Consider the following 57,671-nt stretch of genomic DNA (forward strand, 5'->3'; position numbering starts at 1 on the left):
CCCCCTGCACAGGCCGATCTCTTGCAGGCGATGAGCGGCGTCGCCCCCCGCCTGAAGCGAGACGATGATACCGCGATCACCGGCACGAAGCAGATCGAGCGGCATGGGTTCCGGGCAGGTTCGATCGATCGCGGGTTCCGCAGCATGTGAATCGAGCGGAAGTTCAGTGGGACGGATCATTCAAAAACCTCTGCCGTGATCGCCGGCTAACGGTTTCATCGCCCAAACCGATTTCGTCGAGCATGTTCTATCACTCATGAAGCCGCTGAGTCGCGAACGAACACGCTCCAACCAGGCCGGGCAAACCGAGATTGTGGTGCTTCATTACGATAATCATCAAACGCAAAAAAATGAGAATCAGTCTCATTTCTCGAATTATACGCCCGGAATACGGCCCGTTCAAGAGCGCCAAGGACCGGTGAAGACGAGAATTTTTTCGCCGTAGCCCCTTCGGTCGCCGACTCGACGCTCGACCGTCCGCAGGCCGACTCGCCCGATAGTCGATTGCCAGATTTCGCGGAGTTCCGCTAAGATCATAGGATAAAGCAGAATCCTCGCATCCGGTCGGTGTCGTCCACCCCGCCTTCGGGGAATCCCAATCGAGAGGCTGATATGTTTGAGAGATTGCAGGTCGGGCTTTCCAATGCCTTGCGGACATTGGCCGGTCAGGGAAAGTTGACCGAAGCGAACATGCGAGAGGGTTTGCAGCTTGTGCAGCAAGCCCTGCTGGACGCGGACGTCAGCCTCCCCGTGGTGAAAGCCTTCGTCGAAAAGGTTGCCGCGGAGGCCAAAGGCGAACGCGTCGTGCGGTCGTTGCGACCGACCCATCAATTGCTGGCGATCGTGTACGAGCAATTGGTGGCCTTGATGGGACCGGTCGATCACCAGATCAAGATTAAACCGTCGGGCAGCGTGTTGATGCTGTGCGGCCTGCAAGGTTCCGGAAAAACCACGACCTGCGCAAAGCTGGCGCGGATGCTCCGAGAAAAAGGGGCGTCTCCCCTCCTGGTTGCCGCCGACTTGCAGCGTCCCGCCGCCATTGAGCAGTTGCAAATCCTCGGCGAGCGGTTGGGGGTGCCGGTATATGTCGAACCGGGGGCTTCCGATCCCGTGGAGGTGTGCCGCCGCGCCGTCGCCCAAGCCCCAAAGCAAGGTGCGAATGTCGTCATTCTGGATACGGCGGGACGTCTCCATGTCGATAACGATTTGATGCGTCAATTGCAGGCCATCGACCGCAAAGTCGGACCGGACCAGGTCTTCTTGGTCGTGGACGCCATGACCGGCCAAGACGCCGTCCGCAGCGCGAAGGCCTTTCACGAGGCCTTGACGCTCGACGGCGTCATCCTGACCAAGCTGGACGGTGATGCCCGGGGCGGCGCCGCCCTTTCGGTGAAATACGTCACCGGCGTGCCCATCAAGTTCATCGGGACGGGCGAGCAGGTCGACGCCCTGGAGGAGTTCCACCCCGAACGAATTGCGGGCCGAATTCTGGGCCAAGGCGACTTGATGACGCTGATCGATCAGGCGCGTCGCAAGATCGATCAAGAGGCCATGGTCGAACAGCAGAAGCGGATCATGGCCGGCGAGTTCACGCTGGATGACTTCCGCAATCTCCTGGATCAGACGAGTCGCCTCGGTCCCATCCAAAACGTGCTCGCGATGATACCCGGCATGGGCGGCATCCTTGGAGCCTTGGACAGCGACGACGTGGACGCGGCGGCCTCGATTCGACGCATTCGCGGCATCATCGACTCCATGACGCCGGAGGAACGCCGCAATCCGGATATCATCGACATCAGTCGCCGACGGCGGATTGCCGCCGGAGCGGGGGTCGCCCCCCATGAAGTCAGTGAACTGACCCGGATCTACGACCCCGTCGCGGATATGATGCGAAGAATGGCGTCCCTGAACGCCCGCGGACGGCTACAGATGATCCAGCAACTGTCGCGACAGATGATGAGTAGTCCGGAGTCTTTGCTATCCCGCCAAAAGAAGGGGACCGGAAAGCGGCTTGGAACGGCCGAGAAGGCGGCCCTGCGAAAGCAAAGGGAGCGGGAATTACGACGCCTCAAGCGACAAAAAAAGAAGAACAAATAGGCTGCGCGGCCGGTACGGCCACCCGTCGGGCGGTTTTTCGCGGCGCGACGGCCTCCGGTCATTGCAACTTTTCCCGCAATTCGTAAGAATAGAGGTTCGCTTCCGGCGGATCGGCGCGGACATTCTCACCGCGAATTGCGAACGCGGCGGGTGATCGGGCGAAATCTTCAGTAGGCGCCGACGGCACGGAGGGGTTGAGCCTCCGTTTGAGCAAGTTCGTGGGACTGTAGCGCGGGATTTCAGTAGTTCCAGAAGGAGATATTTTCGTGGCAGTTCGCATCCGCATGAAGAAAATGGGCAGAAAGCATCGCCCGTTCTTCCGTATTTGTGCTACCGATGCCCGATCGCCGCGAGACGGGCGGGTCATCGAGGAGTTGGGTACGTACGATCCGATGATTCCGGAGACGGATGCTCGCGTCACGTTGAACGTCGAACGAGTGCAGTATTGGCTCGGGGTGGGCGCCAAACCGAGCGAAAAGGTCGCCGTGTTGATCAAGAAGTACGGCGCCAATGGAACGCACTTGGAACGGCAAAAAGAGGCCGTGGAGCGTTTGCAGCAAAAGCATGCCATGCGTCGCGCGGCCGCGCAGCAGGCGGCGGCCTTGGCCGGGCAGCGCAAGGCCTTGCGCGAAGACGTCCAAGAGGAGAGTGAGACGACTCCCGAAGACGGCGGCGCCGACTGAGCGGACCGGATATGCGGATCGACGTCCTGACGCTCTTCCCGGAAATGTTCCGCGGTTTCCTCGAGGAAAGCGTCCTGGCCAAGGCGATCGATCGCGGGTTGATTCAAGTCGCCCTGCACAATATTCGCGATTGGAGTCACGACAAGAAACATCACAAGGTCGATGACCGACCGTTCGGCGGCGGACCCGGCATGGTGTTGATGGCGCCCCCGGTGATCGAGTGCGTCGAGGCGGTTCAGGGACAAGCCGACGCCGGGCATTTGATCCTGTTGACGCCCCAGGGAAGACCGTTGACGCAGCAGGTCGTCGAGGAACTGTCGCAATATCCTCGCTTGCTGCTACTGTGCGGAAGATACGAAGGATTCGACGAACGTGTGCGGCTGATTTTGAAGCCGGACGAAATATCGATCGGGGATTACGTGCTCAGCGGCGGTGAAGTGCCGGCGATGGTCGTCATTGAGGCCGTTTCGCGATTGATCCCCGGGGTGTTGGGAGACGAAGAGAGCAGCGAACGCGACTCCTTCTCGGGACCGGATCGGTTGCTGGATCACGCGCAGTACACACGCCCCCGATGCTACCGCGGATACGAGGTGCCGGCGGTCCTGTTGAGCGGGAACCACACGGCGATCGCACGATGGCGATTGCAGGATAGCAAGGCCCGCACGGAATTGCGGCGGGCGGCCTCCATTGGGGATGCCGCCATGGCCGGACCGAAGGACGTGAGCGCATGCGACTCGACAAACGCGAAGGCCGGGGGACCGTAAGAGGCACGGTGGAGAGTTGCGAATACGAAGGGATTTCCGTCAAATTGACGATTTCGGTAGTGCTCGGCGCCGAGCGATGAATCCGGCGTAGGGACGAGAACGGATAGCTGAGAGAAGATAGCCATGAATAAACAGAAAATTATCGAAGCGGTGGAGCAACCGTGCCTGAAAAGCGAGATTCCGTACTTCGAGGTCGGCGACACGGTCGATGTCCATTGCCGCATCGTTGAGGGCAAAGACGAGCGCATCCAGATTTTCAACGGCGTGGTGATCGGGCGGAGCGGGAGCGGCACTCGCGAGATGTTCACGGTCCGCCGCATCGTACAGGGCGAAGGCGTGGAACGAAAGTTCCCGCTGCATTCGCCGTTCATCGCCAAGATCGAGGTTAAGCGGGCGGCCATTGTGCGGCGTGCCAAGCTGTACTACCTACGCGATCGAATCGGCAAGGCCGTGCGTTTGCGGGAACGCCGTCCCGATCAGATGAAGAAGCGACAGAATCGCGAGGCCGCCTGGCATCGAAAGCAGGCCGCCAAGGCACAGAAGCCATCGGACGCATGACCGTCCAATCCGCCGCGATTCCAAGCCGTCGCGGCAAGGCGGCCGTCCCTTGAAACTCGCGTCCCTGACCGGACGGGGGTGAAAAAGCGTCCGGTCGCCGATCCTGAAGGAGGAACAGTCTTCTTCCGAGGGATTTGAACCATGCCCCTTCCTAGCGCGTTTGCCGGTCGGCGGTCCGTCCGTTCCCGGCAAACGCGTTTTTTTGCGCGCATGGGAAACATGCTGGGACGACTGCGGTCGTGGATCGGTCGCCGGGTATTCCGCGCTCGCACGGGTTGCTCACTCACGCCCGGGGAAGCGCGATCTCCGCACTTGGAAGTCGGGCGCCGCGGCGAAAAGGTCGCCGCCGATCACCTGGCCTCCCTGGGGTACCGCGTGCTTTTCCGAAACCTGCGGATCGGCGGCGGCGAACTGGACATCGTCGCCTTGCACGGCAAGACCGTCGTCTTCGTCGAGGTGAAGAGCCGACTCGGGGAATCGACCGCGGCCTGGGAAAGAATCGACGCAAAGAAACGGCGTTTGTTGATCCGCGCCGCACACACCTTTGTCCGGAAAAGAAGCTTGCAGGAATGCCCGCACCGCTTCGACGTCGTGACGGTATGCTGGCCGACGCGGAATCCGGCCGAAACACCGGTGGTGCGGGTCTATCGCAACGCCTTCACCGACGCGCGGGATGAGTGATCCGATCCGACCGAACGTATCCCGGCGGAGCTTATCTCAGTCTTGCGACCGCCGCGCGATCCGCGCCGTCGTTCGGCGTGCCGCGTTGGGTCACGACGCCGGGTCGACCGTTGTCGGCGATGCCCGGCAATCCGCCGCGTTGTCGGGCATGGCGGCGTCAGGCGTTTGTTCTGCGTGCGGGGAGAGCGATGGCGCGGCGCTCACGCGCTGGGGCGCCGGAACGACGAAAATCTCCCACACGACGTATCGCAGGAACAGACCCGTCAGGATCAGGGCCGCGCCGCACAGCGTCCACCACGCCGGTCGTTCACCCCACACCAGGAACGCCCAAACAGGGCTGAGAACAGGCTCGGTCAACGCGATGGCCACCGCCTCCTGGCTGGAAACGACGCGCAATCCGCGAGAGAGAAGAATGTACGGCGCCGCCATTTGCAGCGCCCCGAAGGCCGCCAGCCAAAGCAGTTGTCGGGCGTCCGGCAAGATGCCCAACCGCAGAACGACCGGGACCAACAGAACGGCGGCGGCGACATGATTGACGGCCGTCAGCCACACGGCGTTCTCGTCGCGAAGTTGTCGCAGCGTTACGACGACGCCGGCATAGAACACACCGGAAAGTACGCCGCAGAGGACGCCGACGCGCGACCCGGTCATACCGCCGCCAAGCTCGAAGCCCAAGATCAACAGCACGCCCAGAATGGCGCACACCAGGGGCACCGCGTCCTTGCGCTCCATGGGTTCGCGAAAGACCAGAAGCGTCGCAAGAAGGACCCAGAACGGGGCCAGGTTTTGCAACCAGATGGCGTTGGCGGCGGTGCTCCGCACCATGGCGGTCAGAAATGTGACGTTCATGCCCGCAAAGCACAGCACCATCGGCACCAGCAGGGGACGAAACCGAACGCCGCGGACGCCGGGCAGCAGGATGAGCGCCGCGAAAAAAGCCCGCCAGAACGCGAAGATCAACCCCCGCCATTCCTGCGGCCAGTCGGCGAAGAAATCCGCCTTGGCGAAGATGCCGCTGGAACTCCACAAAACGGCGGCGGCCAAGACGTTAAGTCGTCCCATCGTCTTGGTCATGGCGTCGACTCCGGGGCGGGCGCGCCGGTTTCGGCGGAAATCTCCCGCCAACGCCGCGACCGATAGACGACCGTCTTCCCGCCTTCCGCTTGAAGAATCAACGCGGCGGTATCCTCCGCGGCGTCGATGAGCGGCAAGCCCGCCCCCGGACCAAGCACGCTGATCGCGGTGGCCCAGGCGTCGGCGGCCGCGCCCGAGGCAGCGATCACCATCACCTCGCGGGGCGTCGTAATGCCTAAACCGGTCTTCGGGTCGAGAATGTGCGAGTAGCGCACGCCCTCGATCGTGACGAATCGGTAGCGGTCGCCGGAAGTCGCCGTGCCGCAATTTCGCAAGCAGGTGACAAGACTCGGCTTTTGATCCGGTTCCAAAGGAGCCACGGCAACGATCCAGCCTTCGCGGTCGGGCGGGGGATCGCCCAAGCCGATGTCGCCGCCCAAGTCCACCAACGCCCGCGATATGCCGTTCTGCCGCAACACCCGCAGGGCCTCGTCCACGGCATAGCCCTTGGCAATCGCCCCGAAATCCAACCGCATGCCGGGCACGGTCAATTCCACGGTCCGAGCGGTCGGGTCCAGTCGCAGCTTATCGAATCCAACGGCGCGGCGGGCCTCCTCGAACCGCCAATCGGGCGGCAGTTCTCGCAAGGTCCGCGTTCGCCGCCACAGTCGGATTAGCGGACCCAAGGTAACGTCGAACGCACCGCGGGTGCGACGCGAGATTTCCAAGCTCAGGGACAGCACCTCCCAAAGGTCCGGGCTGACGGGCACGGCAAGCCCTCGGCCCGCCGTCTCACACAATCTCCGAACCTCGCTGTCCGCCTGGTAATCGCTGAAAACGGCGTTCAACTCGCGGATGCGAGAAGCTGCTTGCCGGCAGACCGCCGTCGCGTGCTCCGATGAAGCGTCGTAGCACACGATCCGCAGGGGGGCGGCCATCTCCTCCCCTTCCCACACCACCCGCTGCAATTGGGCAATCGTGGACGCCTCCGCGGTTCGGTCCGAGCCCGTCGAACAAACGGCCTGGTCCGTCGTCTCCGTCGCGACACAGACGCCCGGCGACCGATCGCTCAACAGAATCCCGACAAAAATCGGCAACAGCAAGACCGTAACCGCTCCACGGATGGACCTACACATTGCGACTCGGCACGCACCGCGTGAAAAACGCAGGGGCTTCCGCGGTTTACCGGGACAAGCCGGGCCCGTTCGGATGGTTTCGAGTTGCGGGAGCGTTTGCAGAGTCATGACGCGTCAGGGGCGGAGCAAGACTTCATGGACGGCGGTCGGAAATCGAACGGTCGCGATTCCTTTCATCATCCTTCAAGAAAGGGCGACCTAGCAAGCGGGGCGTAATTTCCCGCTTTCCAGAGGACCGAGACGCGCGCGACGGTCGCCATCCGCCGTCGGGACCTGCGAGAAAACCGTCATTTCGCCCCCCGCTCACCACGTCGCGGCGGCGATGCCTTCCTTCCCCCAGGGTGCTACAATGCCAAAATGGATATGAAACGGACATGAGTTGTCATCGGGACGATTGGATTGCGAAGTCTCACGGGCCAGGCGGGAGAGACGGTACATGAATTCGCGGGAACAGGCGTCGGCGAAGTCGGGAGTTCAAGTCTCCTTCGATTGCGTGCCTCTCCGCACGGTGACGCGCAACGATCCGCCGCTCGATGCGTCTCCCGGCTTTCTGGCTTTGTGGAACCGCGTTCAGGCGGCCATCGCGAAGCACGGGCGACACAACACGTATTACCTCTTCAACGGGCGATGCGCGTATCACCTGACCAATCGCCCGGAGGTCGGAATGCTCGCCTTCGCCTTCGAAGGGTGCGTGATGACCGACCCGGAGGATCGCAAGACGGCGGCCTGCGACCTCGACGTGCGGCTGTCGGGCGATACCTGCGACTGGGCCGCGGAACCGATCATCCGCTGGTTCGCCGAGACGGTCCGCCGCTCGGTGATGGTGGAATTCGACCTCTACATCGAAGCCGGCGACTTGCAGCGGACCGTCGAGCGACTGCAAAAGCTGGAAGCCGAGACGCACGCCAAGGGAGGCTACGTGGGGTTCGGGTTATGACGTTGCCCACGGGCGGCGGAAGGGAGGCGATCTCCGCACGGTCTTCGCGTTGCCGCGCGATTCAAAACGGCAGGATGGGGACGAACGCCTCGTTCCGCATCGCTTGTCGCAGTTTGTGCGTCCAGGCGTCGATCAGCGTGGCCAAATTGGCATTCCGATCCACCGCCGCATAGACGGCAAGACACAGCTCGGCGCAGGCGACGGCGGCCTCGGGATCACCCCGCCAGGCAGGCGAGAGCGAAGGCAACGTCGACCCTGCTCGCTCGGCCTCGTCGTTCGACACGATTTCATCCGCGGAATCGGGCCGACCGGGAATGCCTCCCCGTGCCAGACGAAGAAAGAAGTCCGCGGAAAGCGATGCCAGTTGCTGCAAACGCCGACGTCGCGGAAAGGCCTCTTTTCCCGCTGCGTCGACGAATTGGCGGACCTCCTTGCTCCAGGTCGAGAGGTCCAGGCTCCGTCGCGCCAGGGTAGTCTGCCAGCGCTCCATGAATTCCCAAAGGGCGGGATCGGCCAATTCCCGGGCTTGAGTCAAACTGCCGCCGCTCCAGCGTGCCAAGCGAGTCGCCTCCTCGGCGTCGGAAGCCCAACCGAGCGACGGCAGCAGTGCCGCCACCGTCTCCGTCGCCAGGGGTGCGAAACGTATTTGACGGCATCGGGAGCGGATGGTGGGTAGTTGTTTGGCGGGCGAGGTGCCAATCAGGATCAGAACGGCATCGGGAGGCGGTTCCTCCAGGGTCTTCAAGAGGGCGTTGGCGCCCTCGGTGTTGAGATAATCGGCGTCGTCGATGATGCCGACGCGCCGCCGATTGGAATACGGCTTGAGGCTGACATGGCGGCAAAAACCGCTGCCCATGCGATTGTCCCGCTCGCCGATCAGCGATTCCACCGGGATGAATGCCCGATCTTCGGGACGCGAGATCACGATGACATCGGGATGCGTGCCCGCCGCCACCTGGGCGCAGGCCGCGCAGACGCCGCACGGGTCCATCCGACTCTCGTCCCGCGTTTGGCAGAGCAAGGCCTGTGCCAATTTCAGAGCGAAGGTTCGCTTTCCGATGCCGGCGGGGCCTACGAAGAGATAGCTGCCCGAAAGGCGGCCTTTCGCCGCCGCGCGACGGAAGAAATCGACGATCGCATCGTGTCCTTCGATACCCTGCCAGGCCATAACCTCACGCCCTTTGCGAAGGCGTTTGCGGCGACGATAGGAGCGGTCGGACGATACGCATCACGGCTTCGTGGACTTCGTCGGGCGTGCGGTCGGCACGCACGACGGTGATGCGATCGGCAAAGCGGCAGGCCTCCTGCAAGAACCCGTCGCGAACCTTCTTCAAGTAGTCGATTCCGCGACTTTCCAAACGGTCCAAGCCGCGGTCGATGCGGCGGACGGCATCCTCCGCCGGCATGTCGAGGACGATGGAGATGTCGGGCAACAATCCGCCGACGGCCAGCAGGCCCACTTGGCGGAGCTTTTCCACGTCCAATCCCCCCGCATAACCCTGATAGACAAGGTTGGACGTCAAGAATCGATCGCTGACGACGATGCCGCCGTCGGCCAACGCGGGACGAATGATCTCTTCGGTCAACTCCGCCCGGGCCGCCATGTAGAGCAGCATCTCGGCCGCCGTGCACATCGGTATTTCGCGACGGTGCAGCAAAATGCTGCGAATCTCCTCGCCGAGGGCCGTGCCGCCGGGATCCCGACAAAGGACGACGCGGCGTCCCTCTTCGCGGAGGCGACCGGCCAATCGCTCCGCCTGGGTGGTCTTTCCCGTGCCGTCGCCGCCCTCCAGACAGATGAAAACACCGGGCTGATGTTGGGATGCCATTCTTGGTCGACGAATATGCCAAAAGAGGAAATGGGTGATCGCAACAAGGGAACTCGGTCATGAACGGTGCGGAACCCTCGCCGCGACGGGCGCACCGGTCCTACGCGCAGAACACCTATTGTAGCCGTGACGCGGCCTACCTCGACATAGGGACGGGCACCCGGGCAACAACCCTCTCAATGCAACCAAGAAACGTCAGGCCCGACGGAAAGTCGCGGCTTTCCGCCGGGCAAGCTCACCGGGAATTGGGGTTCGGCAAACAATTCGCACGGGCTGCTATCGCCGCTGCGACCCGCCCGAGGACCAGCGGGGCCGCCAACCGTCGCCCGCCTCATCCGGAGTCTGCAAGGAGGCAGGCGTGACCGTTTGTCGCGGGGCTTCACCGCCGTCGGCGAGGACCACTCCGCCGTCGCTCGACCGTTCCGGCGTCTTGGGGGCATCGGCCTTGCCGATCATCTTGCCGAGTGGAGCAAGGTCCGGGAACGCCGGTCCGGTGACGCCGCCCGCTTGAACCGTGCCGCCCTGCCGAGAAGCTTCCATCCGCGCCGTACCGTCCTCCGCGGAAGTTCGCGGTTTCGGCGGCAAGACCCGCGCCGACGGATCGGCCCGACCCGAGGCACCGCCGGAGGATTCCTTCGGCAGTAAGATCGGATCCGGGGCCGGGATCACCTCCATATTGGAAGGCGCCGGTTCTTCCGACGATTCGCGGGGCGAAGCCGGGTAGTCGGGCAACGATTCCAATCCCTCCTCCAAGTCCGCCTTGCCCGCGTGAAGATCGTACTCTCCGCGGCTGAAGACCGGCGGGTTGGTCCGACCGTAATCGAGATAGATTCCGGCGTCGCGGGCTCGGGCACGCCGCAAGGCATCGAAATAGGCCTTGTGCGGCCAAGGACCTTCCGTGAGGTACACGCCGTTGTATTCCGGCAGCGATCCCTTGCGGAAATGCAGGTGGCTAATGGCGAACATGTACTTGGTGATGGCCTGATAATACTGGATTTGGGCTTCCGCGCGGCGCTGTTGGGCGTTCAACAGCAGGTCCAGCGTGGCCGTGCCCGCGTCGTACATGGCCGTCACCGCACGAACCTCGTTCTCAGCCGCGACGGTTCGGTTGTAGTTCGTCTCGGCCAAGGTGTAGTACTCGTCCAGTTCCCGCAACACCCAAGCGATCTGGTGCGAAATCTCCAGTTCCTGCTCCTGAAGGATGGCGCGTTCTCGGGCGAGGTTGAGCTGCGCGTTCCGGACCCCCGCCATTTCCTTGCGGAAGCCGATGGGGATACGCAGGTCCAGACCGATCTGCCAATCCTGGAAGTCGCCGGAGGTCAACGAACCGTAAGCGTTGGATTTGCTGTTGTCGGGATCGATCAAGTCGTCGCCCAGGCCGTTCCAGCGGTAGAAGCCGAAGGCATCGAGTCGGGGCAGAAGATAGTTTTTGGCGGCGATCAATTCCAGTTCAGCCTTTTTGACCCGCCACTTTTCACGACGCAGCAGCGGGTTGCGGACCAGGGCCTCCGCGTGAACCTCGTAGAAATCGAATTGCACCTTGGCTTGCGTCGGTTCGTCCGCCGGTCGGATCAGACGACCGTCGCTGGCGGCCAAACCCATCAGATAACGCAAGTTGTTCTCGGCCTTGTACAGGGCGCTGAGGGCCTGCTCCACGGAGGCGCGGAAGGCCAGGTATTGCTGGCGGGCTTGGGCCTCTTCCTGGGCGCTACCACCGCGTCCGCCGACTTCGTATTTGGCGCGGACTTGTCGCCACGTTTGCAACGCGGCGTCCCGACCGGCGATGACGGTGTCCAACTGCCGGTAGCTGAGATACAAGGTCCAATAGGCCTTCTCGACCTCCAGCATCAGTTCCGAGACTGATTGCTCGAACTCGGCCAGGCGCTGGTCGTTTTCCAATCGAGCAACCAACACGCCGTTGTTGAATCCCGGGATCGCGCCCGGTCCGGCAATGCGATTGAACGTGACACCCGCTCCCTGCAATAGCGGTTGGCGGAATCCGGCTTCGAGATTCGCCGCCCAATCGCTCGGCCATGCCCGGCTGGCCGTGGCGTTGTTCCATTCGTAATTCACGTTGTGCGTCAAAGACCACGTGCCGCCGGTAGCGTACGTCTTAGAAAGCTGTGCCTGGAACGATCCGAGGTCCTGCTGGAAGGCGCTGGGACGGAAAGCCGTGACGAAGCCCGCCACGTTCTGCGGCGTGTCGTTCTTCTGCCAAAAGACCCGCGTGCTCAGTTGGGCGTCGAAGGCCGACAAGGCCGCCTCCACGCCGGACCGAGGATTGGATTCTTGTCGGGCCGGATCATAGACGGAGGCCACGGCGTCGGGCGCCAGGGTCAAACTGGTCTCGGGCATGCGTGCCGCACCGACGTCCGGTTGGTTCAGGCTGCGGATGATCTTACTGTTCTGCAACGCGATCCCGACCGCCTCTTCCAACTTCAAATCCCAGTATTCCCGCACTTCGCTGTTCGACAGCGTGAGGGGTGGCGCGGCGCCCCGGACCTCATCCAGAGTATCCGCCTCGACGTCGGGATACTCAATTTGGGTGGCCTTGTCCACGTAGTGCGAAAGATCGCCGTCCTCGTGAAGATAAAAGGGCTGCTGTGGTTGACATCCGGACAGCAGAGCTGCGGAGATCAGACCGATCAACGGTGAGCAAGTCCATTTTTTCATGTCGGCCATCCTTGAGGACATTGGCAGCCCTATTCGAGGGGTTCGCCGTCTCCCGTGCAGCAAGCGGAAAACCGGACCCACCGCACTCAAGCGGAAAAGTCCGTGGAATAGCTATCGTCCGCGGAATCGTTAAACTTTCACAAACTTTGATTAGGAGCCGCGAAAATCGGAAAGGTTTTCCTAAGCACCGTATTCGACACAAGAATCCCATAGCGCCCACGCTTTGCATTCGCAAGCTAAACAAACGGGGTTAACGGGCATCGCCGGAGATCGGCGTCCCGAAAGTCGTTTTCGGAACCTCGGGAAAAGCTCCGTCGGCGAATTGCTTCAGGGCGGCGACGTGGCTATGCTGACGGGATTGCTCGCTCCGACTAAAACGGAGCCGAGGCCACCCCTCGCTCGTTTCGCCGCAGTGCCGGTTCCCGGTTCTTCGGTTGGCCGGGGTTCCTCACAAACGGCCAAGAGTTAGGGGGATTCGCGTTCGAGTAGTCGCATCTATGGTCTTTTTTCATGGGAGGTACCGATTGATGAGACGCAGGCTGGGTTTGTTTGCGGCGATTGCGGCCCAATTGGTGGTCGGATTTGTCGCCTCGTGGGTGTTCGCCGAGAACGCCGCCGTGGTTCCCGTTCCCCGAAACGACGAATGGTGGATGAAACGCCATCAGTCGATGAATGAGCGGGTCAAGCAGGGCAACGTAGACATGATCTGGATCGGGGATTCGATCACCCACGGTTGGGAGGGCGGCGGCAAGGACGTGTGGGATACATACTACGGGTCGCGCAACGCCGTGAACCTCGGCATCGGCGGCGACCGCACCGAGCACGTCTTGTGGCGACTCGACAACGGCAATATCGACGGGATCTCTCCCAAGTTGGCGATCATCATGATCGGCACCAACAATGCCGCGGGCTACGCCCCCGAGCAGACGGCCGAGGGCGTGAAGGCCATCGTCCAACGCCTCCGCGAGCGCCTGCCCAAGACTAAGATCCTGCTCTTGGCGATCTTTCCCCGGGGAGAGAATCCGCAAGACGCCTTGCGTCAAAAGAACGCCGCCGTCAATGAGATCATCAAGGGCTTGGATGACGGCGACATGGTGAAATTCGTGGACATCAACGAGGCATTCTTGTTGCCGGATGGGACACTACCGAAGGACATCATGCCGGACCTTCTGCATCCCAATGCTCGAGGATACGCCATCTGGGCGGCGGCCCTGGAGCCGTACATCGCGGCCATCATGGGACCGCTTCCCGCCCCCGCCGCGCAACCCGACGCTGAGGGCTTCGTGCCGCTCTTTGACGGCAAGACGCTAACCGGGTGGCGCAAGGCCGGCGGTGAATCCAGCTATTGGGCGGAGGACGGTTGCATCGTCGGAAAGGTCGGCAAAGGCCCCAACACCTTCCTGTGCACCGAAAAGACCTACCGCGATTTCGTGTTCAAGGTCGAAGCCAAGTTCGACGTGCCGGGCAACTCGGGCATCCAGTTCCGCAGCCATCAACGGGACAACGGTCGCGTTTACGGCTATCAATGCGAAATCGACCCGTCCGAGCGGAGTTGGTCCGGCGGGATTTACGACGAAGCCCGACGCGGTTGGCTCTTCAAGCTGGAAGGGCTGGAGGACGCTCGCAAGGCTTTCAAGGTGGACGACTGGAATGAGTTCACAATCGAGGCCAAGGGCAAACACCTGCGAACGTGGGTGAACGGCGTTCCCTGCGCCGACTTCGTGGACGAGGGCGAAGAGGCCGACCTGGAAGGCTTCATCGCCTTGCAAGTCCATCAGGGAAAGCAGGGCCAAATCCGTTGGCGGAACATCCGCATCAAAGAGTTGCCCGCGGAGTGACCGCCCGATCGTGAGACGCCGCGGGGACGGTCCGGGTCGATAACCGAAGCCGCACGGCGAACGTCGCCCTTTTTCGCATTGCATTCCATGACGGCGTTCCGGACTCCGCGTCCGGGCGCCGTTTTCGTTCGAAAGTTCATTCGAAGGTTCGAACGGGCACGGCTTGGCCGCCCTTTTCGGCCGAGACATACGCGCTGTAAATCGTCGAAATCGCGTCGGCGGCCAATCGGCTGTCGCTTTCCAAAGGCTCGCCGTACGCGACCGTACGGTAAAAGGCCTCCATCTCTTGCGGATAGCCCGTCATCCAATCCTCATCCGGCGAGGTGCAAGTCCAACCCTGCTTGGTCCCGATCTTTTCCACGGTGTAGATGTCGCGGAAGTACTCCTCCTTCGCGTTGTAGGTCATCATCGCCGTGTTGGGATTGATGTTGCAGACCGAGCGGTGGTTGTTGGCGCACACTTCCAGCCAATTGTGGATCCCGCCGAGAACAATGTCCGAGGCGAACACCGTCGCGATCATGCCGTCGTCGAATTCCACGTGGATCATGGAAAAGTCGTCGATGTCGTGGTAGTCGCAGCGAATGTGCCCCAAGTCTTGGAAGGTCGGCAATCGCGTGATGGCATGGGTGCGAGCCGATACCGCCGTCGGACGGATGGGTCGACCCAGTCGGCCACGCCCCTCGACGCGTTTGAGATACAGAGCGGCGGTCAAAGGGTGACAACCTTTGCCGATCAGGACGCCCCCTCCGCAGAACTTCCAAAAGGCGTATTCCTCCGAGTGCGACCCGCTGTGCGCTTCCTCGCCGTGAATCCACAGGATTTGGCCGCGGGTCTTCTCCAGGATCTCGCGTTCTTTTTGAATGGACGGGGCGTAGACCCAATTCTCGGCGTACAACAATCGACCGCGACTGCCGGACTCGGCTTCGAGGATGCGTTCCACCTGGGCCAGTGCCGCATCCAACGCCGTTTGTTTGGGAAAGTGATCGCCGTGAAAGTCCGGGCGATCGTCGCCGAAGTAGCCCGTCAAAGGCTTCTCGCAAATCACGTACTTATCGCGTCGCAGGGCCTCGATGGAAAAAGGGGCGTGCGTGACCGGCGGCGTGCAGACGTGGACCACGTCCACCGCGTCCATCAACGCCTCCTTCGAGTCGAAAGCGAGTATCTCGCGATCCCTCGCGAACTTCTCGGCGGCCTGCGTGTTCCGCGAATAGACGCCCACCACCTCCACATCCACGCCCGACACCTTGCTGAGCGAGTGGAAATGGAACGAAGCCGAGAAGCCGCAACCGATCAAGCCGCAGCGCACCGTTTTCTTTCGTTTCATGGTGGACCGCCTCAAAAAAACGCGACGTCGTTGCAGGTTTGCGTGCCGATCCTCGTGCCTTCCAACCGGCGAGCGATCGGGGGCGAACCCCTATTGTCCAAGTACGCACCAATCGCGGCAAGTCGCCCGGAAACTCCGTAGAGCGGCCTTTCGGCGTATGCGACGATCACCGCCCATGGTCGTGGAAGGCGGCGATTCGAGAATCTTGGGACGGCGTCGTCATCCGGGCACTCGGCCCGTTTCCAGCCACAGCAGCGCGATGATGGTCTTGGCGTCCCGAACCGTGCCCGAGGCTAGGGCGGTCAAGGCCTCGTCCCGGGAGAGGATGGCGACCTCGAGTCTTTCATCCGCCTCGGGACGGGCTTGGCCGGGCACCAGATCTCCGGCCCAATAGAGCGTCATCCGTTCGTCGCTGATTCCCGGCGACGGCAGGAATTCCACGAGCTTCACCATCCGACCCGCCGTATAACCGGTCTCTTCCTCCAGTTCGCGATGCGCCGTTTGAGCGGGAGCTTCGCCCGGGGTCACCGTCCCGGCGGGAATCTCCAAAAGCCACTCATCCACGGCGGCGCGATAATTCCGGATCATCACGATCCGACCGTCCGCCAACATCGGCAGAATCCCCACCGCGCCATGGTGACGAATGACGTAGCGGGAAAGCTCTTCCGGTTCATCGAGGTAGGCCTTGCGGACCACGCGAAACTTGGTCGTCCGGAGCAGGGACTCTTCGCGAAAAGGTCGGGACATGCCGGGCGTCTCCGAAGCCGGGGAGCGATTTTCAGGAACCACGTTTGCACCGCCGCCCACGCCGTCGCGGCGGTCGATGTCGCGACTCGAACACCAATGTTTGCCGCGAACAAGGCGGGCGTCGCGCGGACTCTCGCCAGGGTACACCGGCGATGCGTGCAACGGTACCGGGGATTCGCGGGGGCTCATCGACGCGATCTTATGCCCGCCTCCGCCCAAGCCCCTGCGTCATTTGCTCACCCCCAAAGCGTGACCTAGATTTTCAAGAGGGATACCGTCGCAGTATTGCGCACCCTCAGCCTACGGGATGTCGTCTCAGGCTGTCCACGTCCGTCCGTCGTGCATGCCGCGTCCCGGTCGAGTTCGGCTCCGATAGGGCACCGTGACGAATTTGCCTTGAGGTATCAGGAGTGCTGGGCATGAATCCAACCTATGAACCGGTGACGGACCTCTGCGAGTTCGCGTCCCCAACGGCGGAGTTCCCCGCGAAATCGAAGCCTTGCCAAACGATTCAACGCGCGGCGTTCGACGAAGTACCCAAGACGGAGGAAGCCTGGTCGGCAGTGTCACTCTTGGAGCGTGTTTTTGACGTCGGCTTCGCGATACTGGACGCCGAGGCCGGGACATGCCTGCGGCGGAATTCCAACTTGCCGGACTTGGACTGGGATCTTTTGGCTGCCATGGCTCGTCCCATGATCGGTCACCGGACGCCGATCTTGATGGTCGAGGAGGACCCCGTATGCGTCTTGGCCGTTCCCATGCAAGGCCGGTCTCGGTCGTGCGTGGCGGCGACTCCGCTCATCATGCGGCGGATCGAATTGCAAGAAGACTTGCGCGCGGCGGCGAGGGCGACGGGGTGCCCGGCGGCGATGCTCGCCGAATGGGCTGCTACCCAGCGACCGTGGGAACCGGAATCGGCGTTGAGGGTGGCTCAACTGGTCTTGGAACACGACTTCCAACTGCGGCGATTGGCCGACGCCGAACGGGAAACCGACGAACTTTCGGTCCATCTCTCTTCCGTCTATGAAGAGATTAGCCTGCTTCACCGGTTGACGCAAAATCTGCGGTTGTCCAAGAGCGACACCGAGCTGGCAAGATCGGCCTTGGAATGGCTGGCGGAGGTCATCCAGGCGGAAGGCCTTGGATTGCTGTTTCTTCCCGTGGCGGAACCGACGGAAGAACTGGGGACCGTTGCGCGCACCCAACCGGAACTGCTCTCGGTGGGCCGATTTCCCTTTTCCGCGGAGGAGGTGCGCCGCTGGAGCGAGACGATGAGACTGGCCGACTTGGGAGGTCCCGTCGTCCGAAATCTCTCCCCCGAGGAATCCGCGGACACGGAGTATCCGCACATTCTCAACTGGATGGGCGTGGCGGTGACGGAAGGCGAAAACGTGTTCGGTTACTTTCTGGCCGTCAATCACACGAGCGGCGGCCAGTTCGGCACCGTGCAGGCCAACATGCTGCATTCGGTAGCCTCGATTCTCGGCATCCACAGCGGCAATATCGAACTTTACCGGCAGCAGGCCGAGTTGTTGGCGGGAGTGATTCGGGCGCTCAGTTCGGCCATCGACGCCAAGGACCCGTACACCTGCGGTCACAGCGACCGTGTCGCCAGAATCGCCGTACGACTGGCGCAAGACCTGGGTTATTCCGCCGAAGCCCTCACCCGGGTGTACCTGGCGGGATTGCTCCACGACATCGGCAAAATCGGCGTCAACGACGCCATCCTGCAAAAGCCGGGAAAACTTTCGGAAAACGAATTCGAGGCCATCAAAACGCACCCCACAACCGGTTTTCGGATTCTCTCCGGGCTGCGCAATCTCGACGACGTCATGCAGGTGGTTTTGCACCACCACGAGTCGTGGGACGGTCGCGGGTATCCGGACGGTCTGTCGGGCGAACGGATTCCCCCCGTTGCCCGCATCGTCGCCGTCGCCGACTCCTACGATGCCATGGCCAGTAACCGCCCCTACCGCAATCGCATGCCGCTGGAAAAGATCGAGGAAATCCTGCGGCACGGTGCCGGCAAGCAATGGGACCCGGCGGTCGTGGACGCCTTTTTCCACGCCAAGGACGACATCGTGAAAATCACCGAGTCGGAGGACGTCGACGGCTTTGCTTTTTCCGCGCTGGCCCTGCGAAAGCATTCGTAGCTGGTATCGGCGCCCGCTCGAAGGGCGCGATGCGTCACGCAGACCAATTCTCTCTTTGGCTCATTATCCGCCTCGGCGAACGGTTCGCTCGAAACCTCGCCGATCGCCCGGGTCGCTTGGTTCAATTCAGTTTCACCCGGGGATCGAGCAGCACGTAGGCTGCGTCCACCAACACGTTGGCGCCGTACAGCAGCAGCGTAAACAGCAGGACGAGTCCCATGGCCAACGTGTAATCGCGTTGGATGGCGGCCTCGACGAAGTGAACTCCCAGTCCGGGAATGGCGAAAATCTTCTCCACCACCGGCGAACCGGTCACGATTCCCGCCGCGGCAGGTCCCAAAAAAGACACGACCGGCGTCAAAGACGTGCGCAGGGCGTGACGAAAGATAACGACGGAGGGAGCAAGCCCCTTGGCTCGCGCCGTACGAATGTAGTCCTCTCGCAGCACATCCAACATGCCGGTCCGCGTCAACCGGGCGATGTAGGCGGCGTAGGGTGCGCCCAAGCAAAGGGCGGGCAAGACGACGTGGGCCGGGGTGCCCCAACCCGCCGCCGGGAAGATCGGGATCAAGAACACGAACAAAATGATCGCGAAGCCCGCGATCACAAAGTTCGGCAACGCGATTCCCAGCGTCGCCGCCGTCATCAAAATGCGGTCGGGGGCTTCGTTGCGGCGAACGGCGGAAACGATCCCCGTCGGGATGCCCAAAACAAGGGCGAAGATCATGGCGGCACCGCCCAAGGCGGCGGAAACGGGCAACCCTTGCGCGATGATCTCGTTGACCGTGAAATCCGCCATGCGATAGCTGTAACCCAAATCGAAACGCACGACGTTACCCAATTCGCGGAAGTATTGCTTCCAAAAGGGGTCATCGAGGTGATACCGGGCGGCAAGATTCCGCTCGATCTGGGGATCGAGTCGCCGCTCTCGATCCAGCGGTCCGCCCGGCACCGCCCGCATCAGGCAAAAGCTCACCGTGAATACCGCCCACAGCGTAATCACCAGCCAGATGCTTCGTGAGACGATGAACCGAATCATGCTAGGTTGATCTCTCCCCGCACCCAAAGGACGCTCGGGAATCGCGGACGAAACGGCAATCCTACTTTTAGCCGATTCGGCGCCGCGTCAATTCCGCGGACCGCTCCCGACGACCGTGGAGTTGCCGCCGTCGATCCAAATATCCTTCAAGGGGTGAATATCCAGGATGTTGGGGTAAAAGCCGCGGACGCGGGTTTGAACCATGTTGCGCGTGACCGGCCAATAGATGGGAATCAGCGGCATCTCTCGCAGCAGAATCTCTTCCGCGCGGCGGAAGATCCGCATGCGAACCTCGGGTCGTGCCTCCACTTGGGCGGACGCCACCAAGGCATCGTATTCGGAATTGCTCCAACCGCCGTGGTTGTTCGGATTGCCGGTCGAGAACATCTCCAGGAACGTATTGGGGTCGAGGTAATCGGCGATCCATCCCGCGCGCGAGATCCAAAACTCCCCCTGCCGCCGCGAGGCCAGGTACCGCGCCCAATCCTGATTGGTCAACCGTACATCCAATCCCAGACTCCTTTTCCATTGCGATTGCAGCAGTTCCGCGATGGCCTGGTGGGATTCGTGGGTATTGTACAGCAGTTCCAGTCGGGGCATGCCGCGACCGCCGGGAAAGCCCGCCTCGGCCAGCAAGGCCGCCGCGCGCTCGGGCGCGTAGGGTTCGCAACGAGGCGGTTGATAGTCCACGTATCTTGCGATGTCCTCCGGCACCAAGCTTTCGGCAGGAATCTGTCCGGATCGCAGCACGCGGGCCACGATTTCCCGTTTGTTCACGGCCATGGCGATCGCGCGGCGGACCCGGGCGTCGTCCAACGGTTTACGCCGGGTGTTAAAGATGTAGTACTCCGTGGCCAAATACGGGGCGGGCCGAAAGTCCGATCTTCCGGATCGCAACAGATCGGGAACGATTTCGTTCGGCACGGAGGGAATCCAGTCCGACGACCCGGTGAGATACAGATTCAGCCCGGTCACGGCGGATTCCACCGCCAACACGTCCACGGTGTTCAGGCGGACGCGATCGCGGTCCCAATAGTAGGGGTTCTTCTCCAGTCGAATACGATCGCGGACGCGCCGGGATTTCAGCACGAACGGCCCATTGCAAACGATGTTTTCGGGCTTCGTCCAGGCCGGATACCCGTACCGCTCCACGCAATGCCGCGGCACCGGCGCCATCGGATAGAAACCCACGATCTGGAGAAAATAAGGAACGGGATGGTTGAGCGTGATGCGGAGCGTATAGGGATCGACGACATGAATGCCGACGCGGCGAAAATCATAGAGCAACCACGCATAGTCCTCGGCCGAGGGATCGCGCGGCTCGGCGGAGCGTCGCTGAAACCGTCGCGTCCTGCCGTCGATTTCCACGACGTAAACGGGTTCCGCAGTGCCAACTGTGTCCGCCGGAACCGATTTGCCGTCCGCGACCGCGGAACCGGGTCTTTCCACCGCCAGCAGTCGACCGTAGAGCACCTTGCCGCGGGCAAAAGGCGGCGCTCCCCGCGAGCGGTCCGGCAGTTCGATTTCCACGGGATCCCCCACGTCCACCCGGCCCGCCGTGTATTGCTCGGCGTGGGTGACGTACCACATTTCATAGGCGTACTCGGCCGCCGTCTCCGGATGCAGGAGTCGTTGGAAGGACCAGTGGAAATCCTCGGCGGTGATCGGGCGTCCGTCGGACCAACGCGCCTCCCGACGCAGGCGGAAGGTGTAGGTCTTTCCGTCGGGTGAGACCTCCCAGCTTTCAGCCACGCCCGGCAGCGGCTCCAGCGTCCGAGGATCGTACGACGTCAATCCCTCGAAAATGGCCCAGACCACACGGCCTTCCGGTTGACCGGTGACCAAGGCGGGATCCACCGTCTTGATTTCGGTACCGTTGCAAAACGTGAAATCGGCTTTGTCGGGCCGCACCAGGGCGATCGCGGCGACCACTGCCAATGCCGCCAGCAGCAGCGCCGGCCCCGCGACAAGGAATCGGCCGGTCTTGTTGACGTCTATCATGGATTCACGATCCGCTGATCGTCCGCGGAGTTTTCGGGCGATGTGCGAACGAAGGCGATCATCCCGGCCTGCCTGCAAACGCGTTCCTCCTCCGATGCGCTGCCGGGAAAACCGGCGCTGCGACGGTCGGTCGCCTTCATCCCGTTTTTCCTGAGCCTCTCATGATAGCAAAGCCCGCACCACACGGAAAACGGCGTCCCGTGCCTGCACGGAGTTCCCCCACCACCGGCATTGGCGCAAATTACGAGCGTCAGTTCGAGCCACCAGCATTGGTGCATATTACGAGCGTTAGCTGGAGCCACCAGCATTGGTGCATATTACGAGCGTTAGCTGGAGCCACCAGCGTAAGCTGGTGGTGGTAAGCTGGTGGTGAAGTGAATGCGCCGCCGTCCGCGAAACGCATGGCTCCGCCCCGGCCGGCCACCGCCTGAATGCCCGCGTGGAAAGCCCATGGGCGATCGGGTATTCTGGGACGATACGGTTTTGCGAAACGTTTTTGCGTCGGCTCGACTCTTCCACGTGCAAGGCGTCGCGACGCCGTTACCGGCCTTGCGGGTTATGGAGGAGCAGAACGCTGCGATCGCAATCCCTGAACGTCGCGGCGACGACACGGAATCGGGAGGAAATGCACCATGGCTCGGGCTTCCGATGGCCAACCATCCGGCGGTCAGACATCGGCCCCATCGCCGAGCAACGCGCCGCACGCCGCGGCCGATTCCGCATCGGGGCATCCCAGTCGCCAATTGACGCTCTTCGACTCAGTCTGCATCATCGTCGGAATCATCATTGGGGCCGGAATCTACCGGACCACTCCCGACATCGCCTCTTGCGTGCCTTCCACTGCGGCCCTGGTCGGGGTCTGGCTGCTGGGAGGTCTGTTGTCGTTGTTGGGCGGGTTGTGCTACGCCGAATTGGCGACGACCTTTCCCCATGCGGGCGGCGACTACGTTTTCTTGACCCGCGCCTACGGTCGCCGCATGGGCTTCCTGTTCGCCTGGTCGGAGCTATGGATCGTGCGACCCGGTTCCATCGGCATGATGGCGTTCATCTTCGCTCAATACGCCCGGGAATTGCTGCCGGGCTTATCAACGCACGCACGCGCCGATCAGATGATTCTGGCCGGGGCGGCCATCACGACTTTGACACTGATCAACGTACTCGGGATTCGCGAGGGAAAGTGGACGCAGAACCTGCTGACGACGCTCAAGGTGCTCAGCCTGGCGATGATCTTCGTGGTCGGCATGGTCTTAGTGCCGCGATTGGGCCAAGCCCCGCAAGAGACGGTGGAGGCCGCCGCTCCCCTCAGTTCCAACTTCCGCTTAGCCATGATCCTGGTCTTGTTCACCTACGGCGGATGGAACGAAATGGCATACGTGGCCGCGGAAGTCAAAAATCCTCACCGCAACATCCTCCGCGCATTGATCCTCGGCACGCTCGTCGTCACCGCCGTATACGTCCTTGTCACGCTGGCTTTCGTGCAGGGTCTGGGATTCATCGGCGTCCGACAATCGCAAGCGGTCGCCAGCGATTTGCTGAAAATTCCTTTCGGCAATTGGGGCGGTAGAGCGATCGCCCTGATCATCTGCGTGTCGGTCCTGGGGTCCATGAACGGACAAATCCTAACCGGGGCCAGAGTCTATTATGCGATGGGCCGGGACCATCCCATCCTCCGCGTGCTCGCCGAATGGCACCCCACGCGGAGCACCCCGATCCGATCGCTTTTGATCCAAGCCGTGATCTCGCTGGCGCTGATCGGCGCGTTGGGCTGGTACGAAAGCGGCTTTATCAATTTACTAAACTTCACCACGCCCATCTTTTGGACCTTCTTCGGCTTGGTGGGTTTTTCTTTATTTGTGTTGCGGATTCGCGAACCGGACCGGGATCGGCCATACCGCGTGCACCTCTTTCCGCTGGTCCCCTTGATCTTCTGCGCGTCGTGTGGCTTCATGATCTATTCCAGCGTGTCGTATGCCGTGGAACACCGCACGTTCGAGGCGGTCTGGGCCATCGTGGTCCTGGTGATCGGCGCCGGGGTGAGCCTTGTCCTCCGCTCGTGCTACGGTGAGCCGATCCGGCCCGAAACGCCGTCTTCTCAGGAGACCCACGCATGAAGCTGATCGTTTTGGGAAGCGGAGGGTATCACCCGCAGAACGAACGGCACACGCTGTGTCTGGTACTTCCGGAGGCGGGCCTGATCCTGGACGCGGGCACCGCCTTTTTCCGATTGGCGGATTACCTGGACCATCGGCGCTGGGATATCTTTCTCACCCATGCCCATCTCGACCATATCATCGGCCTGACCTACTATTGGAGCCTCGAACGGCAAACGACGCTGGGCGAGATCGTGGTCCACGGCCTAAACGAAAAGTTGGAGGCCGTCCGGTCGCACCTGTTCGCCGAACCGCTCTTCCCGAAGATGCCTCCGTACCGTTTCACACCGCTGGATAGCCCCCGCCCCTTGCTTTTGGAAAGGCCGGATTGGCCCCCGGTCGAAATACGACATTTCCCCCTCGATCACCCCGGGGGATCGATCGGCTACCGTTTCGATTGGGCCGACCGGTCGCTTGCATACGTGACGGACACGACCGTCCGCGCGGCGGAGAGCTATCTTCCGCACATCCGCGGGGTCGATCTCCTACTGCATGAATGCTATTTTCCGACCGGTTACGAGGATTTGGCAGCCAAGACCGGGCACGTCAGTCGCGTTCAAGCCGAACGGGTCGCCTCGGCGGCGGGCGCAAAGCGCCTAGTCCTATTGCATCACAACCCGGCGGGAGACCTTCGCGAACTGGAGAACTCGGCCTCGGCCGATGCCACGGTTCCCGTTACGACGGCCTACGACGGCCTAGCGCTCGAGTTTTGAGGGGAGTGGCGGCGAAAGCGCACGTCGGGGTAAGTCACGGGAGCGTCGGAGCCCGCATTCTCAGGGGCGTAAACCGCGCGAAACTTTGCGCCACAATTCGCAAACTGCTGGTATTGGACCGCTTCGCGCCGTACAATAATGTGGAGAATGCATTCCGTGGAATTGACCGCGGGAAGCAACCGATGGATAAAGAGAGCGGAAGCCGCGATCCGAGTTTGCCGGTAAAATTCGGCGATTGCACGGAATAGTTAAGAAGCGGGCACGACTTCCGTTTGCGGAATGCGAATCAGGCTGCGTGCCGAGAAAGGGGCTACAACGGGATTGCAATTCGCCACAGTTTTTAGAATCGGAGGCTGATTGTGCCCCAAGACCCCATGGGGAATTGTGCGATCAGGCCTACGGTCGGTTCCGAAGCGGGAGCGATGTCCGTTCGTTCTTTTAGGAACTCCGACCCGCCCGCCCTGGCCGGCATTTGGAACCGATGCCAGGGAATGCCCGGCTTTTTCGGCCCTGTCACCTACCAACAACTCGAGCAATTCGTCTTCGGCAAGCCCTGCTTCGACCCGCGGTCGTTTTTCGTCGCCTGCGACGGCGACGTGCCGATCGCTTTCGCCCACGCCTCGTTGCTGCCGACGCTGGGTAAAGATGCGGAGTTGGACCCTTCCCAAGGCATGACTTGCCTCATCGCGGCCCCCCAACAAAGAGACCGCTTGCACGTCGTCCAATCGCTCCTGAGCACTTGCGAACGCTACTTGAAGGGGCGAGGCGCCACGCAACTGTTTGTCGGCGCGGTGTGTCCTTGGCCTCCGTTCTACTTCGGTCTGTTCAGCGGTTTTCGCATCCCCGCCGTCATGGATCCCGGCATCGCGGAGGTTCTCAGTCGCAACGGTTATCGACCGGAATGCGAATACTCTCTCTTCCGCCTCGATCTCAATGACTATGCGGCACAGCACAATGCCGAAATGACGCAATTGGACGCCCAAGTTCAAGTGTCGCCCGAGACCGGGGTATTGCCGAACTGGTGGGCCGCGGCGTGTTTGGCGCACCACGAATATATCGACTTCGTGGCGCGGGAGATCCCCGGTTCCCGAGCGGTTGCCAGGCTCAAGCTCCGCACGGTCTTTCCCAACCCGCATTCAAGTCCCACCGTGGGCTTGGTGAGTTTTCGGGTCACGGAGGACTGGCGAGATCGTGGGCTGGAATCTTTCGTCCTCCTCCAGGCCCTGGAGTGGCTCCGCACCAACCGCAGCGGGGAATTTCGCGGTTGTCGCTTGGTGGAGGCTCAAATCAGCTGCGATGAGCCAGCGATGGTGGATGCCTGCCGCTTCCATCGCTTTGAAGAGTCCCCCGGCGGAATCACCTACTGCAAAACCTTCTGACAACGCCGCTTCTCTCTCCCAGGGGATGACGGTTTTCTCCTTCTTCCGCGGCATTTCGGCCCGCGAGGGACGCGTGGATCCGTTTCTACGCTCGCAATTCCGCGGGTAGCTTCGCCCTCGTTACGCCTGCCCATGCGTCTTCCGGTGCTTGTCAGCGGAGGGGCGTGCGTCGTATGATGGCGGGGTAGACTGTTGTTGCCGTGGCCCGCACCGAACGGGGGGGCTTGCGGTTGGATATTTCTCGTTCTCGCCGTGAGGTTGTGCTCGTCGCGAAGGTTGTGTTGTGCTTTCGCCCGGAATCGCTTCCTCAGCAAGGGGCGTTCCCTCCCGGTGTGGATTTTTCTCATTTGAAGTTTCAGGAGACTTGCGATGGCGCAGGTGGTTCAGAATAGTAGCGCGACCGGGAAAAAACTGCCGTACAAAGTCGCCGACATCAGTTTGGCGGATTGGGGTCGCCGCGAGATCGAGATGGCGGAAAAAGAGATGCCGGGCCTGATGGCGCTGCGTCGCAAATACGCCGGCGCCAAGCCGCTCAAAGGGGCCCGAATCGCCGGTTGCCTCCACATGACGGTCGAGACGGCCGTGCTCATCGAGACGCTGCTGGAGTTGGGCGCTGAGGTGCAGTGGAGCAGTTGCAACAAGTTTTCCACCCAAGACCACGCCGCCGCCGCCATCGCCGCCCGAGGCGTTCCGGTTTACGCATGGAAAGGCGAGACGGACGAGGAGTACGACTGGTGCATCGAACAGACGTTGATCTTCCCTAACGGCGAGCAACTCAACTTGATCGTGGACGACGGCGGTGATTTGACGGCGATGGTTCACGCTCCCAAGTATTCCCACCTTCTGCCCGGCATCCGCGGCCTGTCTGAGGAGACCACGACCGGCGTCCACCGCCTTTACCAGATGCATGCCCGCGGTGAGTTGAAGGTGCCCGCCATCAACGTCAACGACTCCGTGACCAAGAGCAAGTTCGACAACCTCTACGGTTGCCGCGAGTCTTTGGCGGACGGCATCAAGCGGGCGACGGATGTCATGGTGGCCGGCAAGACCGTGGTCGTGTGCGGCTACGGAGACGTCGGCAAAGGGTGCGCCCAGTCGATGCGGTCGTACGGCGCCCGGGTCATCGTCACCGAAATCGACCCCATCTGCGCCTTGCAGGCGGCCATGGAAGGTTTCGAGGTCAATACGCTGGAAGAGGTTTGCTCCAAGGCTCACATCTTCGTCACGGCCTCGGGTTGCTGCAAGGTCATCCGCGCCGAGCACATGCTGCAAATGCCGGACAACGCCATCATCTGCAACATCGGGCACTTCGACATCGAGATCGACGTTGACTGGCTGATGCACAAGTCCGGCGCCAAACGCACCACGATCAAGCCCCTGGTCGATCGCTTCACGTTGCCGAGCGGCAAGTCCGTGATCCTTCTGGCGGAAGGCCGATTGGTCAATCTGGGTTGCGCGACCGGGCACCCTTCGTTCGTGATGTCTAATTCGTTCAGCAATCAGGTCTTGGCCCAAATCGCCCTTTGGACCGAACCGGAAAAGTATCCCTTGGGAGTGCATTGCCTGCCCAAGAAGCTGGATGAGGAAGTCGCACGGTTGCACTTAGAGCACATCGGAGCGAAACTCACCCGACTGACTCCGGAGCAGGCCGAGTATCTCGGAGTCCCGGTCGAAGGACCGTTCAAGCCCGAGTATTACCGCTACTAATCCGGGATCGCCGCACGTTCGCGATTTCGTCGCCGCCGACATGCCGCGAGCCTTTCGCCCGCGGTTGCGTGGGCGCAAGATTGGGATGAATCATTCACCGTGGCGGCGGCACTTTCGTTGCCCGAGACCGTCCCGGCCTTTCCAAAACCATAGCGTTTGAGAACCTATCGATATGCCCGAAATACAGGCGTTTCGCGGAATTCGGTACAACCTGGCGAAAGTGGGGGCCTTGAGCGACGTGATCGCTCCACCGTACGACGTCATTTCGCCGGAGTTGCAGGAGGCTCTCTACCGACGGCATCCGAATAACGTGATTCGCCTGATCCTCAATCGGATCGAACCGGGCGACGACGAGACCAACAATCGCTACTCCCGGGCCAAGCGGTTCTATCGCAGTTGGCTTGCCGACGAGATCTTAGTGCCGGACGCCGATCCCGCCGTGTACGTCTATCAACAAGAGTTCACGGTCGAAGGGCGGCGCTATGTCCGCACCGGCTTTATGAGTCGGGTCAAATTGTCGCACTTCCACGAGGGGCGAATCTTCCCGCACGAGGAGACTCTCCGCGGACCGAAGATGGATCAATTGATGTTGATGACGGTATGCCGGGCCAACATGAGCCAAGTCTTCGGCCTCTACCCCGACCCGGAGAATCGCTCACAAGCCATCTTGACCGAGGCCGTGGCCCAGCGCACGCCGTTGGAGGCGGTCGATCACCTCGACGTCGTACACCGGCTTTGGCCGATTTTCGACGAGGAACTCCTTACCCGACTGGCGAAACTGATCGGCCCGCAACCGATCTTCATCGCGGACGGGCACCATCGTTACGAGACGGCTTTGGAGTATCGGGAACAGATTCGCGACATGGGCCTGTTGCGTCCCGATCATCCGGCGCATTACGTGCTCATGCACTGCGTGGCGATGGAAGACCCGGGCCTGATCGTGCTGCCCACCCACCGACTGCTCCGCGGGTTGCCGGATTGGTCGGCCGAAGAGTTGGCCGAGCGGCTAACGCCCGCTTTCGCCGTCGAGACTGTTGCGCGAGGACCCGAGGCCGCGGCGGATGTCTGGCAAATGCTCGAAAAGGCAGCGGAAAAAGGTTCCTTGGGGCTGTTTACGCGAAAAGATCAAACTTGGTCCGTCGCGAGCATTCGGGCCGAGGGTTGGGAGATGATGGATCAGGCAGCGTCCGACCACACGCCCGAGTGGCGGCGGTTGGACGTTGCGATCTTGCACCGTCTTGTCCTCCGGCGTCTGCTGGGTATCGAGGAATTGCCCGAACCGAAATACGTCCACCTGGTGTCGGAAGTCGTCGAAGGCCTTCAATCCGGCGAATTCCCGGTTGCCGCGCTCGTGGCGCCCGCCACGGTCCAGGACATCCGCGACGTGAGCATGCAAGGCGAACGAATGCCCGCCAAGAGCACGTATTTCTATCCCAAGCTCTGCTCCGGCCTGGTCATCAATCCGTTGGAATAAAGCCGCAATCGCGGGCGTTTCACGTGAAACCGGGCAACTGACCCAGGGTTTGCCGACAGGAACGTCCGCAAGGTGCGGCGAACGTCTCCGCACCTTGCCGGTTTTTCCGGCCTCTAAGTTCGTCCACGCCACCCGCGGGAGCAAGTTTCCGCACCACTCGGCGACTCCCCCGCCTCTCCGCGTCCGGCGACATCCGCAATCCGTGCGGCATTCCCGTGCTGATTCCTTTGGGGTTGATCGTCACTCAAACGTGGTGGCAACGTAGCCTCCGTACCGGCGATTCCCGCCCCTTTTTCACGTGAAACGCGGTCGCGGTGCGAAAGAATCGGGCGGCGTCCCCGCCCCTTGCGTCAGGGAAGCGGCGAGTCGCTCCCGAAAGTCATCTCGTCCATCGGGCGCAGCAGGGGCTACGGAATCGAGCGGGGAAAGGCTCCGCACGCCTGGAAAATCGAGCGACGGGACAACCTCCAAAGTGCCGTTCCGGTGGATCGTGGGGATTGTTACAATCGACCGCCGTTCCGTCGCCGACAGGCCGGGTGAAAGGGTCGCCGAGGAGAGATCGAGCGTGGCGAGGGTTATCTGCATCGCCAATCAGAAGGGGGGCGTGGGCAAGACCACGACCGCCATCAACTTGGCCGCGTGTCTAGCCAAGGCGGGCATGCAGACTCTGCTGATCGACCTGGATCCGCAGTGCAACGCCACGTCGGGTCTGGGTAAACAACCCGTCGGCCGGCACCCCTTGGTCGGCGGCGTACCGTTGCACCACGCCGTGCTGGAGACCGCGGTGGCGGGCCTGTTTCTCCTGCCGGGAAGCCGACGTTTTCGCGACGTCGAAGCCCTCGCCCACGATGACGGCACCTACGGCGCGCGACTTCGAGATCATCTCGAAAGCGGGGCGGCGGGTTTCGACGCCGTGTTGATCGATTGCCCGCCCTCCATCGGACGCCTGACGCGGACCGCCCTGTCGGCCTCCCAAGAGGTGTTGATGCCGATCCAGTGCGAATACTTCGCCATGGAAGGCCTGGCTCAAATGATCGAGGTCATTCGCCAGGTCATGGAAGAACGCGATCGCCGACTCCAATTCGGCGGCATCCTGCTCACGATGCATGATCCGTCGCTGGAGTTGACATGGGAGGTGGAGGCGGAAGTACGGGAGTTTTTCGGAGAGATCGTTTACGCCACGGTGATCCCGCGGGATGTGGCCTGCGGCGAGGCGCCCAGTCACGGGAAGCCCGTCATCGACTATGCGCCGCGATCCCGGGGCACCCGGGCCTATGTCGAGTTGTGCATGGAGGTCTTGGAACGTGACTAGAGAAAAACGGCTTGGACGAGGTTTGGAGGCCCTGCTGGGACGCGTCGGTTCGCCGGAAGCCGACTTCGATCGAGACATCGCCGCGGTCGGAACCGATACCGTCGCGATGCGGCCTCCGATGGACGACGAAAACCGGCCTCAGTCGGACTTGCGGAACGTCTCCGTTTTCGAAATCGAAAAGAATCCCTTCCAACCGCGACGGGACTTCGACGAGGAGGAAATCGCTCGACTCGCCGACAGCCTGCAACAACACGGTCTGCTGCAACCGCTGGTGGTCCGCCGCGTCGGGACCGGCTATCAATTGATCGCGGGCGAGAGACGCCTTCGCGCCGCCATCCGCGCAGGCTGGACCGAAGTCCCGGTTCGCGTCGTCGAAGCCGAAGACCGCCAAATGGCGGAACTGGCGATCGTCGAGAATCTCCAGCGAAAAGACCTGAACGCACTGGAGAAGGCCGAATGCTTCCAGCGCTATATCGAGACCTACGACGTCTCGCAGGAAGAGTTGGCGTCGCGACTGGACTTGGATCGATCCACCATCTCGAACTTCCTTCGCCTATTGGACTTGCCGCCGCGGGTCCAAGACGCTTTGCGCGAGAACCGCATCACGCAGGGGCACGCCCGCGCAATCTTGGGACTGGAATCGGAGGAGGAACAAATCGAACTGTGCCGCCTCGTCGAAGCGGAAGGCTTGAGCGTGCGCAAGGTCGAGGCCATGGTTCAAGAGCGGCGACGCGGCGACGGTCCCGTGCTCTCCGTCGTCGGTCGTGACGGCACGGCGGCGCCCGCGCGACCGGCGGCCAACGAGCATCTGGAGGCGTTGGAACGCGAGTTTCGCGCGGCCCTGGGTAGCAAGGTGGACCTCTCGCACAACGGACGAGGACGCGGAAAGATCGTGATCCACTTCCGCTCGCACGAAGAGTTCGAGCGAATCCGGCAGCACATTTGCGGCCAAAGCGATGCCGTCGCCGATGCGATGTAAATTGGGCCGCCCGGTGCAAGCTAGCGTCGCGTCGCGGATCCCGCCGAATGCAAAGGCGACTCATGCCTCCTCAGCATCGGCGACAACCGGCCGCCGGGCGTTGTTTGCGACAGGCCGGCAAGTTACGATAACCAGTATTACTGAACCCAAAACGGCGGCACGAAGCGGGGACGAAGAGGTCCCTTTTTCCGCGCCCAATCGGTCGGCGCGACCGCCGCATCGCGATCATAAGCGAGACTCCGTCTCGCCTCGGGGTGTAGCGCAGCCTGGCTAGCGCATCTGCTTTGGGAGCAGAGGGTCGCCGGTTCGAATCCGGCCACCCCGACTTTAGAAGGTCGTTCGTCCGATGGGGGCGGACGGCCTTTTCCGTTTTAATAACATCTACTTAACGCTATTGATTACAAATACTTAAGTCACAAGGTCGGGAATAGTCGGGCGGATCGCGGCCTGGGTCTCGCTGCGCCATTGGGGCACGGTGGGAGGCCAATCCGTCTGCTCACGGGGCAACACCGGATGCAACGTTCAAAGACGCACGCCGCCGGTCACGGCAAGACCCCCGAACTCGCTCGCGATCCGGTCACTTCAACGACGCCGTGGACCGGGGCGCCGGCTTCTTGGCCGGGCGAGGACTCTCGAACAGCGGCGGAATATTATCGCGATTCCAGGTCTCGTACAGCGTCCGAAGCTCCTCCACCTTTTCCGGATGGGCTTCCGCCACGCTGCGACTCTCACCGATATCCGTGTCGAGTCGGTACAACTCCTCCGGTTTCTTACCGATCTTCACCAGTTTCCATTCCCCCCGACGCACCGCCCAACTGTTCCCCCCACCGGTTCGCCAAAACAGCGCATCGTGCGGAGGCGCGGCATCCTCACCCAACAGGTGCGGCATCACATTCACTCCGTCGATGGCCGGCGCGGGAGGAAAAGTCGCATCCGCCAATGCCGCGGCGGTAGCAGGCACGTCCAGGCTGATGATCGGCTTGTCGTAGGTCGCCCCGGAAGGCAGCTTGCCTTTCCAAGTGACGACGAACGGCACTCGAATCCCTCCCTCGTAAACGGAGCCTTTTTCTCCCCGCAAGGGGGCATTGCTATTCACGTATGACAGTAATCTCGGAGGGACCTCCTTGTCAGGTCCGCTTTCGCACGTTCGATTATCCATTCCATCTCACCGGGCTGAGGAAGAATGCGGAAGCTTTCTTATCCGCAAGCCATAGCCACTACTTTGTCCCGTTGAGCCGAATTGACTTGACATCAATGGTCGGATACCCAGGGCGTATATCCTTGTCTTTTCTTACAATCCAAAGGCGAACAGTATAGCTATCGGATTTAGGCACACGGACCGAACCAACGGTGATGGTCTTGGCCGTATCCCATGTCTCGGTTTTTTCCAAGGAAAAAAACCTCGCGCTAATTGGTGTCCTGGAATTGTTGCGGAAGACGCCAACCGCGAAAACAGACAGTGGCCCCCTCCACGGGCCAGTGTATTCTATACTCACTTCATAGGTGCCAGATCGTAACTCAGCATGCCATTCGACGTATTCGTTCGGCTCCGACCACGCGGTAATCCGATCGATGTTTGAAACGTACACCAGATGCCGGCCAACCAGCTTGGCATCCTTTGCTTTCAGTACGATGCCACCACCTGACGTGACCTGTTCTATCCTCTGCTCCCACCTATTTTTAACGAGAACCGGTGGGGATGAAACTCGGAAGAACTCCTGAAGTGCGTCCAACTGTGTGTACAGCTTGTCGACGCCGGTCTTGCTTTCTGCCTCCTGCCACACCTCCTCCGCCTTAAGGAGTTGCTCATCATCTGATCGCTCGTCTTTAGGTGATTGCGCCGCTATGACTCGCACCGCTTCGATCGCAATTGCAAGATCATGCGCTTCTACCGCGAGACGTTTCGCTTGTTCCAATTCGACCGTCTTCGCCGCCGAGTCGCTTTCTTTTTTGGCGACATCAAGAATCTCGCGCGCTAGCGCACTCTTCTCTGCTGAGGTTTTCGCCGCTTCGATTCGCTTCCCGTAAACCTCATGGAAAAGCTGCTGAGCCCGAAAGATCGCCGACCAGTCGCCGGATTCCACGACGGCTAAGGTGACACAGAGCACGATCCACAGCATGGCTGTCCCCTTTTCTAACAGCGGCCTGAGATACGTGTGCACCTCACGCACCAGGATACACCGCGAGACAAAGGGGCGGGCACCGCGTGGTGCAGCCGCGGGTTCGGGGATAGCTTGCCTAGCCCGCCCGGCGACATTTTAATCAGAGGAATGCGCTTTTGCCACAGCGGACGCGAAATGTCGAGCCCTTTGCGTTGTTCCCATCTTGCGTGATGGATTCAAGTTAGGAAGGGCCTGGAAAGGGCCTTCCCCGCAGGATGTGCGGAAAAGAGGCGGTTTTTCCCGCGTTGGAGCGATTTTTCACGATTTTTCGACCAAGCCTGCGAACAAGCGGGGATTTGGTGCGTAGTAAATGTATGCGTTCACAAGGATCGGCTTGATCCAAAGCCCCTTGGGTGGTGCGGAACAAGAACTTTCCCTGCGAAAGCACGCAAAGCGTTGGCTGAATCCCTTGTTCTCCGGCTCAGGAAGACCTCCATGCAAATCCCCAACCTCCGACCTCTCTTCGCCTGGGATACCCTGGAAGATAGTCCCACCATTCGCACCCTGCGGGAATTTCTAACGTCCATTCCCGACGAGGAGTTTCTCGCATCTCTGGAGAGATCCCGGGGCAAGGGGCGGAACGACTACCCGGTCCGTGTGCTCTGGGGGACGTCGGTGCTAAAGATCGCCTTGCGGCATCCCACGATGGAGTCGTGCCTGGCCGAACTGAGGCGGAACGCGGAGCTGCGGAAGCTGATTGGGATCGAATCGGAGGATCAGGTTCCCAACGCCTGGAACATGTCGCGGTTCATGGAGCTGCTGGGCCGGGAACCGTTTCGCAGCCTCCTGCAAAAGATGTTCAACACCATGGTGCAACGGTTGGCCGAGGTGGTGCCGGACTTGGGAGAGAACCTGGCCGGGGACGCCACGGGGCTGAAGGCGCGGCGGAAGGAGGGAGAGGCGGCGGAGGCCGATACGGCTCAGTCCGCTCGCCAAGGCATTGCGGGAAAAGGTTTTCGGCGAATCTCCGGGGATCAAACATCCCGAGATGAGTTCTACCGCCGGGAAAGAACCTTCTTCTACCGCTGTGAAAGTACCTTCAGGAAAACCTGCTGCGGCGGTCACCTAGGTTTTTTACCCCAGAGCGGCGGACGAATCGGAAATCTTGTCGGTGTTGAGCCCGTCTGGCACGACGACGGTCTGCGCGGAGTGCGCGCGGAAGGCTGATCAAAGACCGCTTTGAGGCGTTTTCTTCCCTCGAACGCCGCCTTTTCTTCCTTCGAGTGCCACCTTCCCGCCTCTGCGGCATTCCTTCCTGAGGGCTCCCCGCCCCACGCACCCACCTGATCCTTCTTCCGCGACTCTTCCCGACCTATCCAGTCTCGCCCTCTTAACTCGCTCTCCCGCCAAAAAGTTTACAACGCCAACGGCTCCGTCATAATCCGACCGGAGATGAGGCGTACACGCCCGCCGGGAAAGCAACGCGCGGGCCGCAGCCTACACTGGATCGCGATTTTGTGGTGTGACTCGGCTCAGGTCGTGCCGTGTGAAAACACCCCATTTTATCCATATCCGCCAAACAATCGGCCTCATTTATCCGATACTTCCCAGTATAGAGATTGAATTCAAACCACCCAAACTTCTTAATCTTTGCAAGTTTTCATTGCACTTATTCTTGGGAGGTAAAGCCGTGGCGGCATACCAATCGCTGCGATTGGGTACTTTGCGTGATTTGCGTGGCTTTGTGAAACAGACGTTATGTCACTCCAATTATCTCCAAGAAGACCAATTCCCCATGGCGGAGCGGGTTCTGCTTCGCGGCGGACGACCCCAGGGTGTGCTTTTTTGGATATCCGGTCCGCGACAGGTACGTTTGACCGCCATTTGGGACGCGGACCGTCGTGAAGTCCTCTTTTACGATTCGGCGGGCGAGCGCTACCTCGTCGTTCGATTGGACGAAGCCCCCATCTTGCCCAACGACTGCGAAGAGGCGGCCTAGACCCCTTCGATCCGGACGTGTGAATACCGGGTGGAAATGCGGGAACTGCGAACGCGCGCAACGTTGCCGGCAGATCCCAAAACGCGGCGGAAAGGGGCCAAACGCGGTTGCCACAGGACTCCGCGACTGCGCAAGCAACCCGGGGACGACCGAGACTCAAGGACTCGGCGTGCCCTCACGGTAGTCGAAGAGTGTGGATCGAGTCTTACCCTGCCAACCGGCTAAGGATACTTGAATACAGGGAGCGTGCAGCGATGCTGGTTCTTTCTCGCAAAGAAAACCAACGAATTCGATTGGGTGACGATATCACGATAACGATCGTGCGTGTGGCGGGCGACCAGGTAAGACTGGGCATCGACGCCCCCAGGACCGTCCCCATTGTCCGAGAGGAATTGAACCTAAGGGATCAACCGGGAGCAACAACAACGGGCGATCTCCCCGCGCCAACCGCGTCCGAAAACACGTGAACAACCTTGCCCGAGCCTGCACCAGGTCGGGCGATCCCGCAAGGTCATCCGGGATTTGTTGCGACGGAACGCGACTCTTCACAAACAGATCGCGAGCACGTGAATTGTGGCCGGCGAGATTTTGCGCGAAGAACCGACGACGTGCCGCGCTGCAAAAAGCAGCGACCATGCAGTCGCCGCGGCAAGACGGTTCTTCAGCGACTCGGTCCGCTCCGCGTTAGAAGGCGGACCCTACCTTCTCAAGAGTCGGGACACCCTCGCCGAGAGATGCGATTCAAGCAGGTTGCGAAGGTGGCGAGAAAGCCGTTTGCCGCCGGGGAGGTGGATATCCAAAGGATGCGGTAAGGAATACGAAATCCCTACAGGCAATGGAGCTGCGACTTGCCATCCCCGGCGGGCGCTCGGTCACCGTAAGAAGATCACTCTTGCGGAGGCACGGCCCCGGTCAGGCCGCTGTAGTCGCTGCGATCCAAGGGATGCCAGAGCGGCAAGCCCTTACGAACGCGCTCCGCCAAGACCTCTAACTTGGCCCGAGAACCCGCCGGCGCGTCCGTTGGAACAAAGTCCTCGGTCTCCACCGGAGTAAAGTCCTCGTCGTGACCGAACTCTGTGATGGCATCGAAGACGTTTCGCATGGTACACCTCGCTTTCTACTCCTCAAAGAGTCTGAAACAACAAACCAACCTCTTACTACGCAACGCAAAGGGCATACACAGCCCTTCGCTTCAAATCCCAGGGGTGCCTCGTCATGCCTACGGCATAGCCCACTCGGGTCATGCCTAGGCACACAAGCGGCGACCGAAAGCCGTAACGCAGCGGAAGCCCGATTTGTGTCGGCCGAGCCTAAAGAATACTCATCCGCCAAAGCGGTCGCCCTGCAACCGCGAAAACTCGTTAGCCGACCTTCATCTTCGACCCAGGCTTTCGGTAGGAAGAATCACGGCGCCGCTGACATGGGGCGAGATGAATGAAACTTACCATTTTAAGAATTCTTCGAGCGACGTCAATAGGTGCTCTCACAAAAAATCGCGCGGGCCAAAAACCCGCCCGTTTCACCCTATTTGTCCCACATCAATTCCGCCCGAGCAAGCCATCTATGCCCCGGAACGATTCCGTCGTCCGACGCCCTCGAAAACATACGTCCCCTATCGTACGCTTTCCGATTCGGCGGGGTTCGCCCCGGTCGCATGATCTTGCACGTCTCGGCCGTGTCGCTGTTCATACTCGGAAAGCAGATTGTCCGGACAACGGTCCTCCAGTCCGCACTTCGGACAGACCAAACGAATGACTTCCGAACTGCTCAACTTCAGCCCGTGCTGTTCGCACAGGGCATACAATTGCTGCAAATGGGTGCAAGGCACGCCTCGTCCTCCCGTGTCGGCTATTCCGACGTATCGATTGGGAGCGACCGCCGACCGTCAAGACACCCTGTCTTCGCCGGAAGTTCGCCCTCTCCCGAAAGACCCCGCTTGCTTTTCTCCATGCCGAGCGCCACGATGACAAGGCCGTTGCCGCTTGGTCGGATCCGCGGCGGTCTCCACCGTGACCTCGAACCTTTCATTAGGCCACGACGACATTATATCGTTCGAACGACGCGCCGGAAAAAGGAATTTGTCCGAAAATGGAATGGGTTCAACGCCGGATTCAACTTCCCGCCGCGCGGAAGGGCTTGCATCCGATTACGCACCACATATGCGACGCCCTGCCCGAGTTGGCAGAGTTCGAGATGGGCATTCTCCACGTCTTCATCCAGCACACATCGGCCTCGCTCACGATCAACGAGGCCGCCGATCCCGACGTGCCGGTCGATCTGGATCGTCTTTTCGACCACGTAGCGCCGGAGGCGTTTGCGTATCGGCACACAATTGAAGGACCGGACGATATGCCGGCCCACGCCAAGGCTTCGCTCTTCGGCAGTTCCGTCAGCGTGCCCGTCGGCAACGGTCGGTTAGCCTTGGGCACTTGGCAGGGCATTTTTCTCTGCGAGCACCGACGCCGCGCATCCGGTCGAAGCATCGTCTTGACCCTCTGGGGCAGGCGACGCGTCTAGCGGGAAGGCCTGCCGTCACCGCGACGCTTCGCGATTTCCGCGCGGCCACCCCGGCGAGTCCGTCGTCCATCACTCCCGCGGAAAGCACGCGACGACCTTTCCGCACCCCGCCGGTCGTCCCATTCTCGTTGAGCATTCATGTTGACAGACGCAATCGGCGGATTCACACTGAGGGAGCGCAAGGGACTTTCGCCCTTTCCAGAACGAATGAAGGTTTGTTCCAAGGAGCGGAACGAACCAAGCCGCATGATCCCGGGAGGCCCGCCATGTTGAGTCGTACCCGCCTGTCACTCGCATCCCGTCCTGCCGTTTCGCGTCGGCGATACGTTGCCTGGAGATGCTTCGCCCCCGCTTTCTTGTTGACGGCGGCCTTGGGAATCGCGGTCTTCGAGGGCAACCGCGCGGCATGGGCCGATGCCGCCAACGTCCCCGAGTGGAAGCCCGGTCCGCTCCTCAGCGAAATGTTGTCCGGACCGTTGGCGAACGTCGAGGAGATCGTGTTCGCGGTTCGGGTGCCGGGTCGAGACCACTGGTACGTGACGTTCGGCAATTACGCGGACCACTCGGACTATCCCAAGAACCTGGGCTTCAAGTTCGAGGAAGGGGTTTACTGGGGATACGGCGAAGGCGGACGTCTGTGCGCCCTGAATCTCCGGACCGGCAGACTGCGCGTCATCCTCGAAGATCCGCGAGGCGGCATTCGCGACCCGCAGGTCCATTACGATGGGCAAAAAATCCTGTTCTCGTATCGCAAGGGCGGCGAGCATCCATTTCATTTATACGAAATCAACATCGACGGCACCGGCCTGCGGCAATTGACGGACGGTCCCGACGACGACATCGAACCGACCTATTGCCCGGACGGAAGCATCATCTTCTGTTCGTCACGGTGCCGACGTTTCGTGAACTGCTGGTACACGCGAGTGGCGGTGCTTTACCGCTGCGACGCCGACGGCGGCAATATCCGCCCCATTTCCAGCAACAACGACCACGACAACACGCCGTGGGTGCTGCCCGACGGACGGATTCTTTATATGCGATGGGAGTACGTGGATCGCAGCCAGGTCCACTTCCACCATCTTTGGACGGCCAACCCGGACGGGACCTTTCAGACCGTCTTCTACGGAAACATGTACGGGGGCGTGGCGATGCTCGACGCCAAGCCGATCCCCAACACCAACAAAGTGGTCGTCTCGTGGTCGCCGGGACACGGTCGGCCCGAACACCTCGGCCCGGTAGCGGTGGTCGATCCCAGCCTCGGTCCCGACAATCAGGCGGCGGTGCGCATCATCAGCAAGAGCGGAGATTTCAAGGACCCGTACGCCATTACCGAGGATTGCTTCCTGGTCGCAAGCCCGAAAGGTTTGCACGTCCTAAACTCGCAAGGGCGGAGCGAGTTGATCTATCAGTTGCCGGAAGACGAGCGCGGACGGTTCCAGTGCCACGAGCCGCGCCCGCTGGTCGCGCGACCGCGGGAACGGGTCATTCCGCCGCGGGTCGACCTTTCCAAGCCGACCGGTACGCTGGTTCTGGAGGACATCTACCGCGGTCGCAACATGGAGGGCGTGCCGCGCGGGACGATCAAGAAACTGCTGGTGCTGAAGCAATTGCCCAAGCCGGTCAACTTTTCGGGCGGCATGGAGCCGTTGACGATCGGCGGTTCCTTCACCCTGGCGGAGATCGTGGGCGAGGTCCCGGTGGAACCGGACGGATCGGCGAACTTCGAGGTGCCCGCCCTGCAATCCCTCTTTTTCGTGGCGCTGGACGAAAACGACATCGCCGTGAAACGCATGCACAGTTTCGTGACGATGCAACCGGGCGAGCAGACCAGTTGCGTGGGCTGTCATGAACCGCGTCACCATGCCCCGCATCCCGTCACCGACGTGATGGCCTTGCTCCGGCGACCGTCGCGCATTCAGCCCATTACGGACGTCCCGCCCGTGCTCGATTACCCGCGCGATATCCAGCCGATTCTCGACCGCCATTGCGTTTCCTGCCACAACCCCGACAAACGCGAGGGCAAGATCGATTTGACGGGCGATCACACGGCACGATACTCGATCAGCTATTGGACGATGACGGTGCGCGGCTTGGTCTCCGACGGGCGGAATGAGCCGCGCGGAAATCGTCCTCCGTATAGCTACGGCAGCGCCGCCAGTCGTCTGATGAAGCTCGTGGACGGCAGTCACTACGGGGCCAAGCCTTCGCCGCTGGAAGTCAAGACGATTCGCCTGTGGATCGAGACCAGCGCCTGCTATCCCGGCACGTACGCGGCGCTAGGTTGCGGTTTTTATCCGGTGAATTTGCCCTGGGGAGAAATCGGGGCGCGATGCGGTTCGTGCCATTCCCAGGAAGTGCAGACGCCGGACGGTCCGCAACGGCGGATCGTCATGAACGGCGGTTGGCCCGGCGCCCCGGAACCGCTGATGAACCTCGATCGGCCCGAGCAATCCTACATCCTCCGCGCGCCCTTAGCGCGGTCGGCAGGCGGATTGGAACTTTGCGGCCAAGCAGTGGTCCAAGATAAAGAGGACCCCGTGTATCAGAAGACGCTGGCCGCCATCACGGACGCGCAGCGGCGCCTTCAGGAGGGGAAGCGATTCGATATGCCGGGCTTTCGGCCCAATCAACACTATATCCGAGAGATGCAGCGGTTCGGGTTCATTCCGCCCGATCTTGCGCCGGATGCGGCCATCGACCCGTACGCCGTGGATCGAGCTTATTGGGACTCGTTCATCTACCAACCGTCGAATCCGGGAGACCTTGTTTCAGGCGAGTAACCGGCACGGCGGAGTTCGCCTCGGCGGCGACATGCGGAGACCGGTTTCGCCGGACGATCGCGGCGTTGGATCGGGCGGGTTTCGGTTTGGCGCACCGCGCCAGAACGGGACGGCGCGTTGGTTTCGGAGGGGCCGTCGCCGCACCCCGAAGCCTGAGTGCGGCAGCGCCGTGCGCCGCCCGAAAGGACTCCCCTCGTTCGGATGATTCGAAAGTTGACACCCTGGGGTAATCGGGGATAAATTAGGGTGTGGGGAAAGCGTATTCTCGTCACATTTCGGTAGACATTTCGATCCCGTTTTCACTTCACACAGAGTTCCACGTGCGGCGGAAAACAGGTGTCTCGGGAACCGCTCCGTAACACGAACTACTCGATGGACTTCCGGTTCGGTTTGCGGGGCATCGTCTCGACCCGGACGCTCGAAGCCACGATCTTGGAAACGCACAATACGGTCTTTAGCGAAAGAATGCCGACTCGGCACAAGCCAAGCAGTCCGAGTTGCGCCGTCGAACGCCTGAGGTAGCAGAATATGGCGAAACAGGAATCCGCGTGGGGAATCGATATCGGCAATGCGTCTCTGAAGGCCCTGCGTCTTCGGCCGACCGAGACCCCCAATATCGTTCAGGCCGACGCGTTCGATTACATCGAATACCCCATGCTTTTGACGCAACCGGCGGCGGATCCGCCCAGCTTGATCGAGACGGCGCTGAAGCAATTCCTGTCACGCAACGAAGTTCGCGGACACAGGGTCGCGATCTCGGTTTCCGGGGCGACGGGCCTGGCTCGCTTCATCAAGCTCCCGCCGGTGGAATTGAGCAAGTTGGTGGACGTCGTCCGATTCGAGGCCAAGCAGCAGATTCCTTACGATCTGGACAGCGTGGTCTGGCGCTACCAGCGGATGGACGTGGGTAGCGAAGAAAGCAGTTTCGCGCTAGGTTCGACGATCGGTCTGTTCGCCCTGAAACGGGATCAGATCGATGCCGCCCTGGACCCCTTCCGGAAATTGGGCATCGAGGTCGACATCATCCAACTCAGCCCTCTGGCGCTGTTCAACTATGCCCGCTTCGACGCGATGGACGATCTGCCGTCGCCGGACGATTACGATCCGGACAATCCGCCGCCGTCGATCTGCGTCTTCTCGATGGGCACGGATAGCTCGGACCTGGTGATTACCAACGGTTACCGAGTTTGGCAGCGCAACATTCCGCTCGGCGGAAACCATTTCACGAAAGCCCTGAGCAAAGAGCTGAAACTGACCTTCTCCAAGGCGGAGCACCTCAAGAAGAACCCGACGTCGCACCCCGACTCGAAGGCCGTCTTCCAGGCCATGAGGCCGGTCTTCTCGGAACTGCTGTCGGAGTTGCAGCGATCGATCAGCTACTACGGCAGCATCGAGCGGTCGGCGGAGATTGCCCGGGGAATCGCCCTGGGAAACCCGATGAAGCTGCCGGGACTCCGCGGATACATCGAAAAAGGCCTCGGCTTTCCCATTGAGCGGATCGAATCCTTCCCGCACTTGGTCGGCAATGAGGTCGTGGACTCCGCCGGTTTCCGCGAGAACCTCTCTTGTTTCGGAGTGGTGTACGGTCTGGCGCTCCAGGGCATCGATCGGGCCTACATGAAGATCAACATGTTGCCCGACGAAGTGGTCAAAGACCGCTTCATCCGCGCTAAAAAGCCCTGGGCGCTGGCGGCGGCAGCCACGCTCTTGCTGGGCTGCACCGTGAGTTTCGCCGCATCGTCACTGGCGCTGAGCAGCGTGTCGCCCAACCGATTCGGATCCGCCGAGCAGCGCGCCAAGCAAGTCGTCGATACCGCCAAACGGCACCAGCAAGACTTGTCGTCGGTGGAGAGCGAGTTCGACCGAATCAAGGCCATCGGCGAGAACTTGACCGGAAACGTGGAGGGGCGGTTGCTTTGGCTGGAGCTTCTGACCGCCGTCAATCAAGCCCTGCCGCAATACCGCTTGCAGGCGGAGAACGTCGCCGCGCAGGCCGCCGCGGAAGAGCAAGCCGCCGCATCGGAAGATCCCAAAGAGCAGGCCAAAGCGCTGGAGGCTCGCGAGCAAATCCATATCACCAGCTTGGATGCCAACTACTTGGACGACCTTTCCACGTGGTGGCAGATGACGGGCGGATGGTACAAGGCTCCCGAAGGCCAAGAGGGTGCGGAAAGCCAGACCGGAACGACGACCGCCCAGGCCGCTCCGGCGGCGGTCGCTCCGGCAGCCTCGCCGATGGGTGCCGCAGGCTCGTCGCCCTACGGCATGTCCTCTCCGTATGGCGGCAGCGACTCGATGTATCCCGGCGCCTCGCCTTACGGAGGCGCGGCCGCCCCGCCGCCTCCGCCGTCGATCCCCGGTCCGACGGGTCCCGGCTACGTGATTCGCTTGACCGGCTATCACTACCATAACAGCGAGACGGCCCAAATCAATCAAGGCGCCGAGTACGTCCGCAACACGCTGATCAAGAATCTCGAAACAGGCCCGTTCTTCGTGAACGGCGAATGGTTGACGCCCAAAGAACTCGGTATCGGTTTCCCGTGCCTCATCAACCCCGGCAAGATCAAGGTGGTGCGGGTGACGGACCCGAACGTTCGGCCCTCCACGCTCGCACCGGGCGCCGGCACCATGGGGCCCACCGGCATCCCCACCGGCAGCCTAATTCCCGGCGGATCGACCGGCACCTTGGGTACCGGCGCGCCGGGCACCCCTGGGACGATGACCATTCCCGGCGTGATCGAATTGAGACGATTCGACTTCGTGGTGGAGTTCGTGTGGCAACCTAAGACGGAGTCGGAGCGGAAGAAGGCGCGCGAGGAGGCGCAACAGCAGGCCGCCGAGGCTGCCGCACAGGCGGCAGGCGGTCAACCGAACGTCGAGCAGGGCGGGTCTGCGGCGGCACCGGGTGCGGCGGGTGTTCCCGTCATGCCCGGCCCCGGCGGCGTCCCCGCTCCCTCGGTACCGGGCACCCCGGCGCCTGGGCCGGCAGGCGCGGCACCCGCTGCGATTCCTCCCGCAGGTTTACCGGGCGGTCCACCTTCGGCGTTGCCGCCGGGTTCGACGGGACTACCTCCGACGGCGCCCGGTGCAGCCCCGCAGCCGATGCCGCTTCCGCCGGGAAGCGGTCCGGGTGTGGGAGCGCCTCCGCCGATGCCGCCGGGTTCGCTTCCGCCGAATGCCGGCGTCCCGGTCGATGCCGCCGATTTGCCGGATGCCCCGGTACCGCCGCCGGCGCCACCTGCCGCCCCGGCGGGTGGTGGCAATGCCGTGCCGCCCGCGAGCGGTCCGCCTCCGCAGTCGCCGCAACCTTGAGTCTTTGATTTTCGTCCTGGGAGCTTTCCCCGAGTTCGCGATATTCGGTTGGGCTCAAACGTATTCGCCCGACTACTGAGGAAGAAGCCATGGATCAACTCAAGCAGATCCTCGCCGGCGTGTACAAACACCTCTTTTGGATCGTGTGCGGCTTGGCCGTCGTGGTCGGCCTTTCCGCCTGGTTTATGGCGCAGGCGTCCGTAAGCAAAAACATCGAATCCCGAAAGACGGAACTGGAGGGCTTGCGCTCCCAGTTGAGTCAAATTAAGGTTGGTTCTCCTAATCCTCAGGTGGTGGATGCGACGCGCAGCAGAATCGAGGAACTGCGCAACGATGTGTACCAAGCCTGGGTCGCCATGTATGCGGCTCAAAAAGAGAAGAACAAATGGCCGGCGGCGCTGGGTCAAGAGTTTTTGACCTGGGTCGAAGCGCCGAACCGCAAGCCGGGCGATCCGATCCCCGATCGGTTTCGCGAAATCTATCTGAACTTCATCGAGCAACACTTTCCCACCTTGTTCGAAATCGTGGACCTGCGTCGGCCCAAGGATGCCGACTTGCGGCAGTTGGGCAGCTTACGGAGCGGGACCCAAGGCATGATGGGCTATCCCGGGATGGGCGGCGGGTCGGAATACGGCAGCGAAGCCTACGGCGGATACCCCGGGGCGGGCGCTATGAATACCGGGGTCGGAAGCACCTACGGCGGGGCGCCGGGTGCCGCATCTCAGATCGAGATGGTCGGTACCGTCGATTGGAATCCGCAAAGCATCGCCCAGCTCAAATCCCGCTTCAACTGGATTCGCGTACCGACCTCCGATGAGATTTGGAACGCGCAAGAGGACCTGTGGGTCTACGAAGCCTTGCTGCGCGTTATCCGGAAGACCAATGAAGGGGCGTCGGGACAACATAACGCCGTCGTCAAACGCATCGACGCATTGGAAATCGGCCCCGACGCCGCCCGCGGCTTTGGGGGAGCACGGCGAGGGTACGCGGCGGGACCGATGGGATCGGGTTCGCCCATGGGCTCCGGTTCCGAAATGGGCTCCGTCGCCATGGGGTCGGGCGGTTCGTACCCCGGCGTCGCCATGGGAGAGGGCGGCAGTGAATACGGTTCGGAATACGGCGGTTACGGCGGCATGCCCGGCGCCGGCGGACGGAGTCAGTTCGGCCGGTACGTGGACGCCGAAGGAAACCCCTTGCCGCCCACGGCCACGCAACCCTTCGCCGAGTTCAAAATGATGCCGGTCCGCATGCGACTGGTGGTGGATCAGCGGAAACTTGACAAATTGCTCGTCAACTGCGCCAACTCCGACATGCCGATCAAGATCGTTCGGGTCTTGATTCGGCCGGGCCAAGGCTCGCAAACCGGCGGCATGATGGGCGGAATGGCGCCGATGAGTACGATGGGATCCGATTACGGGAGCGAAGGTGCTTCGTACAGCACGGGGGAAGGCTACGGGTCGGAATACTCGGGCGGGTACGGGGCTAGTCCGTACGGTTCGGGCGGATCGTCACCGATGGGCGCGGGTGCGACGCAAGGCCAATCCGGCGTCAACGACGTTCCCGTCATGATCGAAGGGGTGATTTACATCTTCAACCCGCCGGACTTCAGCATGTTGGGCAAGGAAGGCGGACGCGAGTTGGCGTCAGGGCAGTCCCTTGCGCCTCCGGAGACCGCGGCGACTCCGCCCGGTTCGGAACAACCGGCGGATACCTCGGGAGCGGCAACGGCGACCCCCGCCGCCGCACCCGCCGGTGCGACGCCCGGCACGCCCGCTCCGACATCGCCTGGGCCGGGAACCGCTCCGCCGCCGGGCGGTCCGCCACCCGCGGTAACCCCGCCGGGAACGCCCCCCGCGGCCCCGGCAACCGCACCGCCTACGGCACCGGCGGCCGCGCCCGCCGCGGCAAATCCGAACGTATCGGCGACGACCGGCACGCCTGCGGCCCCGCCCGCGGGTACGCCGCCCGCCGCGCCGACCGGAAATCAACCGTAATCGGGGAGAAAGCTGGAGGAACTTAGGCAATTTTAGGACAATTGGGAACGGCAGGACCGGGGAACACTCCGACCGCACGATAGGGCGTGCCGGAATGGGAAATCCTGGGACGGCGTGTGCTTCTTCGGCCTGAGGGGCCGCGAAGGCCGACGGCGCAAGGGGCGTTCGGCGAAAGTGAAGGGGATCGGCATCAGCCGCTGAACCGAAATAACAGCGAGGAACGAGTCATGGCCGCAACCACAGGCAAAGGCGTGCAAGGGCTTCTTGCGGAGAATTGGGAAAAGATCGTACTGGCCCTGGTCGTGTTGGCCGCGCTCGGCCTCGTCGTCATGTCCTTCACTCGCACCAAGGCTGTGGACTTGACGCCGGAGCAGCTTACCAGCATGGCTTCTCAGGCGGAGCAGAACTTCCAGAGGACCGAGCCGATCCCGACTCGCGAGGTGCCCGGTTTCTCCGAAGTGGCGAAGCGGATCAAAGAGGCCGTGTCTTCGACGGGCTATCAATTGGCGGCCCCGTTCGATCCGCCCCTGTTTGCCCAACTGGAAAAGCGGGGACAACCCGAGGTCTTTCCCGTGACAGGCCTGAAGGCCGGCGCCGGTCACGGCGCAGTGGCGGGGGCTGATCCCAGCACGCTGCGCACCACGGCGGGAGCGACCGGCTATCCCGGCGCCATGGGTTCGACGGGTTACGGCACGGCGGGGCCGATGGGCGCCCCTCCCATGCCGGTCATGACCGGCGAGAGTGCCTACGGGTCGGAATACGGGAGCGAATACTCCGGTTACGGGATGGCGGGTTACGGCGGCTATTCCGGCGGTGCCACGCACGGTCGCCGCTGGGTTGTGGTCACCGGACTGATCGAGTGGGAAAAGCAGATTCAGGCCTTCCGCGACGTGTTGCAGAACGCGGTTCGCGTGCCGGGCATGGCCGGCGGCGCGTCCTCCGCGATGGGCTACGGCACCACCATGCCCACCGGCTATCCCGGGGCGGAATCCAGCTATGGCAGCGAATACGGAAGCGAAATGGGCGGCTACCCAGGCGCGTCGGGTTATCCCGGCTACGGGGGCGGGGCCTATGGTACGGCACCGACCGCATTGGGCGAGCGCCCGCAATACGTGTACTACAACATCGAACGCGCCGAGGTCACCGATGAAGATCAACCGGTGGATTCCCTCAAGTGGGAGGCGATCAACGCTCGCGTCCGCTGGGCGGAAGCTTCCCGAATTCAGCGAGACGGCTTCAACTACGTCAGTCCGGAATACGTCATGCCGCCCGGGCAGGTGCCTTTGACCTGGCCTTTGGCCCAGCTTGCCGCCGGGGATAGTTGGGGACCGGAGGTCGCGCACGATCCCGAGATTCCCTTCGTGGAACGACCGCGCACCGCCATGGGCGGAATGTACGGAGGATACGGCATGTACGGCAGCGAAATGTCGGGGTCGGTCGGGCCGATGGGGTCCGGCGGGCCGATGCCCACCACCATGCCGCAACGCCCGGGTGCCGCCGGAACGCCCGGGCAACCCGGTGCCGCGGCGCAGCCTCCCGCTCCGGAGATTCCCGACGCACCGATCGACCCGACGCAAATGCGTCCCGGAGCGCCGGGCATGATGCCGGGCTACGGAGGTTCCCCCTACGGCACGTCTTCGCCCTACGGCGCCCTCGGCGGTTATCCCGGGATGGAGGGTTCCACGGACTACGGCTATACGGAATACGGTTACGGCGCCCCCGGCGGGGCCATCCCGTTGCAGACCGCCATGAAGGAGGCGCCGCTCAAGTTGTTCCGCTTCGTCGATTACCAAGTGGAGCCGGGCAAGAAGTACCGTTATCGCGTGCGGTTATATCTTACGAATCCCAACTATCGCGTGCCGCCGCAATATCTCCAAAATGAATCGTTCGCTCAGGATCCCTACCTGATTACCGATTGGAGCGAAGCCAGCAACATGGTCCGCGTGCCGGCCGACGTCAGCGTTTTGGCCGGCCCCGCCAAGCCCGGCCGCATTCCCACCTCGGAGCCGAGGATCACCTTGGGCTTGACCGTCTTTCAGCCGGGTAGCGGCTTGAAGAAGTTCCAGGAATTCGCCGACCTCATCCGCGGGACCGTGGTGGATTTCACCGCCGAGGAGGTCAAGAAGCTGGCCCCGCCGAAGAAGGAAACGACGACCACGGCGAGCCCGTATCCGTCGGAATACATGTACGGCGAGGAGGGTTATCAGGGGGCCATGCCCGGTCGACGTCAGCGACGCGGTGGTGGCTCCTCAGCCGAGATGGGATCCACGCCGGGTTCGACGACGGGCGATTATCCAACCCCCGGCCCGATGCTGGGTTACGGAGAGATGGGCTCCGGCATGGGGGGGCCGCTTGCCGCCAAGCCTGAGCCGGAACTGGATTTCTTCTCCCGGATGATGATCCTCGACATCTCGGGCGGCGAAACGTTGCCCACCAAGGACGCCTTTCCCGCCTCCGTCGTCCTCGTCGATCCCGAAGGTAACCTCTTCGTCAGGGACGAGATCGCGGACGAGGCGGAATACAAGCGGTTCACGGAACCGCAAACCCCGTACGGCGGGATGTACGGATATCCCACGACCGGATCGGAATACGGCAGCGAGTACGGCAGCGAATACGAAAGCTACATGACCGGATCCGCACCCGGCGGACGAACCCGCGGACGCACGTCCGCAAGCGGCACCCGAGGAACCGGTTCTCGAAGCTCGCAACCGCCCGCCGGCTATCCGGGAGCGTCCGGTCCTCCGCCCGGTTATCCCGGCGCACCTCCCATGCGAGGCGGTCGCCGGGGATCTTGATCGGCCGCATCAAACGGAATTCTTGCGTCCGGCGGCGCCGCACAATCGACAATTCAGCGTACACGACCGGGCCTTACTCGGCTCGGTCGTTTTCGTTGCGCCCGACGGCGGTCCGAAATCGGATATCCACGTCGGCCTTTGCATCGCTGGTTCCGGCAGAGTTTGTGACCCATTCGCCCGGTTTCCGCTTAGCGCCAAACAATTAACCGGCACGGAATCAAACTTTATCTTTCCAGTTATGTTTCGACGCATTACAATCACCCTCGCGTGGTGCGGTGCGGTCGATGGCACGCTGGGAGGGGGGCTGATTCGCCCGGGAGATCTGACGGCATGGCGAGCCGCCGCAACCGCTTTGTAACTCCGAAGCCTCTCTGATTCTCTAACGGAATAACGGGCTTGTGTCATTCCAAACGATGGGAGCGTCGTCATGAAGATAGCGGGCGTTGTGGGTTTCGTGAAAAAGGTCGTGCCTTTTCTGCTGGGGATCGTCGTCTTGGTCGGCGTGGTGCTGTGGCTGTCCGGCTTCTTCAACGAAACCATTCCGCCCGGGCGAACCGAGCTTTCGGTCGCTCGATTCGATCCGAATCAGGAAGCCGTCGAACCGGTGGATGTGATTCGCAAACCGGTGGTGGAGGAGGCCGTGGGCACGATTCGGGCGGCGGACCGAACGACCATCTCCAGCCGAATCATGTCCACAATCCAAAAGATCCATGTGCGTGCCGGAAGCGAGGTCGCGCCCGGCGACGTGTTGATCGAATTGGATCGGGCGGCGGTGGAGCGTCAATTGAACCAGGCTCAGGCATCCCTGACCGCCGCCCAGGCGGCTTTGAAGCAGGCCCAGGACGATTACGACCGAGCGGTTCGCTTGCGGCAACAGAACCCCGGCGCCATGAGCGAGCAGCAGTTCCAAGAGTTCAAGACGCGACTGGACCAGGCCCAAGCCAATGTCGAGAAGGCCCGCCAAGCGGTGGCGGAGATCGAAGTCAACCTGTCGTATTGCACGATTACTGCTACGCGCAAGGGCAAAATCGTAGATCGGCTGGCCGAGGAGGGAGACACGGTTTCGCCGGGCGTGCCGCTGTTGACGTTGTACGATCCGGAGACGCTTCGGCTCGAGGTGCCCATCATCGAGAATCTGGCGACGCGGCTGGCGATCGGTGACCGCGTTCGCGTGTACATCGACGCCTTGGACCGCGAGATCGAAGGGACGGTCGATGAAAAGGTGCCGCAGGCCGATTCCGCGAGCCGAACGGTATTGGTCAAAATCGCCTTGCCGGAAACCCCCGGCCTGGTCGAGGGGATGTTCGGGCGAGTCAAGCTGGAGGCTGCCGTCCGGGACCATTTGTGCATTCCCGTGGCCGCCATTCGCCGCGTGGGTCAACTGGAGTTCGTGGACGTCGTCCGCGAAGACGGGACGAAGGAACGCCGCCTGATTCAAACGGGACGACTGGGACGACCGGGCCACACGGAAGTGCTCAGCGGCGTCCGCGGCGGGGAAAAGGTGGCGGTGCCCAAGGGAGCAGCGGGCGAGGCCTGCGACATCGTGCCCGTCTCGGGTGCTTCCACCCCGCAGTCGCCGAATAGCGACGCGACCAAGCCTCAAGGGTGATTCGCCGTTCCAGCGCGGGCGGTCGCCCTCTCTGCGGGACGGATCGCAGGGATCGGCTTGCCGCTCGTGCCGTGCCTTCGGGAAATGAGTCTTTTACGATAACATTCTCGGCCGACAGGGCATCCGCGGACCAACGTCGAGCGATGTCCGACCGTGCCGATTCGCGACGAGGAGAGATTCAGCCGTGACGGATACGCCTGCCAAAGTCCCTTTTTTGACGCGGGTCGTGGATGTTTTTCTGCGGGGCGACTCCGCGATCATGCTCACGGTGGTGTCGCTGATCCTGGGGCTTGGTGCGCTGGCCATCACGCCGCGCGAGGAGGAACCGCAGATCGTGGTGCCGATGGCCGACGTCTTCGTGTCGGCGCCGGGGCTATCGGCCGAGCAGATCGAGCAGCAGATCACCAGTCGACTGGAGCGGATCGTCTATCAAATCGACGGCGTGGAGTACGTGTATTCCATGTCGCGCCCCGGCCAGGCCGTAATCACGGTCCGTTTCTACGTGGGCCAAAACCGCGAAGACTCGCTGGTCAAGCTGCATACCAAGATATCCGCCTACATCGACGAGACGCCGGCGGGCGTCGATGCCTGGGTCATCAAACCCGTCGAAATCGACGACGTGCCCATCGTCACTTTGACCCTGTGGTCGCAGCGAGAGGATATCAGCGATTACGAGTTGCGCCGCTTGGCCGAGCAAACCCAAAATGAGCTGAAGGCGGTGCCGCAAACCAATCGGGTGACGGTGGTCGGCGGTCGACCGCGACAAATCCGTGTGGAAATCGATCCCATTCGTTTGGCGGCGCGGAATACCTCCGCCTTGCAAGTGGCGCAGGCCTTGCGCGCGGGTAACGTCAATCTGCCGGCAGGTCATTTCGAGCAGCAAAATACCGAGTTCGTCGTGGATGCGGGCACCTTCGTTCGCGACGCCCTGGAACTGGAAAACCTGGTCGTCAACGTGGCGGGCGGTCGCCCGGTCTACTTGAAGGACGTGGCCGACGTCCGCGACGGTCCCGCTGAAGCGACCTCGTACACGTGGATCGGGTTCGGCCCGGCGGCAGTGGACAGCACGGCCCCGCGCGATCACGTCACGGCGGAGGAACTGAAGGCCCGAGAGGCGTCTCCTACCGCGTCCGTGCATCCGGCGGTGACCATCGCGGTGGCCAAACAGAAAGGCAGCAATGCCGTTTGGGTGGCCCAGGCGATCGAGAAACGTATGGAGGAGTTGGCCGGCCAAATCCTCCCGACCGGCGTTTACTACCGCATTACGCGCGACTACGGTGAGACCGCCGACGAAAAGGTGAACGAATTGGTCGAAGCCCTGGTCGTGGCCGTGCTGACGGTGATCGGCCTGATCTGGCTGACGATCGGATGGCGGGCGGCGGTGGTCATCGCCCTGGCCGTGCCCATCTGCTACAGCATGACGCTCTTCGTCAACTACATGTTCGGTTACACGATCAATCGCGTGACGCTGTTCGCCCTGATTCTGGCTTTGGGTCTCCTGGTGGACGATCCCATCACCGATGTCGAGAACATCGCACGCTACTTCGCGATGAAGGTCTTGCCGCCGCGCGAATCGGTGCTGCACGCGGTCCAAGAGGTGCGACCGGCCTTGGTGATGTCCACCCTGGCGATCGTTGCGAGCTTCGCTCCGATGGCCTTCATCACGGGCATGATGGGGCCGTACATGGCTCCGATGGCCCTCAACGTCCCGGTCACGCTATTGGCCTCGCTGCTGGTTTCGCTGGTCATTACCCCCTGGATGGCCATGTACGCACTGCGGGGCGCCGCGCTTTCCTCGCACGACGAAGGCGGTTTCGACGTGACGCGGCGGCCGGTCTACCGCTTCAGCCGCGCCGTCTTCAGTCCGATTCTCCGTTATCGTTGGGCGGCCTGGGGGGTGGTGGCGACGACGGCGCTGCTCTTCGTGGGATCCGTGCTCCTGCCCGGCTTGCGCGTCGTCCCGCTCAAGATGCTCCCCTACGACAACAAGAACGAGTTCCAAGTGGTGATCGATATGCCGGAGGGCAGCACGCTGGAAACGACCGACGCCGTGGCGCGAAGGATCGGCGAGTACTTGGCGTCGCTCCGCGAGGTTCGCGATTTCCAGATCTACAGCGGACTGTCGTCTCCCATGGATTTCAACGGGTTGGTGCGGCACTATTTTCTCCGGCAAGGGAGCAACGTCGCCGACATCCGCGTCAATCTGCTGCACAAGGACCATCGCTCGCAGCAGTCGCACGAGTTGATCCTGCGGATTCGCAACGACATGGCCGCCATCGCCCGCGAAACCGGCGCCAACATCAAACTGGTGGAAGTGCCGCCGGGACCGCCCGTCATCTCGACCATCACCGCCGAGGTCTACGGTCCGCCGGACGCGACCTATGATGAGCTGATCGCGGTCTCCAAGCAGGTCGAGGCCCGGATGTTGCGAGAACCGGGAGTCGTGGACGTGGACATCAGTGCGGAGGCCGACCAACCGAAACTGGTCTTCGTTACGGATCAGCCGAAAGCCGCGCTGTCGGCAGTGGCCAAGCAAGACGTCGCGCAACTGCTGCAATTGGCGTTGTCCGGCTATCCCGCCACCGACCTGCAAATCCCCTCCGAAGTCAATCCCCTGCAAGTCGTGCTGCGACTGCGGCGGTCGGAGCGGTCTTCGGAAGACGATCTGCGATCGCTGTACATTCAGGGCCGGATGGGCCAAATGGTTCAACTGGGAGCCATCGGCAATTTCACGACCACGCACCCGGACGGGACGCCGATCTACGAGGACAAGACGATCTACCGCAAGAACCTGCGGCGGGTCGCGTACGTTTTCGGGGAAGTGGCCGGCAGGCCCCCCGCCGACGCCATCATCGACATGGAGGTGGATCGCACTACGCCGGCGGAACTCGCCGCGGGCGAAGACAAGCCCGCCAAGATTCGGCCGGTCGAGTCGCGAACCTGGTTTCAGCCGGGCGGCGGCGATCGCTGGTCGGTGCCGGACGGATTCCAAGTCGTGTGGAACGGCGAAGGTGAATGGAAGATCACGCTCGATGTCTTCCGTGACCTCGGCATCGCCTTCGGCGCGGCCCTGATCGTGATCTTCATCCTGCTCATGTTCGAAACCCAGTCCCGCGCCTTGCCCCTGATCATCATGCTGGCCATTCCGCTCACGATGATCGGGATCATGCCCGGCTTCCTGTTGTTGAACTGGATCGTGAACCGTCCGATCGAAGGTTTCGCCAACCCGGTGTTCTTCACGGCGACGGCCATGATCGGCATGATCGGTTTGGCGGGGATCGTGGTGCGGAATTCCGTGGTGTTGATCGATTTCATCCATCACGGCTTGGCCGACGGGTTGGACCTCCGCGAGGCGATCGTGCGCAGCGTCGCCGTGCGGTTGCGACCGATCCTGCTGACCTCCGCCACGACCCTGCTGGGCAACTGGGTGATCACCCTGGACCCGATATTCTCGGGCTTGGCGTGGGCCATCATCTTCGGAATCTTCGCTTCCACGCTCTTCACGCTGGTGGTGATTCCGACCGTCTATTGGTTGCTCTATGCCCGAAGCGGGGGCGCGGTCCGAGTCGCCAAACCGTCCGAAAGCGCCAAACCGTCCGAAAGCGAATGAGACGCCCGAGGCTGGCGGAACGATTCCGCGCTGCTGTAGGACAAATCCGCCACAGCGCGTGCGGTCGGCGCTGACGGCCGAGAGCAATTTGACCGGCGAACAGCCCGTGGCATCGACCGCCGTCATTGGGCGGACCATTAAGAAAGGTTCGCGGCGGTAAGCCCCGCGCTAGGGTTCCGCGACAGGTTTTTAGAATCGCGACCACTGTCTCCAGCGACCGTAATAGTCGTCGCGACCGCTCCATTGAGGGACGGAGCGTTCGACGCCCAGGTCGCCCCATCGAAACCGAGGCGTTCCCCGAAAGACGGGATTGCTCGGGGCGGGGAGCACGTACCAGGGTAGCGGCCGAACGGTTGAATCGCGAGGAGCAACCCAAGTTCGCGACGGGGTTGCCGATGACGGTGTTTCGCCGAGATCGGCCGCGCGGAGTTCCGCCGCCCACAGCAGGCTCAGCCCCGCAGCGGCCAAGAGCGTCGATCCGAATCGGCTCTTTTCCCGCACGAGCGAATCCCCCCTCCCTTGGGCCGGGGCGTCGTCAGTGACGCCCGTTGTCCAACCAAAACTCCTCACTCTCCGCCCGACAAAGCGTGCCCCAAAACGCTGCTGCGCGTCGATCCTCGTTCTCGAAGCGCGACCCCGGCGGCGCGGTTGATTTCCCGGCGCGCATGCCCCCGCGTGTCGGACTACGGTATCGGCATAACACGGACGACGGCTACAGCCTTTTTTATTAGAAAAACCCGTGAACTTCCTCCCTTCAAACCCTTTTCCCCAAGCGTCCCTTCGGCAATTTGGGAAAGAGAGGAGCCTTTTGGGACCTATACTTTTCAAAGATACCGAACTGGGATGGGGACGGGGCGTCCCGTCTCAACGCGATGCGGCGGTGTCTCTCTCAGGCGCGGTTGGCGGGCACGCGCCGATCACGACATCGTCCGACTTGTGACGAAGGGTGAGGAGTACATCGAGACGGGGGGGGAATCCATTGATCAACGACTCCGCTTACGCTGCCGGTTGCGACGATCGTTTGCCCCGGCAATTGTCTGGGCGAAGGATCGTTTGGTCGGCGGCCTTGATTTGGACATGCCTGGTCGCCGCCATCATGCTGGGGATTGCCTTGGGCGATCCCGGCCTCCATTCGCCCGCGGTGGTTTCCAGCCTGGGCTTGATCTGGATCGCCGTATTCGCGGGAATTCTGCTGGTTGGACGCCGCTTCTGTGAGGCCGCTTTTTCGGACGAGGTCTCGCTTTTCGACGCCTTGGACGTCCAGTCCGGCGAACAGGCCGTCATGTTCGCCGATGACGCCATGGCGATGGTGGATCGCCGCGGACGCCTGCGCACCGTCAACGACCACTTCTGCCGAATCTTGGGCCGAACGCCCGGCGAAATCTTGGGGAAGCCCGCCTTGGATTTCATCGCTCCCGAGGATCACAAGGTTTTTCAGGGGCAACTGCGGCGACGGCGTCGGGGGATTTCCGGAACATATGAACTGCGCGTCGTGAAGCCGGACGGTGAGATTCGCGTCCTTTTGGCCGCCGTGCATCCCGTCTACGATCGCTTCGGCAGGCACGTAGGGGGCCTGGGGTTGTTGAGCGACATCACGGAGAAAAAGCGTGCGGAAACGGCGGTCCGCGAGCACGCCGAGCACCTGGAGAAGGTGAATCGGGAACTGGAAGCGGCCCGCGCCGAAGCGGAACGCGCCCTTGCCGTCCGCGATCAATTTCTCGCCAACGTGACGCATGAACTCCGTACACCCTTGACCGCCATCTTGGGATACGCCGAAACCTTGCTCGTCGAGGGCGACATCTCCAAGGCCCCGCCCGTGCGACTGGGTGCCATCCAGACCATTCTCCGCAACGGTCAGTACCTCCTACGCATCGTAAATGATCTTCTGGACATCGCGCGGATCGAAGCGGGCGAGTTGACGCTGGAGGCACAATCGTTCTCGCCGTCTCGTCTCGCGGCGGACGTGCTTTCCCTGTTGCGGGTCAAGGCCGACGCCAAGGGCCTCCCGCTGCTTTTGGAGTTGCGGCCGCCTCTCCCTCGAACCATTCGGTCGGACCCCTTCCGCGTGCGGCAAATTTTGATCAACCTGGTCGGCAACGCCGTCAAGTTCACCGACACCGGATCGGTGCGGTTGATCGTCAAGGCCGTGACCGGCGACGAAGGCGACTGCCGACTCGAGTTCGACGTCATCGACACGGGCACGGGCATACCCTCGGATCAGCTCGAACGCATTTTCGAACCCTTCTACCAAGTGAGCGGCGGTTCGACGAGACGTTCCGGCGGCACTGGGTTGGGCCTGACCATCAGTCGCAATCTGGCGCGAAGACTGGGGGGTGAAATCCAAGTCGTCAGCGAAGTCGGTTTCGGCAGCAGCTTTCGCTTGACGATACCCGCGGGCCATCAGTCGGAATTGGAGTGGGAAACCTCGCCCGCCTTGGACTTGGAAGCGGCGTCGACTGCGGAGTGCGACCTCCGAAACGAGACCGCCGCCGTCGAGCTGTCCGCCCGGGTGCTCTTGGCGGAGGACTCCCCCGATACGCGGCGACTGTTCGTCCACATTCTTCAGGGCGTGGGCGTGGAGGTGGAGACGGCGGAAAACGGCACGGAAGCGGTCCGCGCCGCGCTGCACGCGATGCAAGACACCCATCCGTTCCATTGCATCTTGATGGACATGCAGATGCCGGAAATGGACGGCTATCAAGCCGTCCGTATTCTGCGCGAGTCCGGGTACAATAGCCCCATCATCGCCCTGACGGCGAACGCGGAACCGGGAGACCGCAGTCGCTGCCTTCAAGTCGGGTGCGATGGTTTCGCGGCGAAGCCCCTATCCAAGGACGCGCTGATTCGCCTAGTGTCCAAGTATGCCTCCGAATGCCGCGGCCTGCCCTGCCGAATCGTCTCTTGATACCTTCTCCGCCTCGCAATCCGGGCGGTCCCCCATCTTCCGACCGCGCGGCCGACCATCGCCCCGCCGATGCCGTCCGCCGATCGTCGGCGTCCGGCGCGCTTGAAAACGCTCGGGCGGCCTCATAACATCACAGTGGGGCGGCAGAAAGCCTCTCCTGTCTGCAACATTCAGGCGTTTCGCTGGGCAGATGACATGATCACCCTTCCGCGACGGCACGTGCAGATTGCTCTTTGCGGCTTGGCAGCGCTTTGCGCGGTCGCGATGTCGTCTTTCTTGCCGCCCGCGCTCCATGTCTCGGCGGAAGACGGCGTCTTCGGCCCGGCACGCACTTACGACCAAGGCGAACTGCGATACGTCGAGGGCGTCCCGGTTATCATTTTGCGAGGATCGCCCGAGCAAAGGGGACGGCAAGAGGCGGCCTTCGCCCTGAACGTCGCCGAGGGCATGCTGCGTGCTCCGCGGGATCTGCTCGCGTTGCTGAAATACCCCGGCGGTTGGGAAGCCTTTTTGCGGAAGAGTCGGCCTTATCTGGCGAGAATTCCCGACCATCACCGCCGCGAAATCGAGGGCATGGTCTCCATGGCGGACGACCAAGTGACGTACGAAGACATCGCCGCCGCCAACGTAATTCCCGACCTGTATCGGTCTTTCGCGTGCTCCTCTCTGGTGGTCCTGCCGGGAAAAAGTGATGACGGCAAAGTGCGATTCGGCCGCAATTTGGACTTTTTTTCGGTGGGTATTCTCGACCGCCTGAGCGTGGTCAAAATATACCTGCCCGATGAAGGAAGGTTGCGATT

The 57,671-nt window shown here is 62.0% G+C and carries 42 protein-coding genes, 1 tRNA gene and 1 pseudogene (2 of these 44 only partly in view); 28 read left to right on the forward strand and 16 right to left on the reverse strand.

The window, feature by feature from the left end; translation table 11 throughout:
• On the reverse strand, positions 1-180 hold the 5' portion of the coding sequence (locus tag ACYQ6J_RS12310; protein WP_460184480.1) for a FeoA family protein. It extends 180 nt beyond the left edge of the window; the window shows 180 of its 360 coding nt (coding positions 1-180); its start codon is at positions 178-180; its stop codon lies off the left edge, out of view.
• A 432-nt stretch (positions 181-612) separates the two neighbouring features.
• Between ACYQ6J_RS12310 and ffh the strand changes: the two genes are divergently transcribed.
• From ffh to ACYQ6J_RS12335, 5 genes and pseudogenes are all read left to right on the forward strand, one after another.
• The gene (gene ffh / locus ACYQ6J_RS12315; RefSeq protein WP_460184481.1) at positions 613-2,097 is read left to right on the forward strand and encodes a signal recognition particle protein; all 1,485 of its coding nucleotides are present in this window, start codon (positions 613-615) and stop codon (positions 2,095-2,097) included.
• A 284-nt stretch (positions 2,098-2,381) separates the two neighbouring features.
• On the forward strand, positions 2,382-2,780 hold the full coding sequence (rpsP, locus tag ACYQ6J_RS12320) for a 30S ribosomal protein S16 (protein WP_460185548.1): 399 nt from the start codon (positions 2,382-2,384) through the stop codon (positions 2,778-2,780).
• Between the two features lie 11 nt (positions 2,781-2,791).
• Positions 2,792-3,544, forward strand: coding sequence for a tRNA (guanosine(37)-N1)-methyltransferase TrmD (trmD, locus tag ACYQ6J_RS12325; RefSeq protein WP_460184482.1), 753 nt, complete (start codon positions 2,792-2,794; stop codon positions 3,542-3,544).
• Positions 3,545-3,667: 123 nt separating this feature from the next.
• A pseudogene (rplS, locus tag ACYQ6J_RS12330) lies at positions 3,668-4,015 on the forward strand (50S ribosomal protein L19); the annotation flags it as partial.
• Positions 4,016-4,243: 228 nt separating this feature from the next.
• Entirely contained in the window at positions 4,244-4,783 is a 540-nt protein-coding gene (locus ACYQ6J_RS12335; RefSeq protein WP_460184483.1) for a YraN family protein, read from the forward strand.
• Between the two features lie 90 nt (positions 4,784-4,873).
• Here ACYQ6J_RS12335 and ACYQ6J_RS12340 read toward each other — a convergent pair whose 3' ends face one another.
• Complete coding sequence (locus ACYQ6J_RS12340) at positions 4,874-5,857, reverse strand: DMT family transporter (RefSeq protein WP_460184484.1); 984 nt, start codon at positions 5,855-5,857, stop codon at positions 4,874-4,876.
• Positions 5,854-6,993, reverse strand: coding sequence for an FAD:protein FMN transferase (locus ACYQ6J_RS12345; RefSeq protein ID WP_460184485.1), 1,140 nt, complete (start codon positions 6,991-6,993; stop codon positions 5,854-5,856). Before ACYQ6J_RS12345 ends, ACYQ6J_RS12340 begins: the two co-directional genes overlap by 4 nt.
• 436 nt (positions 6,994-7,429) lie before the next feature.
• Here ACYQ6J_RS12345 and ACYQ6J_RS12350 point away from each other — a divergent pair, with 436 nt between their 5' ends.
• The gene (locus tag ACYQ6J_RS12350) at positions 7,430-7,930 is read left to right on the forward strand and encodes a hypothetical protein (protein ID WP_460184486.1); all 501 of its coding nucleotides are present in this window, start codon (positions 7,430-7,432) and stop codon (positions 7,928-7,930) included.
• A gap of 61 nt (positions 7,931-7,991) precedes the next feature.
• On the opposite strand, the gene ACYQ6J_RS12355 is transcribed toward ACYQ6J_RS12350, so the two are convergent.
• The 3 genes from ACYQ6J_RS12355 to ACYQ6J_RS12365 form a co-directional block, all read right to left on the reverse strand.
• Positions 7,992-9,098: a DNA polymerase III subunit gene (locus tag ACYQ6J_RS12355; protein ID WP_460184487.1), complete on the reverse strand. Its 1,107-nt coding sequence runs from the start codon at positions 9,096-9,098 to the stop codon at positions 7,992-7,994.
• 4 nt (positions 9,099-9,102) lie between these two features.
• Positions 9,103-9,759 carry a dTMP kinase gene (tmk, locus tag ACYQ6J_RS12360; RefSeq protein ID WP_460184488.1) on the reverse strand — a complete coding sequence of 219 codons (657 nt, stop codon included), beginning with the start codon at positions 9,757-9,759 and terminating at the stop codon, positions 9,103-9,105.
• Positions 9,760-10,035: 276 nt separating this feature from the next.
• On the reverse strand, positions 10,036-12,432 hold the full coding sequence (locus tag ACYQ6J_RS12365) for a TolC family protein (RefSeq protein ID WP_460184489.1): 2,397 nt from the start codon (positions 12,430-12,432) through the stop codon (positions 10,036-10,038).
• A gap of 527 nt (positions 12,433-12,959) precedes the next feature.
• Between ACYQ6J_RS12365 and ACYQ6J_RS12370 the strand changes: the two genes are divergently transcribed.
• Positions 12,960-14,270: a 3-keto-alpha-glucoside-1,2-lyase-like domain-containing protein gene (locus ACYQ6J_RS12370; protein ID WP_460184490.1), complete on the forward strand. Its 1,311-nt coding sequence runs from the start codon at positions 12,960-12,962 to the stop codon at positions 14,268-14,270.
• A gap of 136 nt (positions 14,271-14,406) precedes the next feature.
• Here ACYQ6J_RS12370 and ACYQ6J_RS12375 read toward each other — a convergent pair whose 3' ends face one another.
• On the reverse strand, positions 14,407-15,594 hold the full coding sequence (locus ACYQ6J_RS12375) for a Gfo/Idh/MocA family protein (RefSeq protein WP_460184491.1): 1,188 nt from the start codon (positions 15,592-15,594) through the stop codon (positions 14,407-14,409).
• Between the two features lie 219 nt (positions 15,595-15,813).
• Complete coding sequence (locus ACYQ6J_RS12380) at positions 15,814-16,341, reverse strand: NUDIX hydrolase (protein ID WP_460184492.1); 528 nt, start codon at positions 16,339-16,341, stop codon at positions 15,814-15,816.
• A gap of 419 nt (positions 16,342-16,760) precedes the next feature.
• Between ACYQ6J_RS12380 and ACYQ6J_RS12385 the strand changes: the two genes are divergently transcribed.
• Positions 16,761-18,494 carry an HD domain-containing phosphohydrolase gene (locus ACYQ6J_RS12385; RefSeq protein WP_460184493.1) on the forward strand — a complete coding sequence of 578 codons (1,734 nt, stop codon included), beginning with the start codon at positions 16,761-16,763 and terminating at the stop codon, positions 18,492-18,494.
• A gap of 121 nt (positions 18,495-18,615) precedes the next feature.
• On the opposite strand, the gene ACYQ6J_RS12390 is transcribed toward ACYQ6J_RS12385, so the two are convergent.
• From ACYQ6J_RS12390 to ACYQ6J_RS12400, 3 genes are all read right to left on the reverse strand, one after another.
• On the reverse strand, positions 18,616-19,533 hold the full coding sequence (locus ACYQ6J_RS12390; RefSeq protein ID WP_460184494.1) for an ABC transporter permease: 918 nt from the start codon (positions 19,531-19,533) through the stop codon (positions 18,616-18,618).
• An 87-nt stretch (positions 19,534-19,620) separates the two neighbouring features.
• Positions 19,621-21,534: a peptide ABC transporter substrate-binding protein gene (locus ACYQ6J_RS12395; RefSeq protein ID WP_460184495.1), complete on the reverse strand. Its 1,914-nt coding sequence runs from the start codon at positions 21,532-21,534 to the stop codon at positions 19,621-19,623.
• The gene (locus tag ACYQ6J_RS12400) at positions 21,531-21,674 is read right to left on the reverse strand and encodes a hypothetical protein (RefSeq protein WP_460184496.1); all 144 of its coding nucleotides are present in this window, start codon (positions 21,672-21,674) and stop codon (positions 21,531-21,533) included. The genes ACYQ6J_RS12395 and ACYQ6J_RS12400 overlap by 4 nt, the downstream gene beginning before the upstream one ends.
• Before the next feature lie 492 nt (positions 21,675-22,166).
• On the opposite strand from ACYQ6J_RS12400, the gene ACYQ6J_RS12405 reads away from it, so the two are divergent.
• From ACYQ6J_RS12405 to ACYQ6J_RS12440, 8 genes are all read left to right on the forward strand, one after another.
• Positions 22,167-23,645, forward strand: a complete 1,479-nt coding sequence (locus tag ACYQ6J_RS12405; RefSeq protein WP_460184497.1) for an APC family permease — start codon at positions 22,167-22,169, stop codon at positions 23,643-23,645.
• Positions 23,642-24,397, forward strand: a complete 756-nt coding sequence (locus ACYQ6J_RS12410) for an MBL fold metallo-hydrolase (RefSeq protein WP_460184498.1) — start codon at positions 23,642-23,644, stop codon at positions 24,395-24,397. The genes ACYQ6J_RS12405 and ACYQ6J_RS12410 overlap by 4 nt, the downstream gene beginning before the upstream one ends.
• Before the next feature lie 422 nt (positions 24,398-24,819).
• The gene (locus tag ACYQ6J_RS12415) at positions 24,820-25,776 is read left to right on the forward strand and encodes a GNAT family N-acetyltransferase (RefSeq protein ID WP_460184499.1); all 957 of its coding nucleotides are present in this window, start codon (positions 24,820-24,822) and stop codon (positions 25,774-25,776) included.
• Between the two features lie 369 nt (positions 25,777-26,145).
• Positions 26,146-27,483: an adenosylhomocysteinase gene (gene ahcY / locus ACYQ6J_RS12420; protein ID WP_460184500.1), complete on the forward strand. Its 1,338-nt coding sequence runs from the start codon at positions 26,146-26,148 to the stop codon at positions 27,481-27,483.
• Positions 27,484-27,655: 172 nt separating this feature from the next.
• On the forward strand, positions 27,656-28,957 hold the full coding sequence (locus tag ACYQ6J_RS12425) for a DUF1015 domain-containing protein (RefSeq protein ID WP_460184501.1): 1,302 nt from the start codon (positions 27,656-27,658) through the stop codon (positions 28,955-28,957).
• Between the two features lie 565 nt (positions 28,958-29,522).
• The gene (locus ACYQ6J_RS12430; protein WP_460184502.1) at positions 29,523-30,269 is read left to right on the forward strand and encodes a ParA family protein; all 747 of its coding nucleotides are present in this window, start codon (positions 29,523-29,525) and stop codon (positions 30,267-30,269) included.
• Positions 30,262-31,248 carry a ParB/RepB/Spo0J family partition protein gene (locus ACYQ6J_RS12435; RefSeq protein WP_460184503.1) on the forward strand — a complete coding sequence of 329 codons (987 nt, stop codon included), beginning with the start codon at positions 30,262-30,264 and terminating at the stop codon, positions 31,246-31,248. The genes ACYQ6J_RS12430 and ACYQ6J_RS12435 overlap by 8 nt, the downstream gene beginning before the upstream one ends.
• Positions 31,249-31,498: 250 nt before the next feature.
• A tRNA-Pro gene (locus ACYQ6J_RS12440) sits at positions 31,499-31,573 on the forward strand.
• 252 nt (positions 31,574-31,825) lie between these two features.
• On the opposite strand, the gene ACYQ6J_RS12445 is transcribed toward ACYQ6J_RS12440, so the two are convergent.
• Both ACYQ6J_RS12445 and ACYQ6J_RS12450 read right to left on the reverse strand, forming a co-directional pair.
• The gene (locus ACYQ6J_RS12445) at positions 31,826-32,344 is read right to left on the reverse strand and encodes an alkaline phosphatase family protein (protein ID WP_460184504.1); all 519 of its coding nucleotides are present in this window, start codon (positions 32,342-32,344) and stop codon (positions 31,826-31,828) included.
• Positions 32,345-32,465: 121 nt separating this feature from the next.
• A complete protein-coding gene (locus ACYQ6J_RS12450; protein ID WP_460184505.1) occupies positions 32,466-33,368 on the reverse strand; it encodes a hypothetical protein in 903 nt (300 codons plus the stop codon).
• A gap of 477 nt (positions 33,369-33,845) precedes the next feature.
• On the opposite strand from ACYQ6J_RS12450, the gene ACYQ6J_RS12455 reads away from it, so the two are divergent.
• The 3 genes from ACYQ6J_RS12455 (at position 33,846) to ACYQ6J_RS12465 (ending at position 35,816) form a co-directional block, all read left to right on the forward strand.
• Positions 33,846-34,577, forward strand: coding sequence for a transposase (locus ACYQ6J_RS12455; protein WP_460184506.1), 732 nt, complete (start codon positions 33,846-33,848; stop codon positions 34,575-34,577).
• A 463-nt stretch (positions 34,578-35,040) separates the two neighbouring features.
• Entirely contained in the window at positions 35,041-35,349 is a 309-nt protein-coding gene (locus tag ACYQ6J_RS12460) for a hypothetical protein (protein WP_460184507.1), read from the forward strand.
• Between the two features lie 254 nt (positions 35,350-35,603).
• Entirely contained in the window at positions 35,604-35,816 is a 213-nt protein-coding gene (locus ACYQ6J_RS12465) for a carbon storage regulator (RefSeq protein ID WP_460184508.1), read from the forward strand.
• Between the two features lie 419 nt (positions 35,817-36,235).
• On the opposite strand, the gene ACYQ6J_RS12470 is transcribed toward ACYQ6J_RS12465, so the two are convergent.
• The gene (locus tag ACYQ6J_RS12470) at positions 36,236-36,451 is read right to left on the reverse strand and encodes a hypothetical protein (protein ID WP_460184509.1); all 216 of its coding nucleotides are present in this window, start codon (positions 36,449-36,451) and stop codon (positions 36,236-36,238) included.
• Positions 36,452-36,961: 510 nt separating this feature from the next.
• Positions 36,962-37,177 carry a hypothetical protein gene (locus ACYQ6J_RS12475; RefSeq protein ID WP_460184510.1) on the reverse strand — a complete coding sequence of 72 codons (216 nt, stop codon included), beginning with the start codon at positions 37,175-37,177 and terminating at the stop codon, positions 36,962-36,964.
• Positions 37,178-37,437: 260 nt separating this feature from the next.
• Here ACYQ6J_RS12475 and ACYQ6J_RS12480 point away from each other — a divergent pair, with 260 nt between their 5' ends.
• The 7 genes from ACYQ6J_RS12480 to ACYQ6J_RS12510 all read left to right on the forward strand — a co-directional run bounded on the left by ACYQ6J_RS12480 (position 37,438) and on the right by ACYQ6J_RS12510 (position 53,966).
• Complete coding sequence (locus ACYQ6J_RS12480; RefSeq protein WP_460184511.1) at positions 37,438-37,866, forward strand: secondary thiamine-phosphate synthase enzyme YjbQ; 429 nt, start codon at positions 37,438-37,440, stop codon at positions 37,864-37,866.
• Positions 37,867-38,132: 266 nt separating this feature from the next.
• Positions 38,133-40,646, forward strand: coding sequence for an HzsA-related protein (locus ACYQ6J_RS12485; RefSeq protein ID WP_460184512.1), 2,514 nt, complete (start codon positions 38,133-38,135; stop codon positions 40,644-40,646).
• A gap of 528 nt (positions 40,647-41,174) precedes the next feature.
• Positions 41,175-43,958, forward strand: a complete 2,784-nt coding sequence (gene pilM / locus ACYQ6J_RS12490) for a type IV pilus assembly protein PilM (RefSeq protein WP_460184513.1) — start codon at positions 41,175-41,177, stop codon at positions 43,956-43,958.
• Between the two features lie 89 nt (positions 43,959-44,047).
• The gene (locus ACYQ6J_RS12495) at positions 44,048-45,952 is read left to right on the forward strand and encodes a hypothetical protein (protein WP_460184514.1); all 1,905 of its coding nucleotides are present in this window, start codon (positions 44,048-44,050) and stop codon (positions 45,950-45,952) included.
• Positions 45,953-46,179: 227 nt separating this feature from the next.
• Positions 46,180-48,747 carry a hypothetical protein gene (locus ACYQ6J_RS12500; protein ID WP_460184515.1) on the forward strand — a complete coding sequence of 856 codons (2,568 nt, stop codon included), beginning with the start codon at positions 46,180-46,182 and terminating at the stop codon, positions 48,745-48,747.
• A 427-nt stretch (positions 48,748-49,174) separates the two neighbouring features.
• On the forward strand, positions 49,175-50,356 hold the full coding sequence (locus ACYQ6J_RS12505) for an efflux RND transporter periplasmic adaptor subunit (RefSeq protein ID WP_460184516.1): 1,182 nt from the start codon (positions 49,175-49,177) through the stop codon (positions 50,354-50,356).
• Between the two features lie 184 nt (positions 50,357-50,540).
• Positions 50,541-53,966 (forward strand): efflux RND transporter permease subunit, encoded by a 3,426-nt coding sequence (locus ACYQ6J_RS12510; RefSeq protein ID WP_460184517.1) that lies wholly within the window; start codon positions 50,541-50,543, stop codon positions 53,964-53,966.
• A 189-nt stretch (positions 53,967-54,155) separates the two neighbouring features.
• On the opposite strand, the gene ACYQ6J_RS12515 is transcribed toward ACYQ6J_RS12510, so the two are convergent.
• Positions 54,156-54,467, reverse strand: coding sequence for a hypothetical protein (locus ACYQ6J_RS12515; protein WP_460184518.1), 312 nt, complete (start codon positions 54,465-54,467; stop codon positions 54,156-54,158).
• Positions 54,468-54,945: 478 nt separating this feature from the next.
• Between ACYQ6J_RS12515 and ACYQ6J_RS12520 the strand changes: the two genes are divergently transcribed.
• Together ACYQ6J_RS12520 and ACYQ6J_RS12525 are read left to right on the forward strand one after the other, a co-directional pair.
• Positions 54,946-56,871 carry an ATP-binding protein gene (locus ACYQ6J_RS12520; protein WP_460184519.1) on the forward strand — a complete coding sequence of 642 codons (1,926 nt, stop codon included), beginning with the start codon at positions 54,946-54,948 and terminating at the stop codon, positions 56,869-56,871.
• A 264-nt stretch (positions 56,872-57,135) separates the two neighbouring features.
• Positions 57,136-57,671 carry the beginning of a C45 family autoproteolytic acyltransferase/hydrolase gene (locus tag ACYQ6J_RS12525; protein ID WP_460184520.1) on the forward strand. It continues 634 nt past the right edge of the window, so only the first 536 of its 1,170 coding nucleotides appear in the window; it begins with the start codon at positions 57,136-57,138; its stop codon lies beyond the right edge, outside the window.

Source organism: Thermopirellula anaerolimosa, assembly GCF_054657335.1.

What these genes read in the sequence shown, in the direction of transcription:
- ACYQ6J_RS12375 (WP_460184491.1), bottom strand. Translation starts at nt 15,594, where the DNA reads ATGAAACGAAAGAAAACGGTGCGCTGCGGCTTGATCGGTTGCGGCTTC.
- ACYQ6J_RS12470 (WP_460184509.1), bottom strand. Translation starts at nt 36,451, where the DNA reads ATGCGAAACGTCTTCGATGCCATCACAGAGTTCGGTCACGACGAGGAC.
- pilM (WP_460184513.1), top strand. Translation starts at nt 41,175, where the DNA reads ATGGCGAAACAGGAATCCGCGTGGGGAATCGATATCGGCAATGCGTCT.
- ahcY (WP_460184500.1), top strand. Translation starts at nt 26,146, where the DNA reads ATGGCGCAGGTGGTTCAGAATAGTAGCGCGACCGGGAAAAAACTGCCG.
- ACYQ6J_RS12405 (WP_460184497.1), top strand. Translation starts at nt 22,167, where the DNA reads ATGGCTCGGGCTTCCGATGGCCAACCATCCGGCGGTCAGACATCGGCC.
- ACYQ6J_RS12465 (WP_460184508.1), top strand. Translation starts at nt 35,604, where the DNA reads ATGCTGGTTCTTTCTCGCAAAGAAAACCAACGAATTCGATTGGGTGAC.
- rpsP (WP_460185548.1), top strand. Translation starts at nt 2,382, where the DNA reads ATGAAGAAAATGGGCAGAAAGCATCGCCCGTTCTTCCGTATTTGTGCT.
- ACYQ6J_RS12355 (WP_460184487.1), bottom strand. Translation starts at nt 9,098, where the DNA reads ATGGCCTGGCAGGGTATCGAAGGACACGATGCGATCGTCGATTTCTTC.
- ACYQ6J_RS12370 (WP_460184490.1), top strand. Translation starts at nt 12,960, where the DNA reads ATGAGACGCAGGCTGGGTTTGTTTGCGGCGATTGCGGCCCAATTGGTG.
- ffh (WP_460184481.1), top strand. Translation starts at nt 613, where the DNA reads ATGTTTGAGAGATTGCAGGTCGGGCTTTCCAATGCCTTGCGGACATTG.
- ACYQ6J_RS12380 (WP_460184492.1), bottom strand. Translation starts at nt 16,341, where the DNA reads ATGTCCCGACCTTTTCGCGAAGAGTCCCTGCTCCGGACGACCAAGTTT.
- ACYQ6J_RS12385 (WP_460184493.1), top strand. Translation starts at nt 16,761, where the DNA reads ATGAATCCAACCTATGAACCGGTGACGGACCTCTGCGAGTTCGCGTCC.
- ACYQ6J_RS12500 (WP_460184515.1), top strand. Translation starts at nt 46,180, where the DNA reads ATGGCCGCAACCACAGGCAAAGGCGTGCAAGGGCTTCTTGCGGAGAAT.
- tmk (WP_460184488.1), bottom strand. Translation starts at nt 9,759, where the DNA reads ATGGCATCCCAACATCAGCCCGGTGTTTTCATCTGTCTGGAGGGCGGC.
- ACYQ6J_RS12505 (WP_460184516.1), top strand. Translation starts at nt 49,175, where the DNA reads ATGAAGATAGCGGGCGTTGTGGGTTTCGTGAAAAAGGTCGTGCCTTTT.
- ACYQ6J_RS12350 (WP_460184486.1), top strand. Translation starts at nt 7,430, where the DNA reads ATGAATTCGCGGGAACAGGCGTCGGCGAAGTCGGGAGTTCAAGTCTCC.
- ACYQ6J_RS12365 (WP_460184489.1), bottom strand. Translation starts at nt 12,432, where the DNA reads ATGAAAAAATGGACTTGCTCACCGTTGATCGGTCTGATCTCCGCAGCT.
- ACYQ6J_RS12485 (WP_460184512.1), top strand. Translation starts at nt 38,133, where the DNA reads ATGTTGAGTCGTACCCGCCTGTCACTCGCATCCCGTCCTGCCGTTTCG.
- ACYQ6J_RS12480 (WP_460184511.1), top strand. Translation starts at nt 37,438, where the DNA reads ATGGAATGGGTTCAACGCCGGATTCAACTTCCCGCCGCGCGGAAGGGC.
- ACYQ6J_RS12495 (WP_460184514.1), top strand. Translation starts at nt 44,048, where the DNA reads ATGGATCAACTCAAGCAGATCCTCGCCGGCGTGTACAAACACCTCTTT.
- ACYQ6J_RS12400 (WP_460184496.1), bottom strand. Translation starts at nt 21,674, where the DNA reads ATGAAGGCGACCGACCGTCGCAGCGCCGGTTTTCCCGGCAGCGCATCG.
- ACYQ6J_RS12410 (WP_460184498.1), top strand. Translation starts at nt 23,642, where the DNA reads ATGAAGCTGATCGTTTTGGGAAGCGGAGGGTATCACCCGCAGAACGAA.
- ACYQ6J_RS12345 (WP_460184485.1), bottom strand. Translation starts at nt 6,993, where the DNA reads ATGTGTAGGTCCATCCGTGGAGCGGTTACGGTCTTGCTGTTGCCGATT.
- ACYQ6J_RS12425 (WP_460184501.1), top strand. Translation starts at nt 27,656, where the DNA reads ATGCCCGAAATACAGGCGTTTCGCGGAATTCGGTACAACCTGGCGAAA.
- ACYQ6J_RS12395 (WP_460184495.1), bottom strand. Translation starts at nt 21,534, where the DNA reads ATGATAGACGTCAACAAGACCGGCCGATTCCTTGTCGCGGGGCCGGCG.
- trmD (WP_460184482.1), top strand. Translation starts at nt 2,792, where the DNA reads ATGCGGATCGACGTCCTGACGCTCTTCCCGGAAATGTTCCGCGGTTTC.
- ACYQ6J_RS12415 (WP_460184499.1), top strand. Translation starts at nt 24,820, where the DNA reads ATGTCCGTTCGTTCTTTTAGGAACTCCGACCCGCCCGCCCTGGCCGGC.
- ACYQ6J_RS12335 (WP_460184483.1), top strand. Translation starts at nt 4,244, where the DNA reads ATGCCCCTTCCTAGCGCGTTTGCCGGTCGGCGGTCCGTCCGTTCCCGG.
- ACYQ6J_RS12340 (WP_460184484.1), bottom strand. Translation starts at nt 5,857, where the DNA reads ATGACCAAGACGATGGGACGACTTAACGTCTTGGCCGCCGCCGTTTTG.
- ACYQ6J_RS12390 (WP_460184494.1), bottom strand. Translation starts at nt 19,533, where the DNA reads ATGATTCGGTTCATCGTCTCACGAAGCATCTGGCTGGTGATTACGCTG.
- ACYQ6J_RS12455 (WP_460184506.1), top strand. Translation starts at nt 33,846, where the DNA reads ATGCAAATCCCCAACCTCCGACCTCTCTTCGCCTGGGATACCCTGGAA.
- ACYQ6J_RS12450 (WP_460184505.1), bottom strand. Translation starts at nt 33,368, where the DNA reads ATGCTGTGGATCGTGCTCTGTGTCACCTTAGCCGTCGTGGAATCCGGC.